Here is a 57196-nt window from a genome sequence, read left to right as displayed (position 1 = left end):
TAAATGCTATCGAAGTGTGCCACCACGCTATCTTCGGGCATATCATACTTCTTGGTCAAGAGCAGACGGCGTGTGGTGCGGTACTTGACGCGGCGGCGAACCTTTTCCACCTGCACGCGGGCAACGCTATCGGCATAAGCCTGGATGGCCGGGTCGATGGTACTATTAATAGTCACACCATCGGCATAGAGGGAGTTTTCGCCATACTTCTTTTCCATGTACTTACGGATTTCTTCGTAGAAGTACAGGCCGGCATCGTTATTCACTTCCTTCTTGGCCAGGGTGATCGGAGTTTCGATATATTTATGATAATCATCATTATTGATGTAGCCGGCATCGCGCATGGCATAGAGCACCGTGTTGCGGCGTTCCAGTGAAGCCTTGGGATGACGGTCGGGGCGGTAAGCTTCCGGACGCTGGAGCATACCGGCAAGAACAGCATATTCAGGAATGGTCAGACTGTCCAGGGGGCGACCGAAGTAGAACTTGCCTGCAGCCTGGAAACCATAGTTACCGCCAGACAGGTAAACTTCATTCATGTAGAATTCAAGAATTTCCTTCTTGGTATAAGTCTGTTCGATGCGGATGGCGGTCATCATTTCCTTGATCTTACGGGAAATGGTTCGTTCCGGCGTCAGGAACAGGAGCTTGGTCAGCTGCTGGGTCAAGGTAGAGGCACCGCGGAGCTTCTTGCCCGAGGTCGCACTTTCCAGAATGGCAGACGGAATCGCCCACACGTTCATACCCCAGTGATCATAGAAGGCACGGTCTTCGGTAGCCATCACCGCATGGATCGCATCTTCCGGAATCGAGTCGAAGGGAGTCCATTCGCGACGTTCCACGAAATACTCGTGGGCAATTTCGCCGTTCATGTCGTTAATCTTCGTAACCAGCTTGGGATTGATCTGCTCCAGCTGAGAAAGGGAGGGCAGCTCCGGCGCAAAGTGGTTGTACACCGCCACAACCGTCACAAAAGCGATAATCACCGGCAAAGCCAGGATTCCGAGCCAAATCAGCACCTTTTTATCGGTGAACCAGCCCTTCAAAATCTGAAGGACATTCATTAGGACAGCTTTAACTTTATTCATTATAATATATAAGGTTAAAAATTTTGGGACAAAGATAGCTAATACGAGAACATCATACCTTTAAGGAACATGAAAAGAGGGGTCTAAAGCCCCCCATAAAAACTTTTTTCAAAAAAAATCATTTTTTTTAGGAATTACCCTTGACAAATATCGTGAATAATCTATCTTTGTGCGCGTTGAAAGACGAGAGTCAAACAACAAAACAAAAACGCGGATGTAGCCCAACTGGATAGAGCGTTTGGCTACGAACCAAAAGGCTCCAGGTTCGAGTCCTGGCACCCGCAGAAAAAGGCAGTAAGAGAAATCTTACTGCTTTTTTTCGTTTTATACCTCCCCAGACATTTTGTTTCAAAAACTTTTCAAACTGTCCTTCATTTTGCAAACAGTTGTTTGCACGGCGCGTTTAATTTTATTCTAAATTTACATACAAGGTTAAAAACAGGAACACATTATTACCCATACCACGCCGTGGAGGAAAAATGATCTACAAGCAAATCATCTTATCGAAAGTCATCCAGCACATTTTTCTCGCCAAACGTCAAAAAACAGGGCTAACCCAGCTGGGACTCGCCCTCAAATCCCATATTACCCGCCAGTTCATCTCCCAAGTCGAAAGCGGCAAGAGAGCCCCCTCTATTTTCACCATAAGCGTCCTAGCCACGGCCTGCAAAATGACCCTGACCGAACTATTCCAGGAAGTGGACAAACTGTACAATTTTTACGAAATGGAAGACAAATGCAGGGCTTCGGAACCGGCCAAGATCGCAGCTTCGCCAAACCGTTGCAACGACTACATCGAAAACATCAGACACAAGTCACAGCCGTAATCTACGACCCTTAACAAAAAGGCTATTTTTTACTATCTTTGCGACCTATGGAATGGCCGCGCAACATAAAAACACTTACCACAGACGAACTGAAAGCTTGGCTTAGGGACGTCGACGAAAAGCCTTTTAGAGCAGACCAGATTCAGAAATGGCTGTTCTGCCAGCAGGTCCGTTCCTACGACGAAATGGTGAATATTTCACCCGCACTTCGCGAAAAGTTGGCAAACCAGTTTGAGCTGCGCTCCCTCAAGGAAGACCAGCACATGGTTTCCGTAGACGGAACCGTCAAATGGTTGTTCGAAACCCATGACGGATATCACATCGAAACCGTGATGATCCCCGCCAACGGTCGTTTTTCTGTTTGCGTTTCTACCCAGGTGGGCTGCGCCATGAACTGCGCATTCTGCCGCACCGCCAAGATGGGCTTCTTCCGCAATCTCGAAGCCGGCGAAATCCTCGAAGAAATCCTGAACGTCAACTGGTACCTGAAAGACAACAACATCTTCAACGAAGAAGGTCAGATCGCCCAGGTCACCAACATCATCTTCATGGGCATGGGCGAACCCCTGAACAACCTGGAAAACGTACACCGAGTCTGCTGCACTCTGCACAACCAGAAGCTGTTCAACATGGGCTCCAAGCGCATGACCGTCAGCACCAGCGGCGTCGTCCCCCGCATCAAGGAACTGGTGGACCGCAACACGCCCTGCTGCCTGGCCATCAGCCTGAACAGCACCAATAACGAATACCGTTCTTCCGTCATGCCGGTAAATGACCTCTGGCCCATCGAAAAACTTTTGGAAGCGGTAGACGAATATATCCGTAGAACCGATAATTATGTGACGTTCGAATTCGTTCTGATCCAGAACATCACCTGTACGCCCAAGGCCGCCAAGGAACTGATCCGCATTTGCGCTCCCCGACGCGTCAAGGTGAACGCCATCATCTTAAACGATGGCGACGACCCGAACCTGCACGCCCCTACCCCCGAAGAAGTGGACACCTTCCTCGCCGCGGTCCGAGCAGCCCAGGTCCAGATCACCATCCGTACCGCCCGTGGCCGCGACATTCTGGCCGCCTGCGGACAGCTGGCCTACAAGAAGAACAAGGACAACCAGGAAGCATTTGAAAGAGGCCACAGCCTCCCCGACGCAAAGCCCAGGCAGGACTAACAAGGTTCGGCACAGGGCTCCAGGACGGAATCAAATTTGGAATTAGGATAAGTAATTAGCAAGAGAAACAAACAGGAAGGTAAATAATGTTGACACAAAACCTCCCGGAATTTTGGGATAATCTTTACGCAGAAGGCAAGGACTATTGGAACACCAAGAAGGCTACCCCTGCCCTGCTGGAATTTTTCAAGAACCCCTCCTGCCCCGCTACCGGCTCCGTGCTGGTTCCTGGCGCAGGCTTTGGTTACGACGCCGAAGCATGGGCCATGCGTGGCCATGACGTTCTGGCAGTAGATTTCGCAGCAACCGCAGTCGATGAACTGGACCACTTGAGCCGCAAGCACAAGAACCTCCGTTCCCTGGACCTGGACCTGTTCACCCTTTCTCCCAAGGATCAGAAGCGTGGCGGCCAGCAGTTCGATATCGTGTACGATTACGGTACCTTCACTGCAATCCATCCGGGTCGTCGCGACGAATTCTTCGAAGTCTGCTACAAGATGCTGAAGGACGACGGCGTGCTGATTTCCCTCATGTACCCGCTGATGAACGGCAAGACCCTGCAGGGTCCTCCGCACTGCACCAGCGAAGGCGAACTGATGGCTCGTCTCGGCGGCGTTTTCGATGTGGTTGAACGCATCCCGGCCGTAAACAGCCTCCCCGACCGTGCAGGTAAGGAAGAATTCTGGATTCTCAAGAAGTGCCTGTAGTAGCATAAAGGTTATAGGCGAAAGGATAAAGGAGCGCGGTCATCCCGCGCCCTTTTTTTTCGCCGTAAACAGCCTACCGCCTTTAAACTTTAAACTTTATCCTTTAACCTTTTTTCTATCTTTTTCGCTGTAAATTTTTCACACTTTTAACGAGGTTATTATGGCTCAAGATTTATGCCCCTGTGGTTCCGGTAAAGAATATTGCGAATGCTGCGAACCGGTCATCAAGCAGACTGCTCTCGCCGCTTCTCCCGAAGCACTGATGCGTTCTCGCTACACCGCTTACGCCAAGCACGAAATCGCATGGCTCAAGGAATCCCTGGAAGCTACTCAGCGTTCCGATTTCGACGAAGCTAGCGTCGAAGCATGGAGCAAGGAATCCGAATGGCTGGGCATCGAAATCAAGCAGACCAAGACCGAAGAAGAAAAGAACATCGGCTGGGTCGAATTCGTAGCTCGCTTCAAGCAGGGCAACATCACCCGTAACCACCACGAACTGGGCGAATTCCACAAGGTTGGTGGCGCATGGTTCTTCTACGACGGCCGTGCAGTCAAGCAGGAAACCGTGAAGAAGACCGGTCCGGATGTCGGCCGTAACGATCCGTGCCCCTGCGGTTCTGGCAAGAAGTACAAGAAGTGCTGCGGCGCTGGTAAGTAACAACGGTATGAGGACGCACCTGCGGTGCTCTGAGGCATGAGGGCGGGCCAAAGGCCCTTTGAGCTAAGGAATAGCGGCTTCACTGCGACAATTTAACTTACCTCTAGCGAGCACAGCGAGCGACCTCAAAGCGACATCGTCGCGACCTCATCCCTGATTTCCTAAGGAATAAAAGCAATGTTCAAGATTTTTGTTGATGGCGAAGCTGGTACCACCGGTCTTCAGATTTATGATCGACTCGCAAAGCGTAACGATATCGAAGTTCTGCGCATTTCCCAGGAACTGCGTAAGGATACCGCCGAACGCCAGCGCCTGATCAATGAATCCGACGTGACTTTCCTGTGCCTGCCCGATGCAGCCGCCGTGGAAAGTGCAGCGCTCTGCACCAATCCGAACACCGTAATCATCGACGCTTCCACGGCTCACCGTGTGAACCCGGACTGGACTTACGGCATGCCCGAACTTTCTGCAGAACAGCGCAAGGCCATCAGCACAGCAAAGCGCATTGCTAACCCCGGTTGCCACGCCACAGGCTTTATCCTTGGCGTACACCCGCTGGTCGCAAGCGGCATTCTCCCCAAGTCCACAAACTTGGCAGCCTACAGCATCACCGGCTATTCCGGTGGCGGCAAGAAGCTCATCGCCGAATACGAAGACGAAAGCGCTCTTGGCCACAAGGCAGGAGAATCCCTCCCCATCATGGCTCCGGCACCTTACGCCCTGGCCCTTTCCCACAAGCACATTCCCGAAATGAAGAAGTACTGCGAACTGGAAAACACGCCCTTCTTCAATCCGGTGCTTGGTCCCTACTACAAGGGCATGGCCGTAACCGTAGCCCTCTTTGCAAACCAGCTTAGCAAGAAGGTTGGACCTCAGGACCTGACCGACATCCTCAAGGAACACTACGCAGGCTCCAACTTCGTAACCGTCATGCCTTACGAAGCAACCCCTGCAGAGACTCCGGCACTGATCAACGGCCGTCTGAACCCCACCATCTGCAACAACACAAATAATGCTTGCATCCAGGTTTTCGGTAACGAAACCGTCATGCAGGTTACAACAATCATCGACAATCTGGGCAAGGGCGCCAGCGGTGCCGCCATCCAGAACATGAACATCGCTCTCGGTCTCGACGAAACGTTAGGACTCTAACCCTGCGGCGAAGCCGCCTAACTCAAACTCAAAGGAGCGAAGCGACGAGCTCATACCTCGGACCTCGAAACCTGTTATGTTTTTAGACGAAAAATCAATCGAAGTGCGCTCCGGCAAGGGCGGTGACGGCATCTGCAGTTTCCACCGTGAAAAGTTTGTACCTCTGGGCGGCCCCGATGGCGGAGATGGCGGCCGTGGCGGTCATGTTATCCTCCAAGTCAACGAACAGTATTCCACCCTGCTGGACATGGGTAACGCACGTCTGTACAAGGCACGCCCCGGTCAAGCCGGCGGCGCCAAGCGCTGCACCGGCAGATCTGCAGAAGACCTCATCGTAGACGTACCCAAGGGAACTATCGTCAAGGATGCCGAAGGTCGAATTCTTGCAGACCTTACCGAAGACGGCCAGCGCTGGATTGCTGCCCGTGGCGGCAAGGGCGGCATGGGCAACCAGCACTTCGCCACCCCTTCTAACCAGGCACCTCGCAAATGCACTCCGGGCGAAGCAGGCGAAAAGCGCGAACTGTTCCTGGAACTGAAGCTCATGGCAGACGTCGGTCTGGTTGGCTTCCCCAACGCAGGCAAGTCCAGTCTGGTGAACAAGATTTCCAGCGGACGTCCCAAAGTGGGCGACTATCCCTTTACCACTCTGGAACCGGTGCTTGGCATCGTGCAGATGAACGGACACAGCTTTGTGGTGGCCGACATTCCGGGTCTCCTGGAAGGCGCCAGCGAAGGCAAGGGTCTGGGTCACCAGTTCCTGAAGCACATCGAACGCACTCACACTCTTTTGTTCGTAATCGACGGTTTTGCAGAAAACGCCTACGAACAGTTCACGGTTCTGAAGGGAGAACTGGCGGCATTCCACCCGAAGCTTGCCAAGAAGCCCTACGTAATCGCCCTGAACAAAAGTGACCTGGGCATTGAAGAGGCCATCAAACAGTTTGCGGAACATAAGGAAAAGGTTATCATCACCTCTGCCTTTACCGGTGAAGGTTGCATGGAACTCCGTGACGCCCTGGATCAGGCAGTCCCCCACGTCCAAAAGAAAAAGGTGGGCTGGGAAACCAGGAAGGTAGAAGCACCTGTCAAGAAGGCCGCCGCAAAGACTGCTGCCAAGGCAGAACGCAAGGCAGCAGCCAAGCCCGCATCCAAGACCACAAAGGCTCCTGCCAAGAAGGCTCCCGCAAAGAAGCCTACCGCAAAAAAGTCCAAGTAAGGTAAAAGTCCATGGCAAAAAAGGAACAGTCAACACCCGTCATCCAGAATAGAAAGGCAAACCACCTTTACTTCGTGGACGAAACCTTCGAGGTGGGCATCATGCTCATCGGTTCCGAAGTCAAGTCCATTCGCGACGGCAAGTGTACCATTGGCGAAGCCTGGATTGACATTGACGAAAAGAAGAACGAGCTCTGGCTGGTAGGTGCCCGCATCGACGAGTACCTATTCGCCAACCGCTTCAACCACATTCCTGCAAGACGCCGCAAGCTCCTGGCCCATGGCCACGAAATCGAAAAGATGCGCAAGGCCAAGGAACAGAAGGGCTGCACCCTGATTCCTCTGAAGTTGTACTTCAAGAATCGTCGCGCCAAGCTGGAAATGGGCATCTGCCGCGGTAAGGACCAGCACGACAAACGTCAGACCATTATGGAACGCGACGCCAAGATGGAAATGGATCGCGCAGCAAAGGCACACAAGTAATGAACAAGGTTTTGTGGGTACTGCTTTTCTGCCTAGCAACCGCCTCTGCGGTGTGGGCCGGTAAAACGGACGTAGAGAATTTCGCCCAAAGTAAGGGCGCCTCTTTCCATTGGTATCCCGTTCAAAAAACGTTCACCCTAGAAAGAAACAAGGACACGGTCAAGTTCGCCATCGGCCTCCCCTACGCAAGTCTCCACGGCAAGACAATCAACCTTGCAGCAGCTCCAGTTCTTTCTGCAGGCCGCATCCAAATTGATTCCGTCGACGCAGCAAAATTTTTTGAGGCAGAACAAACCGCAAAAAGTTCCGCCCAACAGGCAGCCGTTTCATCAAGCAGTGTAAAGGCAGCCCCCGCAACAACAAATACAACAACCACAGCCCAAGCACCCGCCCCCGCAAAAAATGAAACCGCAGGCACCCGCGAAGTCAAGACCATCGTTATCGACCCGGGCCACGGCGGCAAGGACTCAGGCGCCATCGGTTCCAAGTCTCAGGAAAAAGACATTGTCCTTACCGTAGGCAAGCTCCTCAAGAAGGAATTGGAAAAGGAAGGCTTTAGCGTCAAGATGACCCGCGACAAGGATTACTTTGTCGAACTGGGCCAGCGGGCCAATCTAGCAAACCAATGGGATGGCGACCTCTTCATCAGCCTCCACTGCAACGCCGTTGACGCCACTCCCGAACGCAAGAAGATTATCAAGGGCTACCACGTCTACGTACTCCGCGCTCCCGAAAGCGAAGAAGACAAGGCCATCGCCCGCCGCGAAAACAAGGTGGCCACCCTCTACGGCGAAAAGAACGCCAAGGAAGAACTCTCCCCCATCGAATGGTTTAAGCTGGAAGCCCGTCTGGAAAAGTACAAGCAGAACAGCTACATGTTCACCGAAGAACTTCTTAAGGCTAACGATGGCTACAAGATTCGCAAGCAGGCCGGCGGCGTAGGCGGTGCTGGCTTCATGGTACTCGTGGGTGCGTTAATGCCCGCAGTGCTTTACGAAATCGGTTTCATCAGTAACCTTGAGGACGAAGCCTACATGATGAGCGACGCCGGACAGAAGGATATCGCCGAACGCATTTCCAAGGCAGTCACCAGCTACAAGGAAGCCGTTCACAACTACCGCGAAACCCTGGGCAGGTAAAGGTTAAAGATTAAAGGTTAAAGTATAAAGAGAGGTGACTCCGGTGGAGTCGCCTTTTTGACAAGTCCGCGGCACCTATTTTTTACGTCGTATGAGTAAAAAGTCCTCGGTCTAAACCGAGGACTTCTCAAATTCGCGAAGTTCGCTTTATAGGTTACAGAGGATTACTCAGCGTCCATGTCAGCTTCGTCGATTTCAGCGTTGTGGTAAACGTCCTGAACGTCGTCGTGATCTTCGAACTTGTCGATGAGCTTGAGCAGCTTCACAGCGTCGTCGTGGCCCAGCTTGACGGGGTCGTTAGCGACGTAGGTGATTTCAGCGCTCATCATTTCGATGCCAGCACCTTCAAGAGCGCGGGTAACGGCGTCGAATGCTTCCGGAGAGGTGGAAACTTCGTGGATGCCGTCTTCAGTGCTCATGTCGTCTGCACCAGCTTCCAGAACCAGGTCCATAACCTGATCTTCGCTGTACTTTTCTGCATCGATAACAATCATACCCTTGTAGGTAAATGCCCAAGTAACGGAACCGGTTTCGCCCATGGCGCCGCCGTTCTTGTTGAAGATGTTACGGATTTCAGCAACGGTACGAACCTTGTTGTCGGTCATGCACTGCACCATGATGGCAATGCCTGCAGGACCGCGACCTTCGTACAGCGGTTCGGTAACGTCTGCACCACCGTTAGCGCCAGTACCCTTGGCAATAGCACTTTCGATGTTCTTGGTGGGCAAGCTCTGAGACTTGGACTTGATGATAGCAGCACGGAGACGCGGGTTTGCATCCGGGTTGCCGCCGCCAAGCTTAGCAGCGATAGAAATTTCCTTAATCAACTTGTTCCATGCCTTAGCACGGGCAACGTCAGTCTTAGCTTTCTTACGTTTGGTGGTGGCCCATTTGGAGTGACCGGACATAAATTACCTCATATAGGTTGCAAAAGTTTCGGGTCAAAAAATAATTTTTTTTTGGACGTCTGTCCTTAAATTCCGCAAGTTTTATATAAAAAAATCAAGAAAAAAGCCGCCACCCTTCTCTACGAAAGGCAGCGGCATTTATAAGTTTCGAACTACAAAGAAGATTATTTCTTCTTACGCATAGCGCACTGGCGCTTTTCCTTGACGCTCAGGCTCGGATCATCGCAGCCATCACCAGAAGAAACCTTCTTGTGCTTATTCTTCTTGACAGGAGCCTCATCCTTTACAGCCTTGCCCTTCTTGGCCGGCTTCGTAACGGGAGCTTCTTCAGCTTCTACACGACGCTTGCGGGTAGAAATGGTTCCATCGTCATCAGAAAGTTTGCGGTTTCCGTTCTTCTTCTGAAGAGCTTGCAACTTCTTCTTGTCCATAGGATCAGCGGAAGCCTTGGTAATGGCGCGGTCATACTTACCGCCCCACACGTTACCAATCAAGGAACCGGATTCCAGAGCATCCTTCAGAATGCCCTTAGCCCATTCATCGTTGGCCGGAGGCAACAGCTTGAACTTCAGGTTACGAATACGGGTAGGTTCTTCTTCATAATAAAGCATCATGTCAAAGAAACCAACCTGATATTCCTGACCGTCGGTACCAGCAGCCGTAGAGGGAACGTATGCGAGAACCGCATAAAGTTCACCGTCAAAGAGACCGGTAATCAAGACGTCGCCGTCTCCACCCGGAGCCTGGACTTCACCCGTAGCCTGGAAGGCCCACGGAGCGACATCCACCGTCAACTGGAACTTGTGGAAACCCTTTTCAACCTTCTTCAGTTTAAGCAGCGCCCCAGAGAAAGCCTGGAATTCAGGCTTCAGGTTCTGAGCAGAGCAAACAACTGCAAAGGCCAGAAAGAGAAATGCAAGTAACTTCTTCATAATTCTAATCCTCTTTTAATCCGGGTTAGAAACCCAATCCACTAATCAAGACTTAGTTCTTGTAGAACAGAGCCTTGGCTGCTTCGAACATGGGATCCTTTTCATCCGGGTTGCGGCATTCGGTATAGATACGAACCTTGGGTTCGGTACCGGACGGGCGAACCAGCATCCAGGAATCGTCTTCGAAAATGATCTTCACGCCGTCGAGAGTGAGCAACTGCTTAACGGTCTTTTCGGTGTTGCCAACCATGACCTTAGCACCGACCTGTGCGGCTTCGGCAACAGCGTTCACCTTGGCGATGAGCGGAGCACCGACCAGGGACTTGTCCACTTCGAAACCAGCGCGGCTGGGGTAGAAGCGGCCATATTCAGCATAGAGGGCATCCAGGTATTCACCTAGGTTCTTGCCGGTGGTAGCCATGATTTCGAGAGCGATGAGAAGGCCGAACTGAGCATCCTTTTCCAGGGTGTTGTTGAGGCCGGAAATACCATCAGATTCTTCGAAGGCGACCAGAGCCTTATCCTTGGCATTGCGAGACAACCAGGGGCGGAAGTTCTTGAAGCCCACCGGAGTTTCCATAACGGGAACGCCCAGCTTTTCAGCAATGATGTTCACGAAGTTAGAAGTAGCAACAGACTTTGCAACCACGCCCTGTTCCTTGCGCCAGGTAGCCATGTAGTGGAAAGCGATTGCGCCGAACTGGTTCATGTCGATTTCGCGAGAACCATCGTAGAAGCGGATACGGTCACCATCCGGGTCAAAGATTGCGCCCAGGCGGAAGAAGGACTTGCTTTCGTCCAGAGCCTTGCGGACCATTTCCAGGTTCTTGGAAGACGGTTCCGGAGCAACACCGCCGAACAGGCTGTCGTCTTCGTTACGGATGGTAACGAGGCACTGGGGATTGTCCAGGAGAGCGGCCGGACGACGACGGGTAGAACCGTGAACGTGGTCGCAGACCAAAGTCAGACGATCCTTCTTGATGAAGTCCTTGATACGGTCAAACTTGATGGTGCCCTGCTTGATCAGGAATTCCTTGTAGATCTTCAGGGAGTCGATGATTTCCCAGTCAACCTTGGAGACCGGTTCGAACTTCCAGGTGCTCATCATTTCGTTAGAGAGCTTGGTAATCACGTTGGTGATTTCCGGACCTGCAGGACCGCCGTCTGCGGGGTTGAACTTGATGCCGTTGTAGTGGCTGGGGTTGTGGCTAGGAGTCATGTTGATGGAGCAGGCAGCACCCAGCATTTCGATTGCAGCGGAGAATTCCGGAGTCGGCATTTCGTTGCCGTAGTAAACCTTCACACCGGCCTTGGCGAACTGGTCAGCCACAGCTTCGCAGAATTCGTGACCCAGGAGACGGTTGTCGTGGCCAACCACAACGCCGCGCTTCTGAAGTTCAGCGAAGTCCTTGACGCCAAGAGCTTCGAACATAGCAGCATCAGCTTCCTTGTAGAGGCGGACGATAGCTGCGCCTACGACCTGCAGATTACGGAGAGTGAATTCAGAACCGATTTCGCCACGCCAGCCGGAAGTGCCGAAGCTAACCTTTGCCGGTTCCTGAGAGGTGAGAGCCACCTGCTTGACCTGTTCTACCAGAGCCATGTCGGTAGCGGGGTTAAATTCGGGGGACTGGATCTTCTTCCAAATCTGAGTAATGTTTTCCATAGTGGTTCCTATTTTAAAGTTTTCGGGCATTAATTTACAAAAATTTTGTTACAAACGATACCCCTCCCCACCAAAAAGGGGCTTATCTCGCCCCTGTATATTTTAATGTTATTTTTTGACATAAAAAGAACAGCATACGGTAAAAAGAAAGGTAAAAATCCAGGTCATTACGTCCTTAAAGGCACCAAATCCCCCGTTTACACCGATTTTCGCGAAAAATAATGGGGGTAAAGCGACATTTGCAAGGTCCAAATCTTCATTTTATAGCTATTTTTAAGGCATGCAAATTACAAAAGCTTCTCAACTTACTGGTGTTTTTCCCGCATTGTTCACTCCGCTGATGAACGATGATCCTAAGAACCTTAACAACTCCATCGACTACAAGAAGATGGAAAAGATGATTGACGACCTCATTGCCTCTGGCGTTTCCGGTATTCTCCCGGTTGGCACCACTGGTCAGAGCGCCACCGTCACTCACAAGCAGCATCTGGACATCATCAAGTTCACTCTGGACTACGTAGGCGGCCGCGTTCCCGTTATCGCAGGCGCAGGCTCCAACTGCACTCGTGAATCTGTGGAAATGATTCAGGAAATCCTGAAGATTGCTGAAGTCCCCATGCTCTGCGTGACCGGTTACTACAACAACCCGTCCCAGGAAGGCATCGAAAAGCATTTCAAGACCTTGAGCGAAGAAACTGGCGCCAAGATCATCATCTATAACGTTCCGGGCCGTACCGCTAGCTACGTCCACCCCGACACCCTCATCGCCCTTTCCGAAGACAAGAACATCATCGGTCTCAAGCAGGCAGTTGACTTCCGTATCGGCGAAAAGTTCCACGAAGACACCAAGCGTGTCATCAACGAAACCAAGAACAACGACTTTGCCGTTCTCTCTGGCGAAGACGGTTTCTTCATCGACATGCTCGAAATGGGTGGCCAGGGCCTCATTACCGCAACCGGTAACATCCCCGAAGCAGCAAAGATCTTCTCTGACCTTTACAAGGCTTATGTAGCCGGCGACTCCTCCAAGGCCAAGGACCTGCAGAGCGCCGCCCGCGACTACGTGGAAGCAACCTTCTGCCGCAAGAACCCCATTCCTCTGGGAACCATGTTCAACAGCCCGTTGTTCCAGCCCATGACCAGCGTCAAGGACACCGCCCGCGGCGAAGAAGCCGTAGAACGCATCATGAAGCTCATCAACGAAAAGGCAGAAAGCCTCAAGAAGTATCACGTTTAATAGGTTTGAGGGCGCACCTTCGGTGCTTTCAGGTTTGAGGACGGTCCTTCGGACCTTTGAGTTAAAGTAAGGCGGCAAAGCCGCGATCATTTGACTCATACCTCAAGCGAGCACTGCGAGCGACCTCGAACCTCATACCTCACAAGGAGAATATCATGGCTAAGAATCAGAAAGTTCAGAAGTCCATTAGCGACGAAGTCTGCGCTTACATCAGCAAGCAGAAGCTCCTCCCCATCCCCGTTCAGACCCTGAACGAAGAAGTGGAAGCAACCCGCTACTTTGGTGGCGACCTGAAGGAATTCATCGAAGCCGCAAAGTCCCTGGGCGCAAAGAGCATCTTTGTCGAAACCCTGTACCTTGAAGAAGACGAATTCTTCTATGACAGCGGTATGGATGACGAAGAATATCTGGAAACCTACGGCGCTGACTGCAATTGCGGTTGCCAGTGCGGTTGCTGCTGCGAAGACAAGGCCGAAAAGAAGGCAGACAAGAAGTCCAAGAAGGCCGCTAAGGTTGAAGAAGAGGAAGAAGATGGCGTATGGCTGGAACCGGAAGACCTGGACGGTCTGGACCTGTCCCTCCTGAAGCCGGAAATCGCTTCTTACATGGACCGCGTTGGCGAAAGCTGCGGCGTCCGTCTCACCGTTCCCGGTGTTGACCACCTGGAAGTGGAAATCTTCGCAGACTGGTACGACGAATTCGCCGAACTGGTAGACGAAGCTTCCGAAATCATCGAAGACGATCCCGTCGGCGCTCTGGAAGAAATGCAGGCCGCATTCGACGAAGCTGAAGCTGCAGCCGAAGCCGAAGAAAAGGCAGCACTCGAAGCCGAAAAGGCCAAGGGCACCAAGAAGATCGCAGCTCACCCCCCGAAAAAGGCTAAGTAATATCAGACTAGCGAAGCTTTAAAGAACGACCGGTTTATGCCGGCCGTTTTTTATATTGGTTATCATGAAATCCGTAAGCACAATCTTGTTTATTCTCCTACTCGCATTAAATTCGTTTGCGGCCACCCCTATTGTAACGCATGAATCTAGAATTGTGCAATCCATTCCAACGAATATTGAGAATTACGTCCACGACACAAATTACGACGGAGATTATTCCGATCACAGCCCTTTTTTGAGATTTATGGGTTACCTTTATTCTGTCGCAGGAATACTTGGCGGAATTATGGTGATTGGTGTTGACGTAGGTTTAAACAGTGGTAGTGCAACAGGCATCGGAGTTGGAGCAGGTCTAATCGCCCTTGGTACCACAGGAATTGTTTTACTTTCATGGTAACTAAAAAGTCTCGGATTACTCCGGGACTTTTTTAATTGAAATCTATGCGACGATAAGCCGCAGCTTTTAAGTGTGATACAACTTGCTAGTCTGATAATTCGGTTCAGAGGTCAAGTTCACACCCAGGCGGCGGAACACGCCTACATCAACCTGAGAGAGGATGACGCTGGCATGGACTTCGCAGTGGCGGAGTTCCGGAAGCTTTTCCAGAGCGATCTTTGCGTTGTAATCGGTCAGGGCGCAAACAGAGAGTGCCACCAGCACTTCGTCCATATGGAGACGGGGATTGGTGTGGCCCAGCTGCTTGGTCTTCAGGCTCTGAATAGGTTCAATGACCATGGGAGAAAGCAGACGGACTTCATCAGGAATACCAGCCAGGTGCTTGAGGGCATCCAGAAGCATGGCAGAGGATGCGCCCAGCAAGGAGGATGTCTTTGCGGCAATCACAGCGCCATCCTGAAGTTCAATAGCAACGGCGGGGCCGTTAGTTTCTGCGGCACGCTTGAGAGCGGCGGCAACAACCGGACGGTCGGCGGTGCTAATGTGAGCCTGTTCCATGACCAGCTGCTGCTTGTAAACCTGATCCTGATCAGCGTTGCCCTTACGAACATCGCAGAGGGTGTTGTAGTAGCGGCGGATGATTTCTTGCTTGGCGGCTTCGCTAACAGCGTCATCATCGATGATGCAGTTACCAGCCATGTTCACGCCCATGTCAGTGGGGCTCTTGTACGGAGATTCACCAAGGATGCGGGTGAACAGAGCGTTCAGAACCGGGAACACTTCAACATCACGGTTATAGTTGATGGTGGTCTTGCCGTAAGCTTCCAGATGGAACGGGTCAATCATGTTCACATCGTTCAAGTCAGCAGTGGCAGCTTCGTAAGCCAAGTTCACCGGATGCTTCAGAGGAATGTTCCAGATGGGGAACGTTTCGAACTTTGCGTAACCGGCCTTGACGCCGCGGGTATTTTCGTGATAAATCTGGGAAAGGCACACAGCCATCTTTCCACTTCCCGGACCCGGAGCGGTCACCACTACCAGTTCGCGAGTGGTTTCAACAAACTGGTTCTTGCCGTAGCCATCGTCGCTCACCACCAGCGGAATGTTGTTGGGGTAACCGGCAATGGGATAATGGCGGTAAACCTTCAGACCTAGACCTTCCAACTTCTTCTGGTAAGCAAGAGCACTGGGCTGGTCCTGCCAACGAGTCAGCACCACGCTGCTCACATAGAGACCGTAACCGCGGAAGGCGTCGATCAGACGGAGAACGTCCTGATCGTAGGTAATGCCCAGGTCACCGCGGACCTTATTCTTTTCGATATCGTTGGCATTGACGGCGATAATAACTTCGGCCTTGTCCTTCAGCTTTTCGAGCATGCGGATCTTGGAATCTGGGGCGAAGCCAGGCAGTACACGGCTTGCGTGGTGGTCATCAAAGAGCTTTCCGCCAAATTCAAGGTAAAGCTTTCCACCGAACTTTGCAATACGTTCGGCAATCTTCTCGGACTGCGTTCTCAAGTACGCGTCGTTATCAAATCCAACTTTGAACATATATGCTCCACATGCATAAAATTTATCGGGTCAAAAATAAAAAATTGGAGCCGTCTCCCCTAGGGTTGTAATCTAAAAAAAAGACGCAATTCACAAGGAATTGCGCCTTTAAGGTCAGACATTTTACATAGAATGAAATAATTATTTCTTATTCCCCACAGTCATCAATCCACCACCATGGTGGCAGATCCATAGGCCTTGACAGGGCGACCATTTTCATCAAATTCCGTGGTATAACGGACATGGAACGGGATCCTCTTTTCGGTCAACGGAATGATGCCTTCCACACTAGCGAGGCCAGCATCAATCTTTCGATGCCATTCACGGTACATATCCGCAAAATCCGCAGGGAAAAATCCATTTTCAATAACAGGCTCCGGATAATTACGAACCAAGGGAGGCAAGCCAAGGTCACGCTGACAGCGGAAACAGGGGCGCATTTCCTTGGTAGCCACAGAGTACTCCCAGAAATAAATATTAGCCTGTTCACTGGCGGCCTTAAAGCGACGCTCTGCAGCCTGCATCTGGAGCAGCATATTCTTTTCGACTGTAATGTTTCTTATCGTCACAAAGAAGAGACGGCTAACCTTGCTCACGCCAATCAACTGAATGCAGCTACGCACGCAAAGCCGTTCAAAGCCGCAGCAGGCCGAGCGCACATTTCTCCAGGTTTCACATTCCTGTTCCTCTCTCTTTTCTGCCGCCTTTTCCAGACACTCCATATAGATCTTCATGTTAGAAGCATCCATCGTCTTGACCGGATTCGAGTTCACCAAGTCTTTTTCAGACAAGTTCATACCCATTTCGCGAAGGAACTTAGGATTCACCCGGAGAACTTCCAGAGAATCGCCACGCTGTTCAAGAATAGCGGCGGCTCCCACAAAGTTGCTGAAAATCAAGGTTTCAAGAGAATCAGGATCCCAGAATTTACCCGCATCCAGGACACTGTTCAAATTCATCTGCGGTACAATGGAGCCCACAGAATTGCCATTCAAAAGTTTCTCATATTCAGAGATAGGAACAGGCTTGGAGTACAGAAAACCTTGTACGTAATCGCAACCGACACTCTTCAAGAAATCGGCCTGTTCAACGGTTTCAACACCTTCGGCAATTACAGGAAGCTGCAGCCACTTGGCCATACGCACAATGGAGCTCAAGATCGTTCCGCCGCGTTCGTTACCGATACTTCCCGCAATAAATTTCAGGTCCAACTTGAGAACGTCAAAATCAATATCCTTCAGCACATTCAGCGAAGAATACCCACTGCCAAAATCATCCATTTCGACAGTGTATCCCAGTCGATGCAATTTATCGATGGTATCAATGATAATCTGGGAGCCCGAAATTGCAGCCGTTTCTGTCAATTCCACATGAATGAGCTTTGTAGGAACATCATACTTGCAACGGAGGGCTTCCATTCTCTGGATGTAATCCTCCCGCAAGATATCATTTCGGGACATGTTCACCGAAATGCGAACTAAAGGCAAATTAGAATCTATGCTATGGCGAAGAAATCTGCAGACCCGTTCAAAGACATAGAGATCAATCTCGGGAATACGTCCCTGCTCTTCAAGAACAGGAATAAAATCAGCAGGAGAAATAAAACCGAACTTAGGAGACGCCCAACGAACGAGCGCTTCCGCACCAATCAGCATCCCAGTAGAATGGTTATACTGCGGCTGAAAATAAACTTGAAACTCCTCGCCGGCTATAGCCGAGTCCAGATTCTCCAAAATTTCTTTTGAACTGATCATAGCACTTAACCCAAAAAATTCCCTATGGTCTAAACTACAATAATCCCACCTAAAAAAAAATAGTGCACAAGGACTTTCTAAAGGTTCTTTATATTCCAATCAGGAATATACGTAACCAAAACGAAACAAAAAATCCCGCTAGGCAAAACCTAACGGGACATAAAACAGTTAACAAACGAATGTTGGTATTACACCACGCGGGTCATACCACTCATTCTGGCTCTCAGCCATGCACCGATTTCTTCAACCGGGTGCTTGCGGATGCTTGCATTGACCTTGATGAGTTCTTCGTTATCAACAGCGGTGGACTTGCCTTCGCCGAAGATAGCGCCGATATCTTCCTTAGTGACTTCCTTAGCCATGAAGTCCTTCAGCAGAGGCACGCACTTGTTAGCGAACAGGTAGCAGCCGTATTCTGCGGTGTCGGAGATAACGCGGTTCATTTCGAACAGCTTCTTACGAGCGATGAGGTTTGCAATGAGCGGAGTTTCGTGGAGGGATTCGTAGTATGCGCTCATGGGCTTGATGCCGACGGAGCACATGGTTTCGAAAGCCAGTTCCACACCGGCCTTGATCATAGCGACCATGAGGACGCCGCGGTCGAAGTATTCCTGTTCGGAGATAGCCTTATCGGTAGCTGCAACCTTTTCGAATTCCAGTTCGCCAGTAGCTGCACGCCATGCCAGGAGGTCCTTGTCACCAGCTTCCCAGTCGATCATCATGGTAGAGGAGAACTTACCGGAGATGATGTTGTCCTGATGTTCCTGGTAGAGGCCGCGCATGATGACCTTCATCTTTTCGGAGAGTTCGTTTGCACGAACCTTAGCCGGGTTGGAGAGGCGGTCCATCATGTTGGTGATACCACCGTGCTTCAGGGCTTCGGAAATGGTTTCCCAACCGTACTGGAGGAGCTTGGTTGCGTATGCCGGTTCAACACCGAATTCCTTGACCATCTTGTCGTAGCAAAGGATGGTACCAGTCTGGAGCATACCGCAGAGGATGGTCTGTTCGCCCATGAGGTCGGACTTCACTTCTGCAACGAAAGAGCTTTCGAGAACGCCCGGACGGTCGGCATGGAGACCAGCGGCGTAAGCCTTGGCATAGTCCCAACCCTTGCCTTCGGGGTCGTTTTCGGGATGGACAGCGATCAAGCAGGGCATACCGAAACCGCGAACGTATTCAGAACGGACTTCGGAACCCGGACCCTTGGGAGCCACCATGATAACGGTGATGTCTTCTCGGATCTGCTGGCCTTCTTCAACGATGTTGAAGCCATGGCTGTAGGAGAGAGCTGCGCCCTTCTTCATGAGCTTCATGACAGCGGGGATCACGTTGTGGTGCTGCTTATCCGGTGTGAGGTTGCAAACCAGGTCAGCAGTGGGGATCATTTCTTCGTAGGTACCGACGGCGAAACCGTTTTCGGTAGCGTTCTTCCAGGACTGACGCTTTTCAGCGATTGCTTCCGGACGGAGGGTGTAGGAAACATCGAGACCGCTATCACGCAGATCGAGACCCTGATGGAGACCCTGAGCGCCGCAACCGACGAACACGATCTTCTTGCCCTTGAGGGCTTCTACACCGCGAGAAAATTCAGAAGAATCCATGAAACGGCAGTGACCGATTTCTTCCAGCTGACGACGCAGAGGAATGGAATTGAAGTAATTGATACCCATGATTATTTAACCTCTTTTGAGTAGTATTTAAAGTTTTTACGGGGGTAAATATAATAAAAGGCGAGTGATACGGCAAAAAGCATTACGTTTTTTGGGCGTTCCAAGCCGATTCCTCTACTTTATTTTTTAAAATCTGCGTTCCCGGCCCGCATTCCCCATATTTTTTCCTATAAATGGGTGAAAGCAAAAAAGGACTGCATACAATATGGAAAACAAAGAGGAAATTCGGGAAATCAAGGTCCACGGAATCTATAGGCACTTCAAAAACCGTTTTTACATCGTAGAAGGGGTGGCCAAGCATTCCGAAACTCAGGAAGATTACGTCATTTACCGCAAACTTTACGGCGACAACGCCATGTGGATCCGCGAAAAGTCCATGTTTTTAAGCGAAGTGGACCACGAAAAATACCCGGAAGTCAAGCAGAAATACCGTTTCGAGTTGGTCGACCTCTCTGAAAAATCATTTTAACTTCAACAAACTTGCTTTTCTACAAATTATTAGATAGTTTTGGGAGTCAAGAGGACAAAAGATTATGGGAAAAACTTTACTTTGTATCGCAGTATTGGGATTAGCTCTTCTTTGCGGATGTAGCGAATCCAGTTCTTCAGCATCTGCCACTGGAACGCAAACTTGCGGTAGTGGCAAGGCTTCTGTCACCATGACCTGCGACTTCGACCTTTGCGAACAGTACGACGCCTACCGCAAGGAAGCCAACAACTCCTTGCTAATGCAGACAAGTCCGGACCTGTTCGCCGGCCGATTCATGGAACGAATGACCGCAGCCGGTTGCACCAACTAGGCTTTTCTAATTCTTATCCAGCACATGGCGCCGCCACTTGCCGCTCTTCCAGCGCAAGTAGAACAGGACTGGCGCCGTGCTATACACGCACACCACGATAATCCACGCATAATGGGGCGGCACTTTTATGATATAGGCCGCTACGTATAGGGCTATGGTGTTAAACCAGTTCATAACGGCACAGGCGCACATGACCCACACCGTGTCTCCAGCGCCGCGCAGGGCACCACAGTAAACTACCAGCAGTACTTCCACGAAGATATACAATGTTGCAAAACGCAGCATAAAGATCCCCATGGGACGGGCAGATTCGAATATGGCTATAGCCTCTGCAGAGGCGGTCACGTCGGGCCTAAACACGTCGGCCAGAACGCCTGGCAAGAATATCAAAAGGACAGCAATCAGCAGGGAATACCCCCACCCCACCTTTAGACCTGAATACGTAGAGCGGGAGGCCGCGGCAGCACTTTTTGCACCAACATAACGTCCGACCAAACTGGTAGACGCAACTTCCAGACCCATCAATGGCACATAGGCCACCATATCCCAGTTAAACATGATGGAGGCCGCCGTGGCCGCTTCGGCACCAAGGCCGTGGAACAGCAAAATCATCAGCTGGAACGCCGCCATATTCAGGAACATTTCTACGCCTGATGGCATGCCTCGTTTAAGCAGTTCCTTCACCTGAGCCAGATTAAATTTTAGGTTCGACCTTGTTCCGTAAAGCGAATGGTACCGCTTGCCAAAATAGACCACAAACAACATCACCGTCGAGACGATATTACCAATGACTGTACCATAGGCCGCTCCCGCCACACCTAGACGCGGACACGGGCCCACACCGAAAATCAGGAAATAGTTACAGACGATATTTACCAGCATACCCGCAAAGGCAGCCTTCATGATAATCTTCGTCTCACCGATTCCGCTAAAGAAACAAGGAGCCGCATTTCGAACCAGAGAAACAATTCCGCCGATCATCAAAATATTAAAGTACAGTTTCTGATAAGCCAGCTGGTCCGCCGCCAATCCCTGCTGTTCAAAAATCAAATGCCCCAGGGGGATCATCAAATAGAGAAAGGGCACGCAGGCAAGGGATAAATACACGGCCTGCATGAACACGCTTGCGCATTCCTGCTTCTTTCCGGCACCAAAACGCTGGGCAACCATTGCCGTCGTATAGCTGATCATACCCGTGAAAAAAGTGATCAGGACAAGATTCATGCCGCCCGCACCAAGGCTGGCGTTCATTTCGGCAGGACCCAACCGACTCAAGAAAAGACGGTCTACAAAGGTCATCAAGGTATCAAAGGACATGGAAAGCAGCATGGGCAACGCCACCACCAGCACATCCTTGATGTCGCCGTTCTTTCTGAACTTGATCTTTGGAGTTTTTTCGATATGTCCGGTAAATTCATCAATCATGAGACCGTCTCAAAGCAGGTGCACAATTTAGCAATAAACTTTTGAACCAACCATATTTTTTCTAAAAAATCAGATTTTACCCTCCCCCTCTCTCGTAATTCGTAACTCGTAATTCATCTCATAATTCATAACTCATAATTCATAATTACTATATTTGCCCCCACTATGTTTTCACAGTTGACTGATTCTCTAGAAAATACCCTCAAGAACCTGCGTGGCCAGGGCAAGCTTACCGAAGAAAACGTTGCGGAATCCCTTCGCGAAGTCCGCCGCGCCTTCCTGGAAGCCGACGTAAACTTTAACGTAACCCGCGACTTCGTGAAGGCCGTCAAGGAAAAGGCCCTCGGCAGCGAAGTGCTTACCTCTGTGACCCCGGGTCAGCAGATTGTGAAAATAATCCACGACGAACTTGTTGCCGTCATGGGTGGCGAAACTAAGGAAATCAACCTTTCCGCCCCCGCTCCCGTGGGCATCATGATGGTGGGCCTTCAGGGTTCCGGTAAGACCACCTTCGCAGGAAAGATCGCCCTGTGGATGCGAACCAAGAAGAAGCGTAAGCCTCTCCTGGTGGCAGCCGACGTATACCGCCCCGCCGCTATCAAGCAGTTGCAGGTGCTGGGCAAGTCCATCGGCATTCCCGTTTACGACGAAGGCCAGGGCAATCCCGTAGAAATTATCAAGCATGGTTACCAGTACGCCAAGGACAACGGCTTTGACCTGGTAATCTACGATACCGCAGGCCGTCTGCAGATCGACGAAGAACTGATGCAGGAACTGGAACAGGCCCAGGAAGCCGTCCACCCCGACGAAGTGCTCTTCGTTGCCGACGCCATGATCGGTCAGGAAGCCGTAAATGTCGCCGAAACCTTCTGGCAGCGACTGAAGTTCACCGGCGTCTGCCTTTCCAAGATGGATGGCGACACCCGCGGCGGTGCAGCCCTGTCCATCAAGAAGATGACCGGCGTACCTATCTGCTTTATCGGTGTCGGCGAAAAGCTCCCCGAAATCGAACTGTTCCATCCGGACCGTATGGCTAGCCGTATCCTCGGCATGGGCGACGTGGTCTCTCTCGTGGAAAAGGCACAGCAGGTCATCGACGAAAAGGACGCCAAGGACCTCAAGAAGAAGATCCTGAACAACACCTTCGACCTGAATGACTTCTTGAACCAGCTCCGCACCATCAAGAAGCTGGGCCGCCTCAAGGACATCCTGGGCATGATCCCCGGCCTGAACAAGCTGCCCATCGACCAGATTGACGAAAAGGAACTTGTCTACGTAGAAGCCGTCCTCAGTTCCATGACCCCCAAGGAACGCAAGAACCCCAGCATCCTCAACGGCAGCCGCAAGGACCGCGTGGCAAAGGGTTCCGGCACCGAAATCGGTCGCGTGAACGCCGTGCTCAAGCAGTACGAGACCATGAAGGAAATGTTCAAGAAGGTTGGCGAATTCGCCAAGAGACAGAACGGCGGCGCCCAGATCGGCTCCAACTACACTCCCCCCAAGGATAAGAACAAGAAGAAAAAAAAGCACTAAGGTGAGAGAAGCGAAAATGAGGTAACTCATTTTCATTTCCGAGCCGACGTTTTTGGGTCCGAAGGACCAAGAAACACTAATCTTTTTCTTTTAAAGTCTGACTATGTGAAAAGGAAGTCGCCTAGGGCGACTTCCTTTCTTCTCAACCACCAAACTTGGCTAAAGGCGAGTCTAATTAAACGAGGAAGATGTAGGAGCAGAAGCCCACTACGACCAAAGCTCCCCAAATGGTTTCAACAATAGGAGCATACATCTTTACAGTTTTCTTTTCCATATCCAAAACCTCGTTTTAAAGTTTACCGCGGCACCACCCGCTTACACTTATAATTTACCCACTGGTGTGAGAATTTTCACACAGACAAATCCATGTCTTGTTGATAAAAAATCAACGAGTACTAACCGTTGGAATATTACACCGGGTAATATTACGCAATGGAAAATTCCAGCCTGGAACAATGGTTTTCGTCAGAAAAGCAAGGTCAAACCATAAAAAACATACTGAAAACGCACAGAAAAACGTCTGAAAAGAAGTCCTGCGGCTAGTCCGACAGCAAGGCGTTTTTTTTCACACAAAAACCCAATTTTTGAGCGAATTTCGCCAATTACCAGCTTAAACGCCTCAAAATCAGCTCCATCCAATAAATACTTTGTATGCAAAGAACGGATTTTTTTTCGTTGCCGTCCTTTACACACAAAAGCAATGTTACTATATTTGGCCAAAACAATTGAACAACCCCGTTTCGGCAGGTTCATCCCCGAGACAATATTTAAAGAGGTTAAAATGGCAACCGCTATCCGTCTTTCTCGCTTTGGTAAGCGTCACAACCCGATCTACCGCGTAGTCGTTATCGACAGCCGTAAGGCACGCGACGATAGCTTTATCGAACAGGTCGGTTTCTACAACCCCAACACCAAGACCCCCGAAATCAAGTTCGATCAGGAAAAGGCTCTCAAGTGGCTCTCCACTGGTGCTCAGCCCTCTGACACCGTTCGTAACCTGATGAAGCAGGCTGGCATCATGGAACTCTTCCACGAAATGAAGGCTGGCCGTTCCATCGAAGGTAAGGTTGCTGCTCCCAAGGCTGTTAAGGAAAAGAAGGCAAAGCTCGGTCCTAAGGCTCTCGCCAAGATCGAAGCTGAAAAGGCTGCCAAGGCTGCTGCCGAAGCTGAAGCCGCTGCCGCTGCTGAAGCACCCGCAGAAGCACCTGCAGAAGCTTAATTCAAACATTTTGAAAGGGTCTCGTGCAGTGAACCTGCGCGAGGCTTTTTTAAACGGAATCGAAAGGTTCCAGCCCCTTTGCAATCACCTTCCATAAACAGTATCCGCTTTTTAGTTTACTGTAGTCAGATTCCCACCCACGTCTTTAATGTCTGAATCCGAAGCACAAGAAGAGTTCATCACCGTCTGCCAGCTCATGCGCACACATGGCGTAAAGGGCTATATCAAGGCGATGCCTCTGACTCACGACCTTACCCGTCACGAGAAGCTCAAGGATGTGATGCTAAAAAAGACCAATAGCGAACTGGTTAAACTGACGGTGGAAGATTCCAAGCTGGCAAACAACTTGTGGTTGCTGAAATTCAAGGGGTACGACACCCCCGAATCCATTACTCACTTTGTCAATGGCGACTTGATGATTCCTGAATCCGAGCGCATTCCCGCCCCCGAGGGCGAATATTACATTGACGACCTGGAAGGATTCCGTGTCAAACTGGAAGATGGCAGAGAAGTTGGCGAGGTCATTGAGGTTCAAGAACTCCCCACCGTCTATGCCTTTCAGATCAAGTTTGATCTGGAGTACCAGAAAGAGTTTTCCGCTCAACCCATTCTAGCCCCCTGGGTCGACGACTGTGTTGTAGAAGTCGACGAAGAGGACGAGAGCATTACCTGCGACGCAGACTACCTCAAGAGCATGTGTCCGGGGGAAAAATAGTCCAGTTATGAAAATTGACTGCATCACCATTTTTCCGGAAATGTTCACCCCCATGAAAACTTCTATCATGGGCAGGGCTCAGAATAAGGGGCTTATGGAATTCAATACAGTCTACCTGCGAGACTTCGCAATCAACGATTATGGTCAGGTAGACGACGTCCCCTACGGTGGCGAACCGGGCATGGTCATCCGACCGGAACCCCTGGCAAACGCAATCCGCAGTACAGGCGTCAAGGAAGACGGCGGCAAGGTCATTTACTTGACTGCAGACGGCGTTCCCTTTAACCACAAGATGGCCCAGGAACTTTCGAAAGAAAAGCACCTGGTCCTGATCTGCGGACACTACAAGGGAATCGACGACCGCATCCGCCAGTCCGAAGTGGATCTTGAAATTTCCATAGGCGACTTCGTTGTCAGTGGTGGTGAATTGCCCGCCATGCTGGTAACAGACGCAGTTGTCCGCCTGATCGACGGCGCACTGGGTAACAGAGAATCCGGAGACACCGATTCTTTCGCCCAGGGAGTCCTCGGCTGGCCGGTTTACACGCGTCCAGAAGTTTTTGAAGGGAAAAGAGTTCCAGATGTGCTTCTCTCGGGCCATCACAAGAACATAGCGGCTTGGAGGCGTCAAGAATCGTTAAAAAGAACGGAAGAAAGGCGCCCAGACATCTTTAAAAATCTCGAAAGAGATACTAAATTTGGCATCAAATAATTAACGAGGTACATTATGTCCCTGAATATCGAAGCAATCCAGAATGAAAACGTGAAGACCGACCTCCCGGCATTCCGCTCTGGCGACACCGTCACCGTGAACGTCAAGGTTATTGAAGGCACCAAGGAACGTATCCAGCCGTTCAAGGGCGTCATCATCCAGGTCAAGAACTCTGGTATCTCCAAGACCATTACCGTCCGCAAGATGTCCAACGGTGTTGCCGTTGAACGAATCTTCCCGGTCAACTCTCCCCGTATCGCTTCCATCCTTCTGGATCGCCCGGGTAAGGTTCGCCAGGCTCGCATTTACTACATGCGCGACCTCCGCGGTAAGGCTGCTCGTATCGACGAACGCCAGTAATCGCAAGGCGTATTTAAGGCGCGTATAGGCGGTTTTCTCCATGAATTCCAAGAAATCAGGAGATTCCCGACAGCAAATCATCCCGCCCACCCGTTTAAACGTGGAGGCGGGATTTGTTGTATATACTCCCAACGGACCCAATCAAGTTAGCGTTGCCGCAGGCTCTTCTGACGTAAACCCTAAAAAGGAACCCGAAAGGAGCATCGTCATCCTCAATGACGGGGAACTTATCGCAAGAGAGAAGGACAGCCCAGAAGACATCGTATTTACAATGCATCCAGGTGACCTCGTTGGCGTGGCCGCCCTTTTGGAGCGTGAACCGTTCAAATACGAAATCGCCGCCACCAAAAAGTCCGACATCACTCTAGTGAACGAAGAGTGTATGGAATCAGAACTAAAACGCCTTCCCCTATGGCTCCTTGCCGTAATCAAAAGTCTGTCAAGCAAGACTCGACGCCTTAAGCAGGCCGCCCAGCAGCCCCGCGTCGAAAACTCAATAAAGAGTCTCGCCCTATTCCTAAGCAAGAAAAAATCAAAAAGTTCCAACGGTCCTATTTTATACAACGTTGCAGAACTGATTCAGGAATTTTGCTGGATTACAAAATTAGACTTTACCACGGTCCAGCTAGACTTTAAGAGCCTCTTCCGTCGCCACCTCATTGAAATTTCCAAAAAAGAGGGAGTCGTCGTCTGCAAGATTATAGACGCCGAACTTTTGAGGATATTCGTAGACTTCCAGGAAGTAAGTGACGCAGGTCAGCCATTTGAGCCCTATAAACTGACTCTGTACCAGAAAAAGATGCTGGTTCTTCTTTCGGCCATGTCCGAAGACACCCTTATGGACAGCCCCGGCTGGCTTGCGTTCATCAGAAAGCACGACACCAACGCCGACGTTTCGGGATGGATCCGTCTGCAGAAGTTAGGCTGGTTCAAGCCTGCAGGCAATCAACAGTATAGCATCAATTTAGGGACGATTAAATACTACCTGAAGGCCCTGCGATACGAAACCAATGTTCGAGGAGTTCTATAATGATTCTGAACGCTGGCGAATATCTATGCACCGAAGGCGACAAGAACAATACCCTCTTCATTGTCAAGAGCGGCGAATTGGAAGGATCGTCTTCTAAAAAGCCCAAGATCCGGCTATACGGACCGGGTTCTATCATTGGCGAATTCAGCCTGTTGGAAGGAGCCGCAGCCAAGGAAACCCTCAAGGCAAAAACACAGTGTGAACTGCAGGTCATCAACCCTGCGGGACTGCAGGACGCCCTGGCCAAGGAACCCAGCTGGCTTATGTCCATCATCACCTTCCTGGCCAGCAGAACCCACATCGCCAAGAACAACCTTATAAAGAGCAATAAGGTAAAAGCTCTCCCCGCATTACTTTATCTACTAAGTTCCCGAGGTACTGTCACACCGGTGCAGGAAATCTGCGAAGAAGTCCACCAGCTTTTCAATATCGATGACGACGAAACAATGGGACTACTGCAGACTCTGCAGAGTATAGATGTCCTCAAGGTCTTAGGCGACGAAATTCGTATTGAGAGCCCTCGCGTCATTTCTCTGCTGTATAAGACCATCTGCTACCGAGCCATCCATAAGAAGGTTTCGCCTAGCATCCTATCCATGACCGAACAGATGGTTCTTACCGCAGTTACCAAGACGGTCCAGGAAAGCAGAGACCCGCTGAAAAACGGAACATTCACCGTACAGACCGAAACACTGATGTCTATCGCCAAGAAGTCACTTCATCTGACCTTGACCTTGCGGACCATACAGCCCTTGATTCAACGCGGTCTTCTCATTCCCTCTGCACAGGTAGCCTCCCCGAATTCCGACGACCCCCTGGAAAGCATCCAGTCCTTTAGAGGGGACTTCGAAAAGGTTCTGGATTTACTGGAACTCAACCGCATTTTCCCCATGCTAGACAAACATCTAGTTTCTTAGTTTACTATCTTTTCAATGAATAATTCAACCATCAAGGAAAGGTTTCAAAAATGAAAATTTCTGCTCTTCTCGTTACCCTCGCTTCCGTTGCCGCATTCGCACAAGACGCCGCTGCAGAACAGCAGCAGGGTGGTCTCGCCGGTTTCCTCCCCCTGATTCTTCTCTTCGTCGTAATGTGGCTGTTCTTCATCCGCCCCAAGAATAAGGAAATGAAGCAGATGGAAGCCATGCGCAAGGCTCTGAAGAAGGGTGACAAGGTTATGACCACTGCAGGTATCATCGGCGTCGTCACCAACATCGACGAAACCTCTACCACTGTTACCGTACGTACCGGTTCCACCACCCTTATCGACTTCGAAAAGGCAGCAATCATGCGCGTTCTGAACGCCGAAGCCAAGCCTGTCGAAAAGACCGAAGAAAAGAAGTAATCTATGGCATTGCTCCCTATTAGAACTTATGGCGATCCGGTGCTTCGCAAGAAGTGCACCCCCATCACCGAAATCACTCCGGAGCTGCGCCAGTTGGCAAAAGACATGCTGGAAACCATGTACAAGGCTCCCGGCTGTGGTCTTGCCGCACCGCAGGTCGGTCTGAACATCCGACTGGTGGTTATCGACACGTCCATTCCCGACGAAGAGGAACCCAACCCCTACATCATGTTCAACCCGGAATGGGAAGCCGAACCTGACGCAGAAATGGTGGACTATGACGAAGGTTGCCTCTCCGTTCCCGACATCTTCTGCAATGTGGTTCGCCCCAACAAGGTGTGTGTCCGCTTCTTCGACATCAATGGAGAAGCCCAGGAAATCCATAACTGCGACGGCCTTTTCGGACGCTGCATCCAGCACGAAGTGGATCACCTGAGTGGCGACCTGTTCGTAGACAAGATTTCTACAGCAGACCGCACCATGACCCAGTCCAAGCTGAAGAAGATGGCCAAGGACACCCAGGCAAAGCTCAAGGGCAAGCATTAAATAACAGAGGGTTTGTTGGCCAGACTGTTGACATCCCTCTGGTTTGCAGCCAGCCTGCTAAGTTCCGTTTATGCGGAACCGCAGGCTGTTTCTGTATCCGACGGTTTCGATCTGCCAGGAGATGTAGAAGAAACCGAAGTCATACGCTTTGTTCCCATCGAAGCCTCCAACACTGCGGAAGCCCAATTTTCTAGTTCAAGCCTCGCTGCCAACTCGGCAGGTAGTTCCGCAGCAAATTCTATCGCCAGCTCAGCCAACATGGTGGCCAGTTCAGCCAATGCCGTCAGCAGTTCCGCCAGCGTAGCAACAAGTTCCCCATTCGTCCCAATTTCCGCAATTTCCACCGAAGGAACAGATCCCCTTCAGGAGACCGCGGTAAAATTCGAAGAGCGCAAGGTTCCCCAGGATTTAGACCGCCCTCTCCGAGTCGGGGTGCTTATTGGAGCCAAGGAAGCCTACCTAAAATACGCCGACGACATTATCAAAATTACCGCCAGCGGGAAAAGCATAAAACTTTCCAGCAAGGGCCAGTCCATGGAAATGGAATCCCGTGAATTCGGCAACGAAGACGGATCCTGCATCGCCTTTGCAGCAGATACCAAAAGTCTTCAGCGGGCATGCTATCCGGGTACAGTCCTTTTCAGGGCAAGCAACGGCAAGGTAGATGCAATCAACTCCGTAGACGTAGAAGATTACCTACGCGGCGTCATTCCCTACGAAATCGGCAAACTTGACAGCGGTCGCATCGAAGCCCTGAAGGCCCAAGCTGTCGCAGCCCGCACATACGCCTACAAGCATTACAATAGCCGCGAAGCCCAAGGGTTTGACGTCTATGCCGACACCAAGGACCAAGTCTATAAAGGACTAGAAGGCGCCACCCCCCTTACAGACGCCGCCGTCAAGGCCACCGCAGGCGTTACCATGATGTACAACGGAGAATTCATAATCGCCTATTACCATTCCACCTGCGGCGGAACCACAGAAACCCTAGCCACCTGGAATCGTCCAAACCTCCCCTACCTCCAGAGCAAGCCAGACCGTCGTAACGATGGCACCCCCTTCTGCAACGAATCCAGCTACATGAAATGGGAACGCCGTTTTGCAGACAAAGAAATCGCCGACCTAATCAAGCGCAATTTAACCGAATCAAAAGCCAAGCTATCCTCCGTCGCAACCAAAGATTTCAAGAAAGTCAAGGAAATCACGGTCAAGAACAAACTAAAAAGCGGTCGTATTCAGACCTTGGTTGTAAAAACCGACAAGGGCGACATCGAAGTTCTTACCGACAGAACCCGCTGGCTCTTTAAAAAGAACAACTCCATCCTCCCTTCATCATTCTTTACCATCAAGCAAAGCGGCAAGGAATGGATCCTCACAGGTACCGGTTTCGGCCACGGAGTCGGCATGTGTCAGATGGGAGTCCGCGCCCGTGCCCAGGCAGGACAATCCTACCAGGAAATCCTCACCCACTACTACCCGGGAATCACCCTTGAAAAATTCGACCGATAAACCAACCCTTTCCGTCATTAGCCAGGGATGTGCTGCAAATTTTGGAGAGGGCGAAAAAATCGCTCGACTTTTTGACAACGAATTTAACGTCACCTTTGGCCTCCCCAAAGAAGGCCTAGAACCAGCCGCATTTATCCTGAACGTATGCACGGTCAAGGGGAATTCAACGGCACTAAAATTACTGCGCGAGGCAAAAGCCATTGCACCCCAGGCAACTTTCTTTGTAACAGGCTGCGCCCCTAGGGATCTGCAGGAAGAGGTTCGCAAACTTTTTGAGGACGTCAGATTTACAAGCCTCAACGAATTAAGCAAAGAAAGAACATCCCAAGAAACACTTATCCTCAAGCCGGGAACCGTTCTTCGCGAATCCCCTCTCGTAGGTATCGTCAACATCGAAGAAGGCTGCCTAGACGCATGTGCCTACTGTTCCACCCGCCTAGTCAAAGGGCGACTGCGTAGCTTTTCTGCAGAATCTATCGTAGAGCAGGTACAGCGACTCGTTTCTGACGGTTGCATCGAAATACAGCTTACAGGCCAGGATTGCGGTTGCTACGGATTTGATTTTGCAGGGAACTCCCGCGCAGAATTTCCCGCCCAAAACCTTGCTGAACTGGTTCAGCAGATACTCGTCAAAGTTCCAGGCAATTACCGCATCCGCCTAGGCATGGGCAACCCGCGGCACATCAAAAGCTACCTGGAACCGCTCATGGAATGCTTCCAGGACGACCGTGTCTACAAATTCATCCACCTTCCCGTCCAAAGCGGATCCGAGCACGTTCTGCAGTTGATGAACCGCAAACATACCGCCAAGGATTACCTGGAGCTGGCAAACGAGTTCAACAAGCGATTCAGCTTGTTCACCCTCAGCACAGACCTTATTGTCGGCTTTCCCGGCGAATCGGACCAGGACTTCAAGGACACCTTAAACATCCTCCAGGAAACACACCCTACGGTCTGCAACATAACCCGCTTCGTCAGCCGCCCAGGTACGGTAGCAAGCCGTCTAGAGCCAATCGTGCCCGACACCGTTAAACACAGTCGATCTGCAGAACTGGCCGCCGCATTCCAGGCCATCGCTACAGAAAATAACGCCCGCTGGATTGGTCAGACAGAGCGTGTGACCGTAGAAAAAGCAGGCTATCGCCAAGGCACCATCATCGCCCGCAACGACGCCTACCGCCCAGTTGCTCTGAGCGAAGGTCTTCAACCAATAAAAACTGGCACCCGCCTACAAGTCAAAATAACGGCCGCCGAACCATTCGCCCTCATTGGTTCTATAGTTTAATTCCAACATTTTTGCATGTCTGCCAGAAGGCTTTTACGGAACTACCGGCTACGCCGGTAGTTTTCTCTATACAAAAAGCCTCGGCATTGAGCCGAGGCTTTTTAAACTTTGCTAACCGCTATTACTTATTCTTATGACGGCGGTAACCGAAACGATAAGTATCAGAGGTACGCTTGTAAGTGTTGGTCTTGATCTGACCAGCTTCGTCAGCATCGCCGCCCTTCACGCAGTACTTGTAGTCTTCCTGAATGAAGGTAACCTGGTAGATGTACGGGCCAGTTGCAATCATACGGCCGCTCTGAGAAACAGGATACATCTTGATAGTCATCCAGCCCAAGCCAGTAGAACCGTACAGCGGATATTCCTCGCCGCAGGCGCCAAGCTTAGCAGTTTCGCCACCCAGAGCCTTATGAATTTCGTCAGCACTCATACGCTTCTGGTACTGGCTAACAAAATGGCCCATATGGTCGAACACGCGAACGTTAAGGCGGAACGGACCAGAAACCGGATAAGAAATACTTGTGCAGCTTTCAACACCAGATTCATCGCTGAAGCACATAGAAGATGCGCTTGCCTTACCACCGACGTAAGCCACAGAACCGGCACCAACAGTACCATTAGCACCAGCCTTAGAGAAGGAGCTCTTATCTTCGTTGGACAGCACCAGCGGGTTACCATTACCAGCAGAAGTGGGGATAGAGGTAATGATCAAGTCAGCGGTAAAGTCAGCAGGCAATTCACCACTGTTGTTCTTGGCAACTTCGGTCAATACAGCAGCCTGCTTATCAAATTCAGGACGGTCAATATTCTTGTCAAGAACGAAGGTTTCGACGTTGGGGTTACCCACGAACTGAGTAACAGACCAATCGCTAGGAGTATCCGGGAAACCAATCACCTTCTTTCCAGAAGAAGACTTGATATCGAAACCAGCGGCGTCCATCTTCTTGGTCCAGGAAATCATCTGATTCCAAGCATCAAGACCCACAGTAGACACATAAGCAGCCTTCAGTTCTTCGTCGTTGGCAATTTCGTTTTCAGGATCGCGGAAATTGAATGCAATCTTGTCGTTACCGGAAATGCCAGAAGTCATAACATTACCATCAGCATCGACCAAGATACCTTCCATATCGTACTGAATACCAGAAGGACCAAGGTTAATACCATCAGAAATAGAGGTAATGTAGTAGCCATAAACCTTAGTAGAAGAAGCACCGGTAGAATCATAGACCGTTCTCATCACCAGCAAGACCGGAGCGGTGCCTGTTGCGGCAGCGTTTCTGATATTAATCAAGGAGGATTCATCCAGAGTAGTATTCAGGGTCACGCTGACGGTCTGCTTACCAGTACTGTCGGTAGTCACCACAGACTTACTTACAGAGGGCTGACCATAGCGAGACGGAGCGAGTTCAGAAAGAGAACTGCGGATACGGAGGTTAGAACCATCGGTCTGACGGTCAGCATAGAAGAAGTGGATATGATGCCAGGAGCCATCCTTCCAGGTACCATCAGCATCAAGCTTGATAGAGCAGGAGTCAGCCTGTTCCAGAGGATCGCCCGGCCAGCAACCATGAGCAAAGCCACCTAAACCGGCGACACCAAACTTCTGACCAGAAAGGTAGTCCATGTCAGCCTTACCAGCTGCAGCCAAGTGAGTACCCCCCAGGTCAACCACCAGAACGCCGTCCACGTAAATCCACATGTCATCGTCACCAGTGAATTCGAACACTTCGCCAGCACCCTTCTTGTACTTAAATGCGGCGTAACCCATCATGGTAAAGCCATAGTTGCGCAGGTGACGCAGGCCAATTTCAGAAGTGGCAGCAGCCTGATATGCGGCAGCACCAACCTTGGGACCACCATTACGCTTCCAGGCATTGCAAAGTTCTGCAGTATTCGAACCCTTAAAGTCGGTCTGGTCCTTTGCATATCGATATTCATAAGGCGGGCAGAAAATGGAAAGAGACTGAGCGCCGTACTGATTCGGATACTGGGGTTTGGGTCCCAGCCAGGTAAATTCGCCATCATCAGAAATGGAATCCAGCGGGAAGTAACCACCATTGTTCCAGTTCTTATCGATTTCAAAGTACTTCGGATCACTAGGATCCTGATCCAGGATCAAGGTGGTATTGGTACGCAGGTTGACATTATCTACATCCGCATACCACTGGCTGAAATACTGGTTATCACACCCTTCACGCTTAGCGGAAATTATGGGAGAATACATGTCCAGACCGCCGTTAGGATCGTTGGGATCCTTAACGAACTGCAGGTTTCGTTCAACAAGGCCCGGAGTCACGTACACAATCTGTGACCAGGAGTGACCCTTACAGACCTTACCTGCGGTACACTCCTTTTTGCTGTCGGCCATATTGGCGGCCCAAGTCGAAGAAGCGTCGGAGCACAATTCAGACACAAGACCACGCATAGTCTTTAGGCTAAGGGGATTCAGCTTAGCATCGTAAGAGCAATCCTTGAATTCACCGTACCAGGCATAACCCTGGTTTGTAACTCTAGAAATAGCGGTAATATAGTCGGGAACCGTAGAAACGGCACCGGACTTGGTCATCACGGAACCATCGGCGTTAGCCTTGGGATAGCCTTCGGTACCTACGGGGAGACCGTAATCAGGAGTCTGGGTATTACCGCAACCATATTTACCATAGTTAGATCGACGACCAGTCCACGTCGGATCCGTGCTGTATGTAGCCAACCAGGAACTCGGCTTAGCATCATCCTTGCCAGAAAAGATGCTGTAATAAGCTTCTTCCTGGAAGTTTTCAAAGTCGGGATGACCCACGTCAAAGTCGCGGACAACAATATCCAGTTCTCTCTGGTTATCTTCAACAACCGCAAAGGACGAAACCACCCCAGCGAGTCCAAACATCATCGCGGTAAGAGATATCCGTTTAAAACGATCCAATTTCATATAGTCCAATCTCCACCTGTGCACAGGTTATGAATATTCAACGCTAAATATACACCATTTTAGACTATATATTAAAAACGAAAATTGAAAAATATCTGTAAAAAAGCAATAAGGAACGTTCAAAGCCATAAAAACACACCTTTTTTCGCCCACAGCAGGAACTTTCGTTTCAAAAAAGGCATTTTCCCCCTTCATTTTTCTAAAATAGCACCCATTATGTCATTTACCATTATTTTACCCATCATAACCGCACTAATTCTATTGAGAATTTTTTGGCTTCGCGTCAAGGCAGCAAACGCACATAACGAAAATTTCAAAAAGTTGCCTTCTAAAGATCAGCTAGCCGTGCTAAAGGAATGCCTCCTGAACAATCCGTCAGAATCAAATCTGCGTAATCTTGGGAATTTTCTGAAAAAAAACGGTCTAGACCAAGATGTGGAGTCTTACCGTCCCTTCCTAAAAAAGCAGCTGGAATTACGAAATAAGGCAAACGCCCTGGAAGAAGACAACCAACTGTTCGAGCAAGAAGCGGACTGGCTAGACCAGATAACGCCCCCGGAATTCAGCGAAGCCGACCAAGAACGGCAGAACGGCAACAAGGAAGCACACATCTGCCTTTGGCTAGAAGGAATCAACCGGCTCTATTCCGACAAGGCAATCCAGGAACGCCTATCAAGCCTCATCCCCCACTACCCTAAGGCGGAACTCCTGGCAAGGCAGTACACTGAATTAGCCGAACTGAGAGACAACAGCGCCGCAGATGACGCCTCCCTAGAAAAGATCCGCAAGGCTAAGGACGCCTGGATTCAGGAATTATTAAATTACGAACCGTAAAAAATTTGCACTATATAAGAAGAAGGCTCGCCGAAGCGAGCCTTCTTCTTATATCTATCGGATTCTCTAAATATTAGAACCAGCGCCAGGTCAGACCGAAGAGCACCATGTTCTTAACCTGAGCATCTTCATCCTGATCCAGGTCGTAAGCCATATCGAAGCCAACCTGCAGTTCGATCAGCGGGGCAATCAGAACAGTCAGCAAGTTTTCCCAACGACCGTCAATTGCGTTGACACCTTCAAAGTTGGTGAATGCCCACAGACGGCTCTTGAAGCTAACCACATCAGAAAAGCCGTACTTGAATTCAGTAACGGATTCCAGACCCGGTTCATCCTTCACGGTCTTAAGATGGTCGCGTTCGCCACGAGCAATCTTTTCGGCACCGTGTTCATCAGCGTAGCCGTAGCCGTTAGAAATGGTCATGCGGTTTGCAAAACCGAGACGCTGGCTAAACATATCATTGGGGATATAGGCAAGACCGGCAACCTGAGTTTCGTAAGCAGGGTCCATAAAGCTGGAGACAGCCTTCTTGACTTCGTTACCATCTTCATCTTCGCTATAGGTGTAGCCGGCAATCATCTGAGTTTCAAAACGGTTTCCGACGTAGGGCTTCAGCACTTCGGTCATGTTGAAGTCAAGCATGGATTCCCAGAAAAGACTGTCAGAGGACTTACGACGGCCCTGGCCATCGGTCCAAGTCTGTCCGAGATCGATATCCACCAGGTTACGCCAGTTGGCAACCTTCCACTTACCCTGCACGTCTGCATCAAAGGTCACCAACCAAGTGTAGTTGGAAGTACCATCCTGCTGCCAGTTGTGGAAGTTGTAATAGTTATACTTGACACCGGCAACAACATCAGCAGTCCAGTTTTCGGGCAGAGCGCCTTCGAACATGCCACCTTCTGCCATAGCAGGAGCAGCCAAAGCACATGCTGCAACGCAAGACATAAAGAAATTCTTCAACTTCATATGTTTTCCTTTTTTTTGAGCCTGGCATACGCCGCGGCGGTTAAGTTAACGAAAAGATAGAACTTTTATTTTTATTATAAACCCCATTTTTTTATATCAACGCCCTCATTTGTGCAAATAATCACGAGGTTTACTATAATTGTCAGTATGAATCTCCTCCCCAAAATGATAATACCTTTCGGATTAACCCTTTTGGGGGCGGTTCATTCAGGCGCTGCCGAAGCACCCAAACAGCCCTCCGATATAAAAATCGAAGTTGGGATCGGCACACGGAACCAGGCTCCATTGGTACTGGTCGCAGGCCTTGACTTCAGAAGCCTTGCCTTTAGAGTGCAGGGCATGGGCATGCATTACGGCGAAAATGATTTTTGGGCCAGCATCAGGGGAAGCCTCCTCTGGACTTGTTTTAGCGAACTCCCCTTCAAATTCGATGTTGGCATTGGCGCAGGCTACGAATACGCCGAAGCCCCCAACAAGATGCACCAGGCCATAAACAACGCCAACAAGAAAAAGTACGTGTACCCGTTCAACTACAAGGAAGAACTGGACATTTCCATGGAAATGTGGGTCCACATGTACGGTCTATATACACAAATCAGCGTGCCGTTTTACCAGTTCAAGGATCACGACGCCCAAAATGTACTGTGGGGCGTAGGCTTTACCTACACCCTTTAAATATAGACGAAGCCTCAAAAGGACAACGCAAACTTTTTGGAAATAAAAAAAAGAGACTCCCAAAGGGAATCTCTCTTTTTTTCGTTGAGTTACCAGGATTCGAACCTAGACAAACAGAGTCAGAATCTGTTGTGCTACCGTTACACCATAACTCATCGTTGGTGAGCCAAAGTTAACTAATAAAATTAACCTTGGCAAGGGGTTTTATTCATTTTTTTCAGAAAAAATGCTGAGATTGATTGGACTATAGGTCATCCACTGTACCTGTTGGACACTTCCCTCGGGCAAAGACACCGCATTCTGGGTCACATAGTACATCATGGGGACCTCCATCTCACGCAATTTTGCCACGACCTTGGGGTCGCCGGAATAGAGAATCACATCCTGTACGCCCATAGGCAGATCCACTAGAGAAGCCTCATCGTAGCAAGTGACGTCGCGAACAAAATGGGATGTACCCTTAATACCCACAACAACGCTATTCAGCATGCAGTCACTAGACTGGGTCGTATCTTCGCGGTCAACAACCAGGGCAACACCATAAGACAGTCCCGACGGCTTGCTCAACGTGTCTACACCGACATCCAGCGTGTCCTTCAGATTCTTGACTTCACCAGCCATCACATAGCGGGACACGCCAACCTGGACCGGGAAGCCATCCATCATCAATCGATATTCAACTCTGAAGGAATCTTCGGGAACGGATTCCGGAACAGGCAACCACCAGCGGCCAAGGCTATCCGTCTTCGCATTTACAACAAATTCAACAGAATCACCTTCGACAAAGTCAAAGCCGTACAGATCCGTAATCAGCATGACTTCCACACTGTCACAAGGCTTACCGCTCTTGCAAATAACGGTACCGCTAATACGGGATACGACCTTAGCGACTTCTTCCTCTTCCTTGATCAGGGAATCCACGTCAGACTTAATGCTCCAGATGAACGGTCCCTGTGTAACGGTATCTCCGGCAGCAACAGAGTCCTTCAGTTCCCAGCGGCGATAAATCAGGCTGTCCGCGACACCGGAATCCTGCAGCTTGGCAACAATCTCCGGGTCCCAGGGGAAGAACGACATCCAGCCAGTACCAGCGGGAATCATCAAGCTGAACGAATCGCCAGCAAATACGCTCTGGAAGAAGGGCGTTCCTGTCAGGCTAACAATAAAGTGGGAGCCAACCTTCACTGCAGAATCGGCTTCTTCATAAAGGAGAACGCCGTTAAACAAGGCGGCCTTTTCTAGCCTGATGGAATCGTAATCGTCAGACTTCGAAGTCGTATACGGCAGGTAGAAAATTTCAGATGCCAAGGAATCAAAAACAGCCAACTGGAAGGTGTCAGCCATTGCAACGGCAAAGGCGAACCGACCTGCAGAGTCCGTCACAGTATCCCTAGACTCGGGGATTTCATAAGAATCTGCCTCAGAGCTTGCCAACCTGGCCATCCTGACAGTAGCGTTCACGGCAACAGAGCCATCGGCACGATGGACCACGCCGGCCACTTCAGCTTCAGTTGTAGCAATGGTATTGCCCGTATCGGTCACAGTTCCTGCAGTACTGGAGTCACTGGAACAGGCACTCACGAAAGCGAGCCCGGCGACGCAAAACGCCACCAGCATCAAACAATTCAAAAAGCGAGTCCTCATGCATCCTCCTCATCAGGTTCCGGAGGCAAGGCAACCTTTTCCTTACTCAGCGGAAAGAACTGAATATTCATCTGGGCAATCATAGTCTCGCCTTCGTCGGAACGGACTATGTCGACAACTTCCTTGCGGAACAAGTCAATCTTGCTGATAATACGTTCCAGACCTTCGGCAGACACGCTCATTGTCATGCAAGATACATTTCTACGTTCGGTGCTGTAGTGATCCAGGGCATCTTTACCCAAATCAATCATCTGTTTCTGGAACTGATGAACGAACAGCGGAGCGATTTCGGACCCACTGAAGATGGCCTTGTTCACAGAACGATAGCAACCGGTAATATCCAATTCGATCAACTGCAGGTTCAACAGGAGCTGAATAGCCTGTTTTGCCTGCGGGAGCGTGATCTTCGGGTTCAGGAACAGCGCCAGTTCCTGAATATTCTTCTCGCCAATATTCAGCACGGAAAGGGCTTCGCGAACAGCCACATAATACCACTTGCTGTAGTATTCCTGCTGGTTCTTGGTCAAAGACTTGATGGCACTGGGCAACAGAGCAGACATCTGCTCGAAGATAGCCTGCTTGGATGCCGGAGTAGTAGCATGAGTAAAATCAACCATCAAGGTAAAATAGCGGCCTTCCTTCTCGTTCAGTCCCAGCGCCGCAATAAACTTCGGCAGCATCTGGGGCGTAAGAGACTTACGGCCACGAATCAGGTCTAGATAGAATCCAGAAGACGAATACCCCGCCTTCTTGGCAAAAGACCTATAGGAAAAATACCGCTGGACAGACTTCCGGTAGTCATAATAGTCCTGCAGGTACTTCCTGTAATTGTAATATGCATAAACGTTCATCAGCAGGAAATATAATTTTTTCGGACATTTTTGGGAACACCTTCTTTGTAAAAAGCACCCCCTTGACGATGTAAAAAAAGCCGCTTTACTACTAGTATCAGCCTAGAGAACACCTAGAGAACACTTTCGTGAACACCATGCATTTTTCCTATACCCACCTTAAAAAAATTAGCCTATATTTAGGGAACACCCAATCCCATCCCTCGGACTTCCGCTTCACTCCAAGCGGAAGTCCTTTTTTTCTTTATAATTTTCCTTGTAAGATTCCATACGGGAACAGTCCACGTCCGTATACAGAACTTTATAAGTTACTTTTATTATTTCATCCTTATTTTTCTATCTTTGTATACATGAATTCGTTCAAACCATCATCTATAAAGGGCTTTTTCCTTAGAATATTACGACTTTTAGGTGCTCTCGCCCTCATTTACTGCAGCATGGTATTCTACCTTGCACTTACAGAACGCCAAATCGCATTTCCGCGGGCAATTACCCACAAAGAAGCCAACGCAGCGATTCAGGGCAAGGCAAAACAGATTTCCTGCACGCTGGAAGACGGCAACATTTTAAGCGGTTGGCAGCTCGGCTCGGATAACAAGTCCATTCTGCTCTATTTCCCCGACACAGATGAAGATGGGGCCCAATTTCTCGCCGAAGCGGGAGAAAATGCACAAAGCACGCTAGTCACATTCAATTATAGAGGCAGCGGAAACAACAAGGGAACCCCCTCCTCAGAGAATTTTCTAGATGACGCCAGGCAAATCACCGCTTGCGCAAGCCAAATTACCGGCAGGGCGCCTGAAATAGTCGCCGGAAGGGGAATCGGAGCTATTTTAGCCGCAGAACAACTTAAATACACAAAAAAAAGCAGTTTATTTTTAATTGACCCCATCAGCAGCATTGCCGACAAGATCAACGAAAAATACAGACTTCTTTATCCCAAATTTTTGATACGGACAAAAGTCGACATGCCCGACTTGAACGAAATAGCTATTCCAGAACAGGTTATTCTCATTCAGGATAGACAAAATAGGCAAGAAAGCAACTTGATTTTCGAAAAAGAACACCCCAATTTCAAAAAAATCAAGGCTCAAGGCAGTCCCTTAAGTAATAAATTAAACCAAGCCTTACAACATCTTACTGCCCAAACAAGGTAAAAAAAGGCATTTTTCCCCAGTTATCTATGTGATTTACCTTACATAATGTAGCCTTCACAACAGGCATTATTGTTTTTTTTCTTATAATCATTGCATTTAAGGTTTAAAAATTGTTAATTTACAAGCAAAACAACAAATAAAAGAGGTGTAATAATGGACGGAATTATTGTTAAAATGGACATTCGTGGCTTCATCCGCTTCCCGGCAGAAGCTATTCGAACCATGAAACTCGACAAAATGGCCAAGCAGACAACTGGTCCCCGTGGCGAAACAATCGATGTTGGCCCCTATGCAGATATCGAAGTTGACCCGGTAGGCAAGCGCGTGGCTATCACTCCCGTTAAGGAAGCAAAGGCTACTTCTTTCCGCTTCATTCTGGGTGTCAACGGTTCCAAGTCCAAGTTCCTGTATTTCAAGGGTGCCCTTAACGCCATCGGCGAAAAGATCGTAACTGGCCCCTACATCCTGGAAAAGGAAGGCAACAAGTACATCTTCACCAGCAAGAACGCCTCCTCCAAGAAGAAGGGCGAATGGAAGCTTATCGCATGCCGTAACTCTGTTGCAAACAAGACCATGCTCTCCATCGACTCCCGTGGAACCATCATTTTCGACCGCAACTCCAAGAATGCAGTCAACACGGCCGTAAACAAGACCATGGTTGCAGAATACGACAAGACCAAGAAGGTGTTCTCCCTGACTTTCAGCAAGGACAAGGGATTCATCAACGTTCGTACTATCGCTAGCCACGCAAACGCCTCCTTCATGGGAACTCTTTCTTCTCATGGAATCGCTCTCCCGAGACAGAGCTACCGCACCGAATGCAAGATCGAAGGCAAGGTCCTGTCCTTCAGCGTTGCCTCCCTGGTCGCAGAACAGAGAGCGGCAGCAAAGGCTAACAAGAAGTAAGCCTTAAGCGAGGGGATCGTCATGATAGATGTTCTTAAGGCATTTTATACCGTACACTATAACTTTGGAGCCATTTGCGTGCTCCTCGCGCTTCTTTGCATCTTTTTTCTCACGAAAAAGAACTTTAGAGGCGCACTTATAGCCCTCGCGGTTATTATCGCACTGAATGTTTTCATTTTCAAGAGGACCGACGGAAACGCCTGGACCATAACTATAGAGCTTCCCGAAGAAACCAACAGTTATGGATTTTCCAGCAAGCCCGATCCGATTGTGATGACTTTTTCAGCGCTCAAGAATTGGACTATCACCGACGCCAAGGGCGAAGTTCACCATTGGTGCTGGGTAGACGCTTACTGGGATAGCTTTGCTAGCATGGATCTCGTCGCCAAGATTTGGGGTTCAAACTCTAGCAAGAAGATGATGCATTCCACAGAGAGTCGCGCAGACGCCTTCAACGGGAACTAAGCCCCTACAAAAAATCCTTTAAAACTAACTCACCTGCTTCCATCTGGACGTAGGTGAGTTTTTTCATCCAGTCCCCGGCAGAAGCGACAACACCATTCTTAACAGGCCATACTCCCGCTATATGGTGATGCCCCAGAACGCAGTAGTCACAGCAGTTCTTTTTCATAGCGCCGCCGGCCCATTCCAGATACTCGTCCATATTGATGACTCTTGTTTCGCCAGCCTTGCGGCTACTGCGGCCAACAAATCGAGCGAGACTCATCCCCCAATCCGGATGGATCAACTTAAAAAGTTTGCGGTTTAGCGGAAAATCAAGGATTTTTCGCATGACGCGATAACCCTTATCAGACTTGGCAACGCCATCGCCATGGCAACAGAGGACCCTTTTCCCCTGAACCTCAAGAATAACCTGCTTATGGACTTGAACGCCCAGCGTTTTGGGGAAGAAATCCTCATAGGCAAAATCATGATTTCCCTGAAGAAGATGAACTTCCACACCGGATTTCACCAATTCCCGAAGAGAAAAATACAGTTCAAAATGGTTTCGGCAAACGTAATCTCTATACTCAAACCAGAATTCAAACAGGTCGCCCGCAATGACCAAGTGAGAAATTTTACCGCGTAGCTGATTTAAAAACTGCACAAGTTTCTCTTCGCGATTAGCAACACAGAACGGAGTGTTCACACCCAGATGGGCATCAGATATAAAGACTACTGGTAAATCCATATCCGCAATTTAATAAAACAATAGGAACTCCCATACTTTTGTATCTTTACAAATGATGTTTTACACGAGAAGCAAAAGAAAAATCAGCGTTTTGATCGCTACGATACTGTTGGCCTTTTTATCGGGCTGTTCCGTAAATCTGCAACAAGGAAATCTAGAGAACATTCCCTTAACTCAGGAAAAGTTCAGTTTCTTTGGAAATATTCCCTTCGTTTATGGCGGAGACAGCCTGGAATTAAGCCAAGATTTGCTACGTGCTTACACGGCAGCGGCAACGCCAGAGGATTATCCAAGAAATTCGTGCCGAGGCAACGCCGAAATCATCGCATCAGTCAAGCAGGAATCGGCCCCGAGTTCATGGACTTTGGGAGCCGTGATTATCCCCTTTTGGCCAATCCTCCCTGTAGATGAAACCTTAAGCTTTACCCTCCGCGCCCGCATTTTCTGCAATGGCACTCTGGTCAAGCACGTTGAATTTTCGGAACAGGAACAGATCAAGGCCACCGTATACGGCCGCATGCGAAGCGACCTGATTAACAACGCCGCCAAGGAAATGCACCGCAAATTAATCCAGAGGCTCCGCTTCGAGTTACAGGGTTCCCGTCAGGCAGATTTAAATTCCGTACTCAGCTACAACACCTCATTATAAAGATTTTTACCATGGCTCATACACTATACATTGTCGCGACTCCCATCGGCAACATGGAAGACATCACCTATCGAGCAGTCCGTATTCTCAAGGAAGTTCCTCTGGTTCTGGCAGAAGATACCCGTCACAGCCGAATCCTGTTCGATGCCTACGGCATCAACACGACCATGGAACCTTATCACGATTTCAACAAGGAAAAGGTCACGCCCAAGTACGTTGAATTTCTAAAAAACGAGGGCGACATTGCGCTGATAAGCGACGCAGGAACCCCAGGCGTAGCCGACCCGGCATTTAACCTAGTTAGAGAATGTGTCCGTGAAGGAATCGACGTTCGAGCCATCCCCGGCCCCTGCGCCATGATTACCGCCCTGATCAGTAGCGGTATGCCTACCGACCATTTTGCATTCCAGTATTTCTCCCCTAAGAAGAGCGCCCAGCGCATCCACTTACTAGAAAAACTGAAGGATGAGGAAGCGACCCAGATTTTTTACGCCAGCCCCCACAACATCGACAAGTTCGTCGAAGAAATCAAGCTCGTATTCGGAGACATCAAGATCGCCCTCATGCGAGAATTGACCAAGAAGTTCGAGGAACATCTTATCGGGACGCCGACAGAAATTTCTGCCCACTTTAAAAGTCATCCGCCCAAAGGCGAATTCGTATTAGTTTTCAACCCTCAGGACAAGAGCGGTCTTTAACGAGTTTTTTCATGGAAAAAGTCAAACGATATATTTGCGAATTGCCGAAAGCCTACAAGTTTTACGCTGCGGTAACCTTCATTGCTGAAATCATTATTTTTGCAGCAAGGGCTGACGAACCTGGACTCTACACCCAGAACATCCAGTGTATTCCCTTTATATTGGCACTTCCGTTTCTTTTTGTCAAAACAATCCGAAAGAACTTTACTCGTTGGATTTACACGTACAGCGTCCTATCCTTTTTAAATCTGGCCATAGACTACAATACTGCCAACTATAATGGAGCCGGCCATGCTGGTATCGTCCAGATCGCCATGACGTTCTGCCCAGTCGGCCTGTTCTGGCTAGTCAATTTTTTCCGCTGGAACATACGCAGAATCAAGGAACAGGATTCACGAACCGCCTTGATGCTATGTACTTTCTCCTGGGGACTTTATGCGTTCGCCTACCCACCCATGCCCCTTGGCCCGGCAGCGTTATTGCAGCTAGTTCCCTGGTTTATAGTCCTTAACCGTTACGGAAGGCAACAGGCCCTGTTCGCCACATTCTGGTCAGCCATCCTATACAATACAATCAACTACTACTGGATTTACAATGTAATGCATGTAGAAACAGCTCCGTCGGGATTGATATTGTTCGGACTGTTCCTACTCATCGCCTACTTCAGCATATACAACGTTCTTGCCGCGTACGTCTACACTCTAGCAGCAAAGGCCTCCATCAAAGGCCATCGTTTACTGCTCCCCCTTTTCCCCGTATTTTACGCAGGTCTTGAAATGACTCGTACCCGAGGGGATTTCAGTTTTCCATGGAGCCACCTAGGTTACACCTTCGGAAACCATCTGGAACTTCTGCAAATGCTCCCCTGGGTCGGCATCTTTGGTTACACGATCATGGTCGTTGCCTCCAACCAGGCCGTCGCCCATGCCTTGGCCAACTGCAAAAATTTCAAAAAGGCACTTCCCATTTTCTCGGTTCCCGCAGTCATTTTCATACTGCTTCTAATTCAGGGTTCAATTGTTCTTTCTTCAAAGGAAGCCCAACCTTTCAACAACGCTGATTCCCCCGAAAATCCATCAATTGCCCTGGTCCAGCCCAGTATCGCCCAAGGTGCCAAATGGAGCAAGGACCGTTTTGACTCCATCGTCAACAAGACAATCGGCATGGTAAACGACAGCGTGCGTGCGGGAGCAAACCTTATCGTCCTCGCAGAGACCGCCATTCCCGACCACATCAGAAGGCAGCCCGCAGTCATCCGACTCCTCAACAAGACGGCCACACTGAAAAACGCACAACTGATGACCGGAGCCCTAGATTATAAAAGAAACCCTCCTGGCAGCATTCGCAAGTTTGACATTTATAACGCCTCTTTCCTGTTCAGACCCGGCGAATCGGGATACAGCCGATATATCAAGAAGCATTTGGTACCTTTCAGCGAAAGAATCCCCTTTGACGATATATTCCCCATTTTGAATTATGTGGACCTGGGCGAAGGTGATTTTGTTCCTGGCAAGGAAACCCCCGTATACGGACCTTACGACTGGACTCCATACATTTGCTATGACGCCATTTTTGGTGATTTAATTCGAGAAGCCATCCGCAGCGGTTCCCGCCTTATGGTGAACATCACCAATGACGGTTGGTTCGGCAGAAGTACGGCCCCCTACCAGCACTTGAACCTGGTTCGCTACCGCGCCATAGAAAATGGAATGCCCGTAGCAAGATTGGCCAACAGCGGTGTTTCTGTATTCATCGACCAATATGGGCACTTCGATCTAAACACTAAACTTTTCACCGATGCCGTCATACAGAGAAAGGTACCTCTTAAGACAAGAGATACCTTATATAGCCACATCGGCGATCATGTAGAAACAGGCCTTTTAATATTCTTCCTGGCGTACTTGATTATCGCCCTGACATTAAACTGCCGTTGCTTTCGTAAAATTAAAGCATAAGCATCGGAGGCCAATGGCCGGCCTTGGGGCGTTCCTTAAATTCAGCATTGGGCAAGAATTCTTTCAAACCCAACGTCAAACTAGGTAAGACGGCCTGGTTCATACGTCCAAACAGGACCTTTGTCTCTCCGTTATCTTCAATTTTTGAATCAATTTTATTTCGCACAAGATAATTCAAGCCATCACCAAGTGCGTTTTTATCCATTTTCAAGGCGGCACTGAACCATTCATCCTGCCATTCGCCAAACTCATTTTCCAGGAACTCCATAAAAGCATTCAAGGTCGGTTCAGCAGCATTTCGAACCTGCCTGGCCATAAAAGTCAAAGTTTGATCGGTCCAGTTGCTTTCTTCATCACAAAAATCTGCATAAGGCGACAAAAGAATCCACTTCTGACCGCAAGGCTTATTCTTGGCATCCTTAAGCAAAGCCAAGGCGCCAAGCCCCCAAGCGACAACAGTTGTCGCCTCGGAAAGACCCTTTAGGCCATACATTCCGTCTAAACAGGAAACCATGTCTCCATACGAGACAAAGACGTGTTCAGCCTCCGGATTTGCACTGATAAGATCATCCTCCCACAGACTCAAATCCGAAGCCCAGTCGGGAAGCCAAAACCATTTTTCCATTATAGCATCCTCATGCAACGTCTTTATTAAACCATTAAACCTGTTTTAAATATATAGTGTTTTTAGGGAATGGTATACTTGTCATTAAAAAAACGCATTGTTCATTAAAAAAAGTTTACTTCCACTTTGACATATGCCAAATGATTGGGTAATTTTATTCATATGAACTTTGTAAATTACGCAATTGGATTTCTGGTACTTTTTGCATCGATTGCCGCAGCAGATAACGGCACGGTTTCTACACGTAAGAACGCGAATTCCGCATATAAGGAATTAGACGGTTCCTCAACCGCCAAGAAAAGCGGTGGAGAAATCAAGCATACAGATCGCTATTCCCAATATGAGGGAAAATACGCTCCCAAGGATCAACCCCAGAGTCAGCCCCAGGTCATAACATCCATTCCCGAAGATTTTCCACATCCGGTCATTATGGTCATTCCCGCCTTAAATTCTAAGGGGCTAAGCGGTCTTCAAGTTGTAACAAACAATCCCCTTGCCAGGGCGGCCATGGACGGAATTAACGAATACTTGACTCAACGTCGGTATGAAGTCAAGTATCTAGAAGGAAATGAAGCGCTAGATAAAGTCATCCAGGTACAGAACAGTCTGGCCAGTTCCGATGAGGATTTGGCCTACTTGGCCAGTCTCGTGCTCAATGCCGATGTCTACATCAAGTTTTCAGGCTCTGTAGACCGCCGTGGTATTGTTACCGTAGAATTGAACGCCTACGAGTCTTCAACGGCTAGACTTCTAGGAACCCAGAACTCCACAATCGACAGCCACGGCAGAATGGAAAAAATTGACCAGCAGGCAAATTTGAAAACAGCCGCGAAAAAAGCCATGCCCGGACTGGAATCCAAAATTTACGCCTACTGGGCCGATGACCTTCGAGAAGGCAATAAATACAAGGTCATCATGAACATCCGCGGCGATTACGACGACAGCCAAATTGAGGATGTTGAAGAGGACATTGTCCAGAACGTGAAAGCCAAGTTCAAAAAGGCAAAAGTCAACACCATGACTGCCAAAACCATCGACATGGTTGTCTACAGCGACTCTGACGACGTAAACGACGTCTATAGCCAAATTCGCAAAGCCGTAAAATCAACCGCCTCCACAAAGAAGATCAACATCACCAAGAAGCTGATCATAATGGATGTTCTATGAAGACTCTTAAAATGGTAGCGCTGTGTACTATGCTTGTCGCCTACGCCCAGGCAGGCAAGATTATTACCTATACAGCCACTTCGCAGGAATCCCAGGAAGAGGCAAACAATGCCGCCATCGCAGGCGTTGCAAAGCAAATTTCTGCACAAGTCAAAGTCAATCAGACTTTAAACAAGGAAGAAATTACATCTGGAAAAGAGAGTTCCTTCAGCGAAAGTTTTCTCTCTAACAGCAAGGTTTCCAGCGACATCCAGGTTAAGGGAGTCGTTGTAAAAAAGGAACCTGCCGCCAAAGGTTTCAAGGCTACGGCGACACTGGACCTTGATGAATTCACCGCAGACATTCAATTCAAGATGAAATCTATCCAGTTAGATGTTACAAAACTGGAAGAAACGGCAAGGGACGCCCTAAACAAGGGAGGGTTCGATAGTGCAATCGAGGCCATCGAAAAAGCAAAACCCCTTCCTGCGCAATACAATGTCCTGGTCAATGAACTGGGCAAGGTATACCCCATAAACGAAAGCCATCGTTTAAAGCATGACCTCCAGGGAATAAAATCAGACATCGTCCGTGAACTTTCCAAATTAAAATTTGAAGGTCCTAGTCAACCGCTACAACTGTCAAAACCTGAAATTTCGCCCCTTGAAGTAACGGTATCTAACGAAAAAGAATTCATCGAAGGTTTCACGCTCGTCGCAAAACAGGGGCGAACAGTTCTAGATGAAAGACAAACTCAAAAGGACGGAACCGCAAGATTCAACATAAAAAACATTGACATCGACAAAGGTCCCTTTGTCATTGTAATCGAGCCAAACCTGCCTGAAGATTACCTCACCGCATCTGGCTTACGCAAGAAAATTGAAATCGATTTCAAGGTTTCCCAGACCCGCTGCAACATAAATGTTCAATGTAAGGAAGACGCAACGATTTGCAGTGCCCTTGAAAAAGGGTTGGCCAAAAAATCAATTTTTATTGATTCCGATGCAAAATCACCCATTCTAAAATTAAACATTTCAACAAATGCAGGAAAACCCATAGAATATGTTCCGGGAAAGTTCACAACACCTTATGACGTGAATCTGTCCCTAAAGGGAGACAATATTACTTTCCTTACATCGGGCCATGAAAACGGCAAACGAGAAATGGATGCCACTATTGCTGTCATAAAGAAGATCAACTTTACGCCGTTAAAGAAACAATTAGACGATTATTGTAAATAAGATAAAAAACACATTTAAACGCAAAAATACACCCTACATTTTTGAAAAAAAAAGTTCATGGTCTAACATCAGTCCATGAACTTTCTATTTTCAAACCAATGAGAAAGAAGAGTTCCGTTTCATCAATAGCAATGTGGGCGATACTTTTATGTATAGCCCTGGCCTCAACTGCTTTTGCGGGGATTGGCTTAAAAAACGGCAGCGATAAAGAACTGCCTGCCCGTCCTGTAAACAGCTATGTCTACGACGAAAATCGTTTAATGAGCGCACAGGAAGTGCAACAGTTCAATCTGATTGCAGAAGAATTATACAGGAAGGCCGGTGTAGGGTTAGCGGCCGCCCTTATGAACGACATTGGGAACAACGACTACAGGGACTTCGCAGTCCGTACGGCGCAGAACTGGGGCGTCGGTGGAAAATCCAATGAAGGAATTTTGATTTTCGTCGCCCAGAAGCAACGTCGACGTAGCGTGGAAGTCGGTTATGGAGCCGAAGGATACCTGCCTGACGCCCTTGCAGAAAGGTTGCAACAGGCAACACTAGTTCCTGCATTTAGGCAACAAAAATACGGAACGGGAATTTTAGCTCTAGCCTGGGAAATTGCACAAGTCATCGCAAAAGAAAAGAACATCCAGCTAAATATCGGCGAAAACCCAGTTCCCGAAGAAAGCGGAGTTCCTGCACGCATGGTGCTGTTCATCATGTTTGTCGCCTTTATGCTGATGATGGCCAAGTTTAGTGGAGGCCGCGGAAATGGTTGCCTCTGGTTTATGCTGGGCAATGCCATCGGTAACGCTAGCCGAAACAGCGGAAGCCGCGGTGGCTTTGGCGGAGGATTCGGCGGTCGAGGAGGCTTTGGTGGCGGCTTCGGAGGCGGAGGCTTTGGTGGCGGCGGTTCCGGCGGAAGCTGGTAATAATTTAGCGCGGCACAGGCAAAACGCCCCATATGATTTTTTCAATCCGTAAATGGATATAACTTGAATTTTTAAATAGGCATTTGATATATGAAAAAGAACTTGAGCGTCATCGAACTACAGAATTCCGACTGGCCCCGCCTTCTGCAGGAAACTTTAGGCGACAACCTGATTTCGGCTTTCGCCCACGGCGACTGTCTGATGGAAGGTTTCAATTCCATGGAATCCCCCTGGACTATCAGCTTCATTCTGAGGGACAACTCCAGCGAAAAGATCGCCCCCCTGCAGAACCTGCTGAAAAAGGCCAAGAAAGAAAATATTGAATTCCGCTATTACTTCACCCTAAAGGAAATCCAGTCTTCAGAAGACGTCTTCCCGTTGGAATTTCTGCACATCGCCCATCGCAACGCAGTCATTGCCGGTGCAGCTCCCCTCCCCAATTACGAGCCCAACATGGAATGTCTGCGTCTGGAATGCGAACGCGAGTTGCGCGGTTTGCTAGTCCATCTGCGCAGGGCCTTTACCTACCTCAAGGAAGATCGCAACCCCCTGGGATTCTTCGTACGGGCAAGTTCCACCATGCTTCCTACCATGTACGGAGTATACTACCTGAACCACAGGGAATATCCCGAAAATCACCAGCAGATCTTTAACGACTACCCAGCCTTGCAGACTCCCATCAGCAGCAAAAACGAAAAACTGTTCCTGGACAGCGTGAATAGCTATATTAGTACCGTCACAGAAATAGTCAACCTCGTCGACACCATGGAGGTGGTATGAAAAAGGTAATTATCGGCACTCTCGTTTCCGTCATCTTGCTTGCAGCAATCATTGTTGGCAAGTCCGTTAGCGTCTATAACAATATTATCGCCTTGGACGAAGGCGTAAAGGCCCAGTGGGCTCAAGTCGAGAACACCTACCAGCGCCGTTTTGACCTGGTTCCCAATCTTGTGGCTACCGTGCAGGGTGAAGCCGACTTTGAAAAGAGCACCCTGACTGCCGTTGTGGATGCCCGCAGCCATATGGGCGGCGTCGTTAAAGTTGACGAAAACGTCCTGAACGACGAAGTGGCCATGAAGCGCTTTCAGGAAACCCAGGCTACCCTGGGCGGCGCCCTGCAGCGTTTGATGGCTGTCAGCGAAAACTATCCGAACTTGAAGAGCAACACCAGTTTCCAGGAACTGCGCGTGCAGCTTGAAGGTGCAGAAAACCGCATTGCCGTGGAACGTAAGCGTTACAACGAAGTGGTCATGCAGTACAACACCACCATCCGCATGTTCCCCAACAGTCTGATTGCCGGATTTGCAGGAGCCAGCCCCAAAGTGCAGTTCTCTGCAGACGCAGGCGCAAGCACCGCTCCTACAGTAAAGTTCGACACCAAGTAATTCGAGTTTTGCCCAATGAAATGTACCCGAATTTTAGGCACAACCCATCACGGCAGCTATAAGAAAGTCATCGACGTCCTCTTTACCAAGGAAGAACTGTCGATGCGAATGAATCGCAAGACCGCCAGGGACGGAGTAGAAATCGAAATTGAAGTTTATGAAGACCTGCAGGAAGGTGATATCATTGCCGAAAACGACTCCTACGCCTATGCGGTAAAGCTATACGTGCCTAAATTACCCAAAGAAAATCTGAATCCTGAAATAAGAGTCAAAAATTACCTCTAGCACAAAAACTCCCGCGGATTAAATCCATGAAGAGGCCTTTTTTGTAAATTGAGGTACAGGAGTTGTTTATGGAAAAGTCTTTTCAGAAAAACATTTTAGTCAAATGGTTCCTGGCAATAACCTTTGCACTCATGACCTTCTCGGGAAGCGCCAAGGCAGCAGACTATTCCGCAGAGGAATTGGATACATTGGTCGCAACCATCGCACTTTATCCAGATCCGCTGTTGGCCCACGTTTTAACGGCATCAACCCACAGTGACGAAACTCCATCGGCAAGCCTCTGGGCAAACGCCCACAAGGGTTTCAAAGGTGAAGCACTCACGGCGGAAATGCAGCGCGCTGGCCTTGATTACGACGCCAGTGTTCTAGCCCTGATTCCCTTCCCGACGATTCTTGCCACCATGGCAAAATACTCCACCTGGACATCTCAGCTGGGCAGAGCCGTAAAGAATCAGAATGGCGAAGTTATGTTTGCAGTCCAGCGTATGCGCCACGCTGCTTATGACCACGGGAATCTGAACTCTGACCAATACATAAAAGTCGAACGGGATGTATACATTACAATTGAACCGGTGAAAAAGGAATACATTTATGTTCCTGTCTATAACCCCTCTGTAGTGTATTATGTTCACACAGACCGTTATGTACCGATGCACTATGGCCATGTGGTCTGGACTGGATACTGGTATAACGATTGGGTTTGGGGCGACACCTGGTTCGAATGGCATAGCCACACCATCCGTCACCATCCGCGTCCACCTAGACCGCGCCACCATTACAATGCACAGCCCCCAAGGCATGGCGGACATTCCTACGCACCGGCCCCATCCCAGCCCCAGAGCCATCATCGCCTTCCTGTTAGGGAAACTAGTCCCAAGCCTTCAACAAAACCGCAGCCTGCAAAGCAGGAACAACAAAGACCTACATACACGAAAACAGAAAATGTACATCCTCAGGAAGAATATAGACCTGTCAGCAATCCGCAGAACTTGACAAGAAACAAGAAGACGAATTCTTCCCAGAGTTCAACCTATAACGACGACCGTAAATATGACGATCGCCGCAACGGAGATGATCGTTCACGAGAATCAAACAGCCAAGGTAATGGCGGTTTCCGCAGAAGCATTCGTCGTTAGATTTTCCTTTTTCCCAATTATCACTTGGTAACCAGATGTCACTATACAACAGCATTCTTGAAACTATCGGTAATACCCCCCTTGTCCGCATAAACAAACTGAATAAGGGAGATGCCGAAGTCTACGTCAAACTTGAAATGTTCAACCCCCTGGGCAGCGCCAAGGACCGTGTGGCTCTAGAAATGATTGAAGCCGCAGAAAAGGAAGGCAAACTGAAACCCGGCGCTCTGATTATCGAACCCACCAGTGGAAACACCGGCGTAGGCCTCGCCTATGTTGGAGCCGTAAAGGGTTACAAGGTTGTGCTGACCATGCCCGACTCCATGAGTGTGGAACGCCGTATGCTTTTGAAATCCTTGGGCGCAGAAGTTGTGCTTACCGAAGGTGCCAGGGGAATGGCCGGCTGTATCGAAAAGGCAAACGAAATTGCGGCAGCAAATCCTGGGAGCTTTATTCCCCAGCAGTTTGAAAACCCCGCCAATCCCGACGCCCATTACAAGACCACCGGTCCCGAAATCTGGAGAGATACCGAAGGCAAGGTGGATGTATTTATCGCTACGGCAGGCACAGGCGGAACTGTCAGCGGAACCGCAAAGTACCTCAAGGAAAAGAATCCCAACCTGCATGTAATCGCTATCGAGCCTGACGACTCCCCCATGATTTCCAAGGGTGTTGCTGGCCCCCATAAGATCCAGGGGATCGGGGCAAACTTCATCCCCAAGATTTATGACCCCAAGGTGGTGGACGAAGTCTACCTGACCAGCACCGAAAAGGCTGGCAAGGCCGCCCGCGATGCAGCGGCAGAAGAGGGAATTTTTGTGGGTATTTCTTCCGGTGCAGCCCTGGAATGTGCCCTTACCGTGGCAAAGCGTCCCGAATTTAAGGGAAAACGCATTGTGGCCCTGCTCCCTGATACCGGCGAACGCTACCTCAGCACCTGGCTGTGGACAGAAAAGTAAAGGGATTTTTCTACATTTTTCCCGTAAAATTATGGCAAAAACCTAAAAGGTTAGAAAATGGATATTCCTGAATCTTCGAATTTTATTCAAGACATCATTGTCAACGATTTGCAGACCGGTAAGCGCAACAAGGTGCTGACCCGTTTCCCGCCGGAACCTAACGGCTACATTCACATTGGCCATGCCAAGTCTATCTGCCTGAACTTCGGCACCGCTCAGAAGTTCGGTGGCTTCACCAACCTCCGCTTCGACGATACCAACCCCACTAAGGAAGATGTGGAATATGTGGATTCTATCCGCGAAGACGTGAAGTGGCTCGGTTTCCAGTGGAAGGAAGAATTCTTTGCTTCTGACTACTACGACCAGATTTACGCCTTTGCAGAAAAGATGATCGAAATGGGCAAGGCTTACGTTGAAGACCTGACCCGCGACGAAATGCAGGAATACCGTGGTAACGATGCTGGTAAGCCCTCTAAGCCCAGCCCCTACCGCGATCGTAGCGTTGAAGAAAACATGAAGCTGTTCCGCGAAATGCGTGACGGCAAGTATGCCGATGGCGAAAAGTGCCTCCGTGCAAAAGTTGATTTGGCTAGCCCCAACATGAACATGCGCGACCCGGTGATTTACCGTACCAAGCACTGCACTCACCACCGCACTGGCGACAAGTGGTGCATCTACCCCATGTACGACTTCGCTCACCCCATTAGCGACTGGATCGAAGGCATTACTCATTCTATCTGTACTTTGGAATTTGAAGCCCATCGCCCGCTGTACGATTGGTTCCTCATTGAACTGGGTCTGGAAAACCGCCCCCAGCAGATTGAATTCTCCCGCCTGAACCTGACCTACACCATGATGAGTAAGCGTAAGCTTCTTGAACTGGTGGAAACCAAGGCTGTTCTTGGCTGGAACGACCCCCGTATGCCCACGGTTTGCGGCTTCCGTCGTCGTGGCTTTACCCCCAGCTCCATCCGCGAATTCTGCAGCCGCATTGGCGTGTCCAAGGCAGAATCCATGGTAGACGTAAACTTGCTCTACTTCTGCATCCGTGAAGAACTGAACCAGAGCGCCAAGCGTGCTATGGCTGTGATTGATCCGGTGAAGGTTGTCATCGACAACTGGGAAGACGGCAAGGTGGAAATGGTGGAAGTGGAAAACAACCCCAACAATCCTAACGCAGGCACCCGCATGGTACCGTTCTCCAAGGAACTGTACATCGAAGCAGAAGACTTCATGGAGGAACCTCCCAAGAAGTATTTCCGCTTGAAGCCGGAAGGCGAAGTTCGCTTGAAGGGCGCCTACTTCGTAACTTGCAAGAGCGTCGAAAAGGACGCAGACGGCAAGGTGACCGTCATTCACTGCGAATACGATCCTGCCTCCAAGGGTGGCGAATCTCCTGACGGTCGTAAGGTGAAGGGCACCATCCACTGGGTGAGCGCCGCTCATGCTGTAGATGCAGAAGTCCGTCTCATCGACAACCTGTTCACTCTTGAAGATCCGTCTGATGTTCCCGAAGGCGAAGATTGGCACAACTACCTGAATCCTGAATCCATGGTCATTAAGCAGGCTAAGCTGGAACCCAGCCTGGCCGACGCCAAGATGGAAGACCGCTTCCAGTTCCTGCGTCTCGGCTACTTCTGCCTGGATTCCGACGATTCCAAGCCGGGTAAGTTGGTATTCAACCGCACCGTTGGCCTGAAGGACAGTTTCAATCCTGCAAAGTAATTTGCGGAACGATTCTACGTTCTTGAAAAAAAATATAAGAGAAGTCCATCGGCTTTTTCGCCGATGGACTTTTTTTGTTGGAAGAAAAATCCGTACAAATTATCTGGAAAGCATCTTCCCGTTAAGGATAGCGATCCAATGCTTATTCTGAGCCTTGGCAGGAACCTTCATGGATGTAGAGCCCACCTGAATTCTAGTCTTGTAAAGAATAGCTCCGTTCAAATCCATAATGGCGAATGTGCCGCCAATATCTGTTTGAATTTCCAGGTTTGATCCGTTTACGACAAAGAAATTCGTGGGAGACAACCGGCTGTAATCCACAGCCAACGTCTGCGAAGATACAGTATCCTTCTTATCTTCGATGGTGGGAATATGAATCACCGGTTCCGTCACAATGGGATTGGCGGGCTCGGTGAAACCGAGCTGTTCATCCATCCAGGCCATACGTTCCTTCATCTTCTTGCGAAGGTGCTCCACTTCACCGTCCCAAGTGTCAGCGTTGTAACCACCCATGGCCATTCCCATGCCTCCGCCAGATTGATTGCAGTACTTCATAGGCTGAGGATCATTATCGTTCTGACCGCTAGACTTTCCTAAATTCGGCCAACGTTCAAAGTTACGGTCGGCAGCATTTTTCAAGTAGACCTTCATGGAATCCAGATAGGCATCCATAGTCTTGGTATGCCATACGCCACTACGCAATTCGGCCCAGCGTTTTTTCAATTCGCTTTGGTAACTCTGATTTTTCCACATGCTGGTAAGCCAACGAGGAGCCTTCAGGGAACTTCCTCCGAAGCCACCCCACATGCCGCCACCGCCATTTCCGTCGGCAATTTGCTTACTGCTGTTTTCGATTTGCCAGCCCGTGGTTCCCGAACTTCCGAAACCACCCATGCCACCGAAACCACCCATGCCACCGAAGCCGCCCCACATACCGCCGCCATTGTTCTGGCCTTCGGGAGAGGTACCGTTGCTCATCGCCAAGTTGAAGTCCCAGGGAGGACCTAAAGTGACCTTGCCGCCCTTGCTATCCTTATCTTTATGCAAGAAGAAGCTACACCAGTAGGAGTCGGCATTGTTCGTAACTTCTTGATGAAGGACGTAATCGACAGCGGACCCTACATCCACGTAGTTCTCGTAGCCAGAGCCACTCTTTCCGTCCTTGAAAAGACCTTCAAGATCGTTCAGGTACTTCTTCAGGTAATTTTCCTGCTGCTCCTGGATATTGTCTTTTTTAGGATAGTGGAGAATGACATTCAAACCGTCTGAAGTACTGAAACCTTCGTTATTGACATCACCGCTGCCTGCGCCGCCGGTGTTAGTGCCGGTCTTGTCGAATGCCCAGATGTAACCACCGGTCAATTCATCACCTTCAATGTCTTCTTCCTTGAGTTT

Annotated in this window: 57 protein-coding genes and 2 tRNA genes (2 of these 59 only partly in view); 42 read left to right on the top strand and 17 right to left on the bottom strand. The window is 49.5% G+C overall.

What is annotated here, in order from left to right; genetic code table 11:
- A protein-coding gene (locus tag MMG03_RS03085) for a penicillin-binding protein 1A (protein ID WP_088665533.1) crosses the window boundary here: on the bottom strand, positions 1–1088 show its 5' portion. The gene continues 1213 nt to the left of window position 1, outside the view; only the first 1088 of its 2301 coding nucleotides appear in the window; the start codon lies at positions 1086–1088; its stop codon lies beyond the left edge, outside the window.
- 210 nt (positions 1089–1298) lie between these two features.
- On the opposite strand from MMG03_RS03085, the gene MMG03_RS03080 reads away from it, so the two are divergent.
- From MMG03_RS03080 to MMG03_RS03040, 9 genes are all read left to right on the top strand, one after another.
- Positions 1299–1372, top strand: a tRNA-Arg gene (locus MMG03_RS03080).
- 195 nt (positions 1373–1567) lie between these two features.
- Entirely contained in the window at positions 1568–1915 is a 348-nt protein-coding gene (locus tag MMG03_RS03075) for a helix-turn-helix domain-containing protein (RefSeq protein ID WP_249505600.1), read from the top strand.
- A 47-nt stretch (positions 1916–1962) separates the two neighbouring features.
- The gene (gene rlmN / locus MMG03_RS03070; RefSeq protein ID WP_073156184.1) at positions 1963–3087 is read left to right on the top strand and encodes a 23S rRNA (adenine(2503)-C(2))-methyltransferase RlmN; all 1125 of its coding nucleotides are present in this window, start codon (positions 1963–1965) and stop codon (positions 3085–3087) included.
- An 86-nt stretch (positions 3088–3173) separates the two neighbouring features.
- Positions 3174–3794, top strand: a complete 621-nt coding sequence (locus MMG03_RS03065) for a methyltransferase (protein ID WP_073156181.1) — start codon at positions 3174–3176, stop codon at positions 3792–3794.
- A 160-nt stretch (positions 3795–3954) separates the two neighbouring features.
- Entirely contained in the window at positions 3955–4452 is a 498-nt protein-coding gene (locus MMG03_RS03060; RefSeq protein WP_073156175.1) for a YchJ family protein, read from the top strand.
- 177 nt (positions 4453–4629) lie between these two features.
- Positions 4630–5604 carry an N-acetyl-gamma-glutamyl-phosphate reductase gene (gene argC, locus MMG03_RS03055; RefSeq protein ID WP_073234051.1) on the top strand — a complete coding sequence of 325 codons (975 nt, stop codon included), beginning with the start codon at positions 4630–4632 and terminating at the stop codon, positions 5602–5604.
- A gap of 76 nt (positions 5605–5680) precedes the next feature.
- Entirely contained in the window at positions 5681–6823 is a 1143-nt protein-coding gene (gene obgE, locus MMG03_RS03050; protein WP_249505599.1) for a GTPase ObgE, read from the top strand.
- A gap of 11 nt (positions 6824–6834) precedes the next feature.
- Entirely contained in the window at positions 6835–7305 is a 471-nt protein-coding gene (gene smpB / locus MMG03_RS03045; RefSeq protein WP_073156171.1) for an SsrA-binding protein SmpB, read from the top strand.
- Positions 7305–8444 (top strand): N-acetylmuramoyl-L-alanine amidase, encoded by a 1140-nt coding sequence (locus MMG03_RS03040; RefSeq protein ID WP_249505598.1) that lies wholly within the window; start codon positions 7305–7307, stop codon positions 8442–8444. The genes smpB and MMG03_RS03040 overlap by 1 nt, the downstream gene beginning before the upstream one ends.
- Positions 8445–8608: 164 nt before the next feature.
- Here the strand turns inward: MMG03_RS03040 and MMG03_RS03035 are convergent, their stop codons facing one another.
- The 3 genes from MMG03_RS03035 to MMG03_RS03025 form a co-directional block, all read right to left on the bottom strand.
- Positions 8609–9352, bottom strand: a complete 744-nt coding sequence (locus MMG03_RS03035) for a YebC/PmpR family DNA-binding transcriptional regulator (protein WP_073156169.1) — start codon at positions 9350–9352, stop codon at positions 8609–8611.
- A 164-nt stretch (positions 9353–9516) separates the two neighbouring features.
- Positions 9517–10284, bottom strand: a complete 768-nt coding sequence (locus tag MMG03_RS03030; RefSeq protein WP_073156166.1) for a hypothetical protein — start codon at positions 10282–10284, stop codon at positions 9517–9519.
- A gap of 52 nt (positions 10285–10336) precedes the next feature.
- The gene (locus MMG03_RS03025; protein WP_073156164.1) at positions 10337–11950 is read right to left on the bottom strand and encodes a phosphomannomutase; all 1614 of its coding nucleotides are present in this window, start codon (positions 11948–11950) and stop codon (positions 10337–10339) included.
- 280 nt (positions 11951–12230) lie between these two features.
- On the opposite strand from MMG03_RS03025, the gene dapA reads away from it, so the two are divergent.
- The 3 genes from dapA (at position 12231) to MMG03_RS03010 (ending at position 14471) form a co-directional block, all read left to right on the top strand.
- On the top strand, positions 12231–13187 hold the full coding sequence (gene dapA / locus MMG03_RS03020) for a 4-hydroxy-tetrahydrodipicolinate synthase (RefSeq protein ID WP_073156161.1): 957 nt from the start codon (positions 12231–12233) through the stop codon (positions 13185–13187).
- A 155-nt stretch (positions 13188–13342) separates the two neighbouring features.
- Positions 13343–14074, top strand: coding sequence for a hypothetical protein (locus MMG03_RS03015; protein WP_073156158.1), 732 nt, complete (start codon positions 13343–13345; stop codon positions 14072–14074).
- A 64-nt stretch (positions 14075–14138) separates the two neighbouring features.
- Entirely contained in the window at positions 14139–14471 is a 333-nt protein-coding gene (locus tag MMG03_RS03010; protein ID WP_249505597.1) for a hypothetical protein, read from the top strand.
- Between the two features lie 66 nt (positions 14472–14537).
- Here the strand turns inward: MMG03_RS03010 and MMG03_RS03005 are convergent, their stop codons facing one another.
- From MMG03_RS03005 to ilvC, 3 genes are all read right to left on the bottom strand, one after another.
- Positions 14538–16022: a DUF1846 domain-containing protein gene (locus MMG03_RS03005; protein ID WP_073156152.1), complete on the bottom strand. Its 1485-nt coding sequence runs from the start codon at positions 16020–16022 to the stop codon at positions 14538–14540.
- A gap of 164 nt (positions 16023–16186) precedes the next feature.
- Positions 16187–17776, bottom strand: coding sequence for an EAL domain-containing protein (locus tag MMG03_RS03000; RefSeq protein ID WP_073283015.1), 1590 nt, complete (start codon positions 17774–17776; stop codon positions 16187–16189).
- Between the two features lie 188 nt (positions 17777–17964).
- The gene (gene ilvC, locus MMG03_RS02995; RefSeq protein ID WP_073156147.1) at positions 17965–19449 is read right to left on the bottom strand and encodes a ketol-acid reductoisomerase; all 1485 of its coding nucleotides are present in this window, start codon (positions 19447–19449) and stop codon (positions 17965–17967) included.
- A gap of 205 nt (positions 19450–19654) precedes the next feature.
- On the opposite strand from ilvC, the gene MMG03_RS02990 reads away from it, so the two are divergent.
- Together MMG03_RS02990 and MMG03_RS02985 are read left to right on the top strand one after the other, a co-directional pair.
- Positions 19655–19918: a DUF1653 domain-containing protein gene (locus MMG03_RS02990; RefSeq protein WP_073156144.1), complete on the top strand. Its 264-nt coding sequence runs from the start codon at positions 19655–19657 to the stop codon at positions 19916–19918.
- Positions 19919–19982: 64 nt separating this feature from the next.
- Entirely contained in the window at positions 19983–20249 is a 267-nt protein-coding gene (locus tag MMG03_RS02985; RefSeq protein ID WP_139258154.1) for a hypothetical protein, read from the top strand.
- 6 nt (positions 20250–20255) lie between these two features.
- Here the strand turns inward: MMG03_RS02985 and MMG03_RS02980 are convergent, their stop codons facing one another.
- Entirely contained in the window at positions 20256–21674 is a 1419-nt protein-coding gene (locus MMG03_RS02980; RefSeq protein WP_073283012.1) for an MATE family efflux transporter, read from the bottom strand.
- A 165-nt stretch (positions 21675–21839) separates the two neighbouring features.
- Here MMG03_RS02980 and ffh point away from each other — a divergent pair, with 165 nt between their 5' ends.
- Positions 21840–23207, top strand: coding sequence for a signal recognition particle protein (gene ffh / locus MMG03_RS02975; RefSeq protein WP_073156136.1), 1368 nt, complete (start codon positions 21840–21842; stop codon positions 23205–23207).
- 465 nt (positions 23208–23672) lie between these two features.
- Here ffh and MMG03_RS02970 read toward each other — a convergent pair whose 3' ends face one another.
- Entirely contained in the window at positions 23673–23960 is a 288-nt protein-coding gene (locus MMG03_RS02970; RefSeq protein WP_249505596.1) for a hypothetical protein, read from the bottom strand.
- 28 nt (positions 23961–23988) lie between these two features.
- Between MMG03_RS02970 and rpsP the strand changes: the two genes are divergently transcribed.
- From rpsP to MMG03_RS02920, 10 genes are all read left to right on the top strand, one after another.
- On the top strand, positions 23989–24426 hold the full coding sequence (gene rpsP / locus MMG03_RS16035) for a 30S ribosomal protein S16 (protein ID WP_073156133.1): 438 nt from the start codon (positions 23989–23991) through the stop codon (positions 24424–24426).
- A gap of 148 nt (positions 24427–24574) precedes the next feature.
- Positions 24575–25141 (top strand): ribosome maturation factor RimM, encoded by a 567-nt coding sequence (rimM, locus tag MMG03_RS02960; protein WP_073156130.1) that lies wholly within the window; start codon positions 24575–24577, stop codon positions 25139–25141.
- A 7-nt stretch (positions 25142–25148) separates the two neighbouring features.
- Positions 25149–25853 carry a tRNA (guanosine(37)-N1)-methyltransferase TrmD gene (trmD, locus tag MMG03_RS02955; RefSeq protein ID WP_073156127.1) on the top strand — a complete coding sequence of 235 codons (705 nt, stop codon included), beginning with the start codon at positions 25149–25151 and terminating at the stop codon, positions 25851–25853.
- A gap of 15 nt (positions 25854–25868) precedes the next feature.
- Positions 25869–26213 carry a 50S ribosomal protein L19 gene (gene rplS / locus MMG03_RS02950; RefSeq protein ID WP_073156125.1) on the top strand — a complete coding sequence of 115 codons (345 nt, stop codon included), beginning with the start codon at positions 25869–25871 and terminating at the stop codon, positions 26211–26213.
- Positions 26214–26253: 40 nt separating this feature from the next.
- Complete coding sequence (locus tag MMG03_RS02945; protein ID WP_249505595.1) at positions 26254–27243, top strand: hypothetical protein; 990 nt, start codon at positions 26254–26256, stop codon at positions 27241–27243.
- Positions 27243–28160, top strand: a complete 918-nt coding sequence (locus MMG03_RS02940; protein ID WP_073283006.1) for a cyclic nucleotide-binding domain-containing protein — start codon at positions 27243–27245, stop codon at positions 28158–28160. Before MMG03_RS02945 ends, MMG03_RS02940 begins: the two co-directional genes overlap by 1 nt.
- Positions 28161–28210: 50 nt before the next feature.
- Positions 28211–28588 (top strand): preprotein translocase subunit YajC, encoded by a 378-nt coding sequence (gene yajC / locus MMG03_RS02935; protein WP_073156117.1) that lies wholly within the window; start codon positions 28211–28213, stop codon positions 28586–28588.
- A gap of 3 nt (positions 28589–28591) precedes the next feature.
- On the top strand, positions 28592–29134 hold the full coding sequence (def, locus tag MMG03_RS02930) for a peptide deformylase (protein WP_073156114.1): 543 nt from the start codon (positions 28592–28594) through the stop codon (positions 29132–29134).
- 15 nt (positions 29135–29149) lie between these two features.
- Complete coding sequence (locus MMG03_RS02925) at positions 29150–30643, top strand: SpoIID/LytB domain-containing protein (protein ID WP_249505594.1); 1494 nt, start codon at positions 29150–29152, stop codon at positions 30641–30643.
- A complete protein-coding gene (locus tag MMG03_RS02920) occupies positions 30624–31928 on the top strand; it encodes a MiaB/RimO family radical SAM methylthiotransferase (RefSeq protein WP_249505593.1) in 1305 nt (434 codons plus the stop codon). The genes MMG03_RS02925 and MMG03_RS02920 overlap by 20 nt, the downstream gene beginning before the upstream one ends.
- Before the next feature lie 121 nt (positions 31929–32049).
- Here the strand turns inward: MMG03_RS02920 and MMG03_RS02915 are convergent, their stop codons facing one another.
- Positions 32050–34854, bottom strand: coding sequence for a fibro-slime domain-containing protein (locus MMG03_RS02915; protein ID WP_249505591.1), 2805 nt, complete (start codon positions 34852–34854; stop codon positions 32050–32052).
- A 321-nt stretch (positions 34855–35175) separates the two neighbouring features.
- Between MMG03_RS02915 and MMG03_RS02910 the strand changes: the two genes are divergently transcribed.
- Complete coding sequence (locus tag MMG03_RS02910; RefSeq protein ID WP_139259075.1) at positions 35176–35688, top strand: hypothetical protein; 513 nt, start codon at positions 35176–35178, stop codon at positions 35686–35688.
- A gap of 73 nt (positions 35689–35761) precedes the next feature.
- On the opposite strand, the gene MMG03_RS02905 is transcribed toward MMG03_RS02910, so the two are convergent.
- A complete protein-coding gene (locus MMG03_RS02905; RefSeq protein WP_249505590.1) occupies positions 35762–36658 on the bottom strand; it encodes a DUF3078 domain-containing protein in 897 nt (298 codons plus the stop codon).
- Positions 36659–36805: 147 nt separating this feature from the next.
- Here MMG03_RS02905 and MMG03_RS02900 point away from each other — a divergent pair, with 147 nt between their 5' ends.
- A complete protein-coding gene (locus tag MMG03_RS02900; RefSeq protein WP_249505589.1) occupies positions 36806–37333 on the top strand; it encodes a hypothetical protein in 528 nt (175 codons plus the stop codon).
- An 84-nt stretch (positions 37334–37417) separates the two neighbouring features.
- Here MMG03_RS02900 and MMG03_RS02895 read toward each other — a convergent pair.
- From MMG03_RS02895 to MMG03_RS02885, 3 genes are all read right to left on the bottom strand, one after another.
- Positions 37418–37488 (bottom strand) — tRNA-Gln (locus MMG03_RS02895).
- 49 nt (positions 37489–37537) lie between these two features.
- Positions 37538–38977: a hypothetical protein gene (locus MMG03_RS02890; protein ID WP_073156101.1), complete on the bottom strand. Its 1440-nt coding sequence runs from the start codon at positions 38975–38977 to the stop codon at positions 37538–37540.
- The gene (locus tag MMG03_RS02885; protein ID WP_073156099.1) at positions 38974–39828 is read right to left on the bottom strand and encodes a TIGR02147 family protein; all 855 of its coding nucleotides are present in this window, start codon (positions 39826–39828) and stop codon (positions 38974–38976) included. The genes MMG03_RS02890 and MMG03_RS02885 overlap by 4 nt, the downstream gene beginning before the upstream one ends.
- Positions 39829–40178: 350 nt before the next feature.
- Here MMG03_RS02885 and MMG03_RS02880 point away from each other — a divergent pair, with 350 nt between their 5' ends.
- The 3 genes from MMG03_RS02880 to MMG03_RS02870 all read left to right on the top strand — a co-directional run bounded on the left by MMG03_RS02880 (position 40179) and on the right by MMG03_RS02870 (position 42356).
- Positions 40179–40985, top strand: coding sequence for an alpha/beta hydrolase (locus MMG03_RS02880; protein ID WP_101478800.1), 807 nt, complete (start codon positions 40179–40181; stop codon positions 40983–40985).
- Between the two features lie 153 nt (positions 40986–41138).
- Positions 41139–41891, top strand: coding sequence for a hypothetical protein (locus MMG03_RS02875; protein ID WP_073156093.1), 753 nt, complete (start codon positions 41139–41141; stop codon positions 41889–41891).
- A 21-nt stretch (positions 41892–41912) separates the two neighbouring features.
- Positions 41913–42356 carry a hypothetical protein gene (locus MMG03_RS02870; RefSeq protein ID WP_073156090.1) on the top strand — a complete coding sequence of 148 codons (444 nt, stop codon included), beginning with the start codon at positions 41913–41915 and terminating at the stop codon, positions 42354–42356.
- Between the two features lie 4 nt (positions 42357–42360).
- Here the strand turns inward: MMG03_RS02870 and MMG03_RS02865 are convergent, their stop codons facing one another.
- Positions 42361–43083 carry a UDP-2,3-diacylglucosamine diphosphatase gene (locus tag MMG03_RS02865; RefSeq protein WP_249505588.1) on the bottom strand — a complete coding sequence of 241 codons (723 nt, stop codon included), beginning with the start codon at positions 43081–43083 and terminating at the stop codon, positions 42361–42363.
- A gap of 91 nt (positions 43084–43174) precedes the next feature.
- Here MMG03_RS02865 and MMG03_RS02860 point away from each other — a divergent pair, with 91 nt between their 5' ends.
- From MMG03_RS02860 to lnt, 3 genes are read left to right on the top strand one after another with little or no spacing between them, the layout of a single operon-like run.
- The gene (locus tag MMG03_RS02860; RefSeq protein WP_249269320.1) at positions 43175–43732 is read left to right on the top strand and encodes a hypothetical protein; all 558 of its coding nucleotides are present in this window, start codon (positions 43175–43177) and stop codon (positions 43730–43732) included.
- 11 nt (positions 43733–43743) lie between these two features.
- A complete protein-coding gene (gene rsmI, locus MMG03_RS02855) occupies positions 43744–44430 on the top strand; it encodes a 16S rRNA (cytidine(1402)-2'-O)-methyltransferase (protein WP_073156085.1) in 687 nt (228 codons plus the stop codon).
- 11 nt (positions 44431–44441) lie between these two features.
- Entirely contained in the window at positions 44442–46385 is a 1944-nt protein-coding gene (lnt, locus tag MMG03_RS02850) for an apolipoprotein N-acyltransferase (protein ID WP_249505587.1), read from the top strand.
- Here the strand turns inward: lnt and MMG03_RS02845 are convergent.
- Positions 46375–47010 carry an alpha/beta hydrolase gene (locus MMG03_RS02845; protein WP_249269319.1) on the bottom strand — a complete coding sequence of 212 codons (636 nt, stop codon included), beginning with the start codon at positions 47008–47010 and terminating at the stop codon, positions 46375–46377. The genes lnt and MMG03_RS02845 overlap by 11 nt on opposite strands.
- 162 nt (positions 47011–47172) lie before the next feature.
- Here MMG03_RS02845 and MMG03_RS02840 point away from each other — a divergent pair, with 162 nt between their 5' ends.
- From MMG03_RS02840 to MMG03_RS02800, 9 genes are all read left to right on the top strand, one after another.
- Positions 47173–48177 carry a hypothetical protein gene (locus tag MMG03_RS02840; protein WP_101478799.1) on the top strand — a complete coding sequence of 335 codons (1005 nt, stop codon included), beginning with the start codon at positions 47173–47175 and terminating at the stop codon, positions 48175–48177.
- The gene (locus tag MMG03_RS02835; RefSeq protein ID WP_249505586.1) at positions 48174–49397 is read left to right on the top strand and encodes a hypothetical protein; all 1224 of its coding nucleotides are present in this window, start codon (positions 48174–48176) and stop codon (positions 49395–49397) included. Before MMG03_RS02840 ends, MMG03_RS02835 begins: the two co-directional genes overlap by 4 nt.
- 98 nt (positions 49398–49495) lie before the next feature.
- Complete coding sequence (locus MMG03_RS02830; protein ID WP_073156733.1) at positions 49496–50311, top strand: YgcG family protein; 816 nt, start codon at positions 49496–49498, stop codon at positions 50309–50311.
- 90 nt (positions 50312–50401) lie between these two features.
- Complete coding sequence (locus MMG03_RS02825) at positions 50402–51091, top strand: hypothetical protein (protein WP_073156077.1); 690 nt, start codon at positions 50402–50404, stop codon at positions 51089–51091.
- Positions 51088–51696 (top strand): LemA family protein, encoded by a 609-nt coding sequence (locus MMG03_RS02820; RefSeq protein WP_073234093.1) that lies wholly within the window; start codon positions 51088–51090, stop codon positions 51694–51696. Before MMG03_RS02825 ends, MMG03_RS02820 begins: the two co-directional genes overlap by 4 nt.
- A 15-nt stretch (positions 51697–51711) precedes the next feature.
- Entirely contained in the window at positions 51712–51981 is a 270-nt protein-coding gene (locus MMG03_RS02815) for a hypothetical protein (RefSeq protein ID WP_073156072.1), read from the top strand.
- 68 nt (positions 51982–52049) lie between these two features.
- Positions 52050–53117 (top strand): DUF3300 domain-containing protein, encoded by a 1068-nt coding sequence (locus tag MMG03_RS02810; protein ID WP_088665545.1) that lies wholly within the window; start codon positions 52050–52052, stop codon positions 53115–53117.
- A gap of 35 nt (positions 53118–53152) precedes the next feature.
- A complete protein-coding gene (gene cysK, locus MMG03_RS02805; protein WP_249505585.1) occupies positions 53153–54076 on the top strand; it encodes a cysteine synthase A in 924 nt (307 codons plus the stop codon).
- 57 nt (positions 54077–54133) lie between these two features.
- A complete protein-coding gene (locus tag MMG03_RS02800) occupies positions 54134–55801 on the top strand; it encodes a glutamine--tRNA ligase/YqeY domain fusion protein (protein ID WP_249505584.1) in 1668 nt (555 codons plus the stop codon).
- A gap of 99 nt (positions 55802–55900) precedes the next feature.
- Here MMG03_RS02800 and MMG03_RS02795 read toward each other — a convergent pair whose 3' ends face one another.
- Positions 55901–57196: the 3' portion of a CotH kinase family protein gene (locus tag MMG03_RS02795; RefSeq protein WP_083538071.1), read on the bottom strand. Its footprint extends 534 nt past the window's final position; 1296 of the gene's 1830 nt are visible here — the last part of the coding sequence; its start codon lies off the right edge, out of view — the gene reads right to left on this strand; it ends in the stop codon at positions 55901–55903.

Source organism: Fibrobacter sp. HC4, from assembly GCF_023373925.1.
GTDB lineage: Bacteria > Fibrobacterota > Fibrobacteria > Fibrobacterales > Fibrobacteraceae > Fibrobacter.
The sequence above is the reverse complement of the archived record's forward strand: the minus strand, read 5'-3'. Positions and strand labels throughout refer to the sequence as shown.

Excerpts from the sequence above, each read along its gene's own strand:
- MMG03_RS02880 (WP_101478800.1), top strand. The coding sequence starts at position 40,179 with ATGAATTCGTTCAAACCATCATCTATAAAGGGCTTTTTCCTTAGAATA.
- MMG03_RS03030 (WP_073156166.1), bottom strand. The coding sequence starts at position 10,284 with ATGAAGAAGTTACTTGCATTTCTCTTTCTGGCCTTTGCAGTTGTTTGC.
- MMG03_RS02945 (WP_249505595.1), top strand. The coding sequence starts at position 26,254 with ATGAATTCCAAGAAATCAGGAGATTCCCGACAGCAAATCATCCCGCCC.
- rsmI (WP_073156085.1), top strand. The coding sequence starts at position 43,744 with ATGGCTCATACACTATACATTGTCGCGACTCCCATCGGCAACATGGAA.
- MMG03_RS02825 (WP_073156077.1), top strand. The coding sequence starts at position 50,402 with ATGAAAAAGAACTTGAGCGTCATCGAACTACAGAATTCCGACTGGCCC.
- MMG03_RS03005 (WP_073156152.1), bottom strand. The coding sequence starts at position 16,022 with ATGTTCAAAGTTGGATTTGATAACGACGCGTACTTGAGAACGCAGTCC.
- rimM (WP_073156130.1), top strand. The coding sequence starts at position 24,575 with ATGTCTGAATCCGAAGCACAAGAAGAGTTCATCACCGTCTGCCAGCTC.
- MMG03_RS03040 (WP_249505598.1), top strand. The coding sequence starts at position 7,305 with ATGAACAAGGTTTTGTGGGTACTGCTTTTCTGCCTAGCAACCGCCTCT.
- def (WP_073156114.1), top strand. The coding sequence starts at position 28,592 with ATGGCATTGCTCCCTATTAGAACTTATGGCGATCCGGTGCTTCGCAAG.
- MMG03_RS02970 (WP_249505596.1), bottom strand. The coding sequence starts at position 23,960 with ATGAACCTGCCGAAACGGGGTTGTTCAATTGTTTTGGCCAAATATAGT.
- MMG03_RS02885 (WP_073156099.1), bottom strand. The coding sequence starts at position 39,828 with ATGAACGTTTATGCATATTACAATTACAGGAAGTACCTGCAGGACTAT.
- MMG03_RS03065 (WP_073156181.1), top strand. The coding sequence starts at position 3,174 with ATGTTGACACAAAACCTCCCGGAATTTTGGGATAATCTTTACGCAGAA.
- rlmN (WP_073156184.1), top strand. The coding sequence starts at position 1,963 with ATGGAATGGCCGCGCAACATAAAAACACTTACCACAGACGAACTGAAA.
- MMG03_RS02830 (WP_073156733.1), top strand. The coding sequence starts at position 49,496 with ATGAGAAAGAAGAGTTCCGTTTCATCAATAGCAATGTGGGCGATACTT.
- obgE (WP_249505599.1), top strand. The coding sequence starts at position 5,681 with ATGTTTTTAGACGAAAAATCAATCGAAGTGCGCTCCGGCAAGGGCGGT.
- MMG03_RS02810 (WP_088665545.1), top strand. The coding sequence starts at position 52,050 with ATGGAAAAGTCTTTTCAGAAAAACATTTTAGTCAAATGGTTCCTGGCA.
- MMG03_RS02840 (WP_101478799.1), top strand. The coding sequence starts at position 47,173 with ATGAACTTTGTAAATTACGCAATTGGATTTCTGGTACTTTTTGCATCG.
- MMG03_RS02900 (WP_249505589.1), top strand. The coding sequence starts at position 36,806 with ATGAATCTCCTCCCCAAAATGATAATACCTTTCGGATTAACCCTTTTG.
- MMG03_RS02835 (WP_249505586.1), top strand. The coding sequence starts at position 48,174 with ATGAAGACTCTTAAAATGGTAGCGCTGTGTACTATGCTTGTCGCCTAC.
- rpsP (WP_073156133.1), top strand. The coding sequence starts at position 23,989 with ATGGCAACCGCTATCCGTCTTTCTCGCTTTGGTAAGCGTCACAACCCG.
- MMG03_RS02890 (WP_073156101.1), bottom strand. The coding sequence starts at position 38,977 with ATGAGGACTCGCTTTTTGAATTGTTTGATGCTGGTGGCGTTTTGCGTC.
- cysK (WP_249505585.1), top strand. The coding sequence starts at position 53,153 with ATGTCACTATACAACAGCATTCTTGAAACTATCGGTAATACCCCCCTT.
- MMG03_RS02985 (WP_139258154.1), top strand. The coding sequence starts at position 19,983 with ATGGGAAAAACTTTACTTTGTATCGCAGTATTGGGATTAGCTCTTCTT.
- MMG03_RS02870 (WP_073156090.1), top strand. The coding sequence starts at position 41,913 with ATGATAGATGTTCTTAAGGCATTTTATACCGTACACTATAACTTTGGA.
- MMG03_RS03035 (WP_073156169.1), bottom strand. The coding sequence starts at position 9,352 with ATGTCCGGTCACTCCAAATGGGCCACCACCAAACGTAAGAAAGCTAAG.
- MMG03_RS02915 (WP_249505591.1), bottom strand. The coding sequence starts at position 34,854 with ATGAAATTGGATCGTTTTAAACGGATATCTCTTACCGCGATGATGTTT.
- trmD (WP_073156127.1), top strand. The coding sequence starts at position 25,149 with ATGAAAATTGACTGCATCACCATTTTTCCGGAAATGTTCACCCCCATG.
- rplS (WP_073156125.1), top strand. The coding sequence starts at position 25,869 with ATGTCCCTGAATATCGAAGCAATCCAGAATGAAAACGTGAAGACCGAC.
- lnt (WP_249505587.1), top strand. The coding sequence starts at position 44,442 with ATGGAAAAAGTCAAACGATATATTTGCGAATTGCCGAAAGCCTACAAG.
- MMG03_RS03025 (WP_073156164.1), bottom strand. The coding sequence starts at position 11,950 with ATGGAAAACATTACTCAGATTTGGAAGAAGATCCAGTCCCCCGAATTT.
- ffh (WP_073156136.1), top strand. The coding sequence starts at position 21,840 with ATGTTTTCACAGTTGACTGATTCTCTAGAAAATACCCTCAAGAACCTG.
- MMG03_RS03000 (WP_073283015.1), bottom strand. The coding sequence starts at position 17,776 with ATGATCAGTTCAAAAGAAATTTTGGAGAATCTGGACTCGGCTATAGCC.
- MMG03_RS02845 (WP_249269319.1), bottom strand. The coding sequence starts at position 47,010 with ATGGAAAAATGGTTTTGGCTTCCCGACTGGGCTTCGGATTTGAGTCTG.
- MMG03_RS02800 (WP_249505584.1), top strand. The coding sequence starts at position 54,134 with ATGGATATTCCTGAATCTTCGAATTTTATTCAAGACATCATTGTCAAC.
- yajC (WP_073156117.1), top strand. The coding sequence starts at position 28,211 with ATGAAAATTTCTGCTCTTCTCGTTACCCTCGCTTCCGTTGCCGCATTC.
- MMG03_RS02865 (WP_249505588.1), bottom strand. The coding sequence starts at position 43,083 with ATGGATTTACCAGTAGTCTTTATATCTGATGCCCATCTGGGTGTGAAC.
- MMG03_RS03015 (WP_073156158.1), top strand. The coding sequence starts at position 13,343 with ATGGCTAAGAATCAGAAAGTTCAGAAGTCCATTAGCGACGAAGTCTGC.
- MMG03_RS02875 (WP_073156093.1), top strand. The coding sequence starts at position 41,139 with ATGGACGGAATTATTGTTAAAATGGACATTCGTGGCTTCATCCGCTTC.
- ilvC (WP_073156147.1), bottom strand. The coding sequence starts at position 19,449 with ATGGGTATCAATTACTTCAATTCCATTCCTCTGCGTCGTCAGCTGGAA.
- MMG03_RS02980 (WP_073283012.1), bottom strand. The coding sequence starts at position 21,674 with ATGATTGATGAATTTACCGGACATATCGAAAAAACTCCAAAGATCAAG.
- MMG03_RS03060 (WP_073156175.1), top strand. The coding sequence starts at position 3,955 with ATGGCTCAAGATTTATGCCCCTGTGGTTCCGGTAAAGAATATTGCGAA.
- MMG03_RS02905 (WP_249505590.1), bottom strand. The coding sequence starts at position 36,658 with ATGAAGTTGAAGAATTTCTTTATGTCTTGCGTTGCAGCATGTGCTTTG.
- MMG03_RS02940 (WP_073283006.1), top strand. The coding sequence starts at position 27,243 with ATGATTCTGAACGCTGGCGAATATCTATGCACCGAAGGCGACAAGAAC.
- MMG03_RS02990 (WP_073156144.1), top strand. The coding sequence starts at position 19,655 with ATGGAAAACAAAGAGGAAATTCGGGAAATCAAGGTCCACGGAATCTAT.
- dapA (WP_073156161.1), top strand. The coding sequence starts at position 12,231 with ATGCAAATTACAAAAGCTTCTCAACTTACTGGTGTTTTTCCCGCATTG.
- MMG03_RS02815 (WP_073156072.1), top strand. The coding sequence starts at position 51,712 with ATGAAATGTACCCGAATTTTAGGCACAACCCATCACGGCAGCTATAAG.
- argC (WP_073234051.1), top strand. The coding sequence starts at position 4,630 with ATGTTCAAGATTTTTGTTGATGGCGAAGCTGGTACCACCGGTCTTCAG.
- smpB (WP_073156171.1), top strand. The coding sequence starts at position 6,835 with ATGGCAAAAAAGGAACAGTCAACACCCGTCATCCAGAATAGAAAGGCA.
- MMG03_RS03010 (WP_249505597.1), top strand. The coding sequence starts at position 14,139 with ATGAAATCCGTAAGCACAATCTTGTTTATTCTCCTACTCGCATTAAAT.
- MMG03_RS03075 (WP_249505600.1), top strand. The coding sequence starts at position 1,568 with ATGATCTACAAGCAAATCATCTTATCGAAAGTCATCCAGCACATTTTT.
- MMG03_RS02820 (WP_073234093.1), top strand. The coding sequence starts at position 51,088 with ATGAAAAAGGTAATTATCGGCACTCTCGTTTCCGTCATCTTGCTTGCA.